Annotated in this window: 57 protein-coding genes (2 of these 57 running past the window's edge); 34 read left to right on the forward strand and 23 right to left on the reverse strand. The window is 60.8% G+C overall.

The features are described 5' to 3' along the window. A protein-coding gene (locus J5M72_RS08820; RefSeq protein ID WP_207865214.1) for a phospholipase crosses the window boundary here: on the reverse strand, positions 1-858 show its 5' portion. 441 nt of this gene lie to the left of the window's left edge; the window shows 858 of its 1,299 coding nt (coding positions 1-858); its start codon is at positions 856-858; the stop codon falls past the left edge of the window. A 235-nt stretch (positions 859-1,093) separates the two neighbouring features. Between J5M72_RS08820 and kdgD the strand changes: the two genes are divergently transcribed. From kdgD to J5M72_RS08845, 5 genes are all read left to right on the forward strand, one after another. After that, a complete protein-coding gene (gene kdgD, locus J5M72_RS08825; RefSeq protein WP_007953624.1) occupies positions 1,094-2,005 on the forward strand; it encodes a 5-dehydro-4-deoxyglucarate dehydratase in 912 nt (303 codons plus the stop codon). Positions 2,006-2,066: 61 nt separating this feature from the next. After that, positions 2,067-3,506 carry an aldehyde dehydrogenase family protein gene (locus J5M72_RS08830; RefSeq protein WP_207865216.1) on the forward strand — a complete coding sequence of 480 codons (1,440 nt, stop codon included), beginning with the start codon at positions 2,067-2,069 and terminating at the stop codon, positions 3,504-3,506. A gap of 153 nt (positions 3,507-3,659) precedes the next feature. Beyond that, positions 3,660-5,024, forward strand: coding sequence for an MFS transporter (locus J5M72_RS08835; RefSeq protein WP_085711879.1), 1,365 nt, complete (start codon positions 3,660-3,662; stop codon positions 5,022-5,024). A gap of 11 nt (positions 5,025-5,035) precedes the next feature. After that, the gene (gene garD / locus J5M72_RS08840) at positions 5,036-6,589 is read left to right on the forward strand and encodes a galactarate dehydratase (RefSeq protein WP_207865218.1); all 1,554 of its coding nucleotides are present in this window, start codon (positions 5,036-5,038) and stop codon (positions 6,587-6,589) included. Positions 6,590-6,686: 97 nt separating this feature from the next. Continuing rightward, the gene (locus J5M72_RS08845; protein ID WP_207865220.1) at positions 6,687-7,628 is read left to right on the forward strand and encodes an AEC family transporter; all 942 of its coding nucleotides are present in this window, start codon (positions 6,687-6,689) and stop codon (positions 7,626-7,628) included. A gap of 118 nt (positions 7,629-7,746) precedes the next feature. Here the strand turns inward: J5M72_RS08845 and J5M72_RS08850 are convergent, their stop codons facing one another. The 6 genes from J5M72_RS08850 to gatC form a co-directional block, all read right to left on the reverse strand. Further along, entirely contained in the window at positions 7,747-8,127 is a 381-nt protein-coding gene (locus tag J5M72_RS08850) for a carboxymuconolactone decarboxylase family protein (RefSeq protein WP_016984177.1), read from the reverse strand. Next, positions 8,124-9,185: a calcium/sodium antiporter gene (locus tag J5M72_RS08855; RefSeq protein ID WP_207865223.1), complete on the reverse strand. Its 1,062-nt coding sequence runs from the start codon at positions 9,183-9,185 to the stop codon at positions 8,124-8,126. Before J5M72_RS08855 ends, J5M72_RS08850 begins: the two co-directional genes overlap by 4 nt. Before the next feature lie 46 nt (positions 9,186-9,231). Continuing rightward, the gene (locus J5M72_RS08860; protein ID WP_169428854.1) at positions 9,232-9,606 is read right to left on the reverse strand and encodes a septal ring lytic transglycosylase RlpA family protein; all 375 of its coding nucleotides are present in this window, start codon (positions 9,604-9,606) and stop codon (positions 9,232-9,234) included. Between the two features lie 173 nt (positions 9,607-9,779). After that, on the reverse strand, positions 9,780-11,225 hold the full coding sequence (gatB, locus tag J5M72_RS08865) for an Asp-tRNA(Asn)/Glu-tRNA(Gln) amidotransferase subunit GatB (protein WP_207865225.1): 1,446 nt from the start codon (positions 11,223-11,225) through the stop codon (positions 9,780-9,782). A gap of 10 nt (positions 11,226-11,235) precedes the next feature. Next, positions 11,236-12,687: an Asp-tRNA(Asn)/Glu-tRNA(Gln) amidotransferase subunit GatA gene (gene gatA / locus J5M72_RS08870; RefSeq protein ID WP_207865226.1), complete on the reverse strand. Its 1,452-nt coding sequence runs from the start codon at positions 12,685-12,687 to the stop codon at positions 11,236-11,238. A 16-nt stretch (positions 12,688-12,703) separates the two neighbouring features. Continuing rightward, positions 12,704-12,991, reverse strand: a complete 288-nt coding sequence (gene gatC / locus J5M72_RS08875) for an Asp-tRNA(Asn)/Glu-tRNA(Gln) amidotransferase subunit GatC (protein ID WP_169428857.1) — start codon at positions 12,989-12,991, stop codon at positions 12,704-12,706. A 211-nt stretch (positions 12,992-13,202) separates the two neighbouring features. On the opposite strand from gatC, the gene mreB reads away from it, so the two are divergent. From mreB to tldD, 8 genes are all read left to right on the forward strand, one after another. After that, positions 13,203-14,240: a rod shape-determining protein MreB gene (mreB, locus tag J5M72_RS08880; protein WP_002555108.1), complete on the forward strand. Its 1,038-nt coding sequence runs from the start codon at positions 13,203-13,205 to the stop codon at positions 14,238-14,240. 141 nt (positions 14,241-14,381) lie between these two features. Then, positions 14,382-15,518 carry a rod shape-determining protein MreC gene (gene mreC / locus J5M72_RS08885; RefSeq protein ID WP_169432593.1) on the forward strand — a complete coding sequence of 379 codons (1,137 nt, stop codon included), beginning with the start codon at positions 14,382-14,384 and terminating at the stop codon, positions 15,516-15,518. Next, a complete protein-coding gene (gene mreD, locus J5M72_RS08890; protein WP_065260837.1) occupies positions 15,518-16,009 on the forward strand; it encodes a rod shape-determining protein MreD in 492 nt (163 codons plus the stop codon). Before mreC ends, mreD begins: the two co-directional genes overlap by 1 nt. A gap of 63 nt (positions 16,010-16,072) precedes the next feature. Further along, entirely contained in the window at positions 16,073-16,669 is a 597-nt protein-coding gene (locus J5M72_RS08895) for a Maf family protein (protein WP_169428858.1), read from the forward strand. 58 nt (positions 16,670-16,727) lie between these two features. Further along, positions 16,728-18,185 carry a ribonuclease G gene (gene rng, locus J5M72_RS08900; protein ID WP_169428859.1) on the forward strand — a complete coding sequence of 486 codons (1,458 nt, stop codon included), beginning with the start codon at positions 16,728-16,730 and terminating at the stop codon, positions 18,183-18,185. Positions 18,186-18,260: 75 nt separating this feature from the next. Continuing rightward, a complete protein-coding gene (locus J5M72_RS08905; protein WP_207865228.1) occupies positions 18,261-22,064 on the forward strand; it encodes a YhdP family protein in 3,804 nt (1,267 codons plus the stop codon). A 58-nt stretch (positions 22,065-22,122) separates the two neighbouring features. Continuing rightward, on the forward strand, positions 22,123-22,983 hold the full coding sequence (locus J5M72_RS08910; RefSeq protein ID WP_207865230.1) for a carbon-nitrogen hydrolase family protein: 861 nt from the start codon (positions 22,123-22,125) through the stop codon (positions 22,981-22,983). 5 nt (positions 22,984-22,988) lie between these two features. Beyond that, on the forward strand, positions 22,989-24,431 hold the full coding sequence (gene tldD, locus J5M72_RS08915) for a metalloprotease TldD (RefSeq protein WP_085711794.1): 1,443 nt from the start codon (positions 22,989-22,991) through the stop codon (positions 24,429-24,431). 51 nt (positions 24,432-24,482) lie between these two features. Here tldD and yjgA read toward each other — a convergent pair whose 3' ends face one another. After that, complete coding sequence (gene yjgA, locus J5M72_RS08920; RefSeq protein WP_007953598.1) at positions 24,483-25,007, reverse strand: ribosome biogenesis factor YjgA; 525 nt, start codon at positions 25,005-25,007, stop codon at positions 24,483-24,485. A 102-nt stretch (positions 25,008-25,109) separates the two neighbouring features. On the opposite strand from yjgA, the gene pmbA reads away from it, so the two are divergent. From pmbA to J5M72_RS08950, 6 genes are all read left to right on the forward strand, one after another. Then, on the forward strand, positions 25,110-26,462 hold the full coding sequence (pmbA, locus tag J5M72_RS08925; RefSeq protein ID WP_169428862.1) for a metalloprotease PmbA: 1,353 nt from the start codon (positions 25,110-25,112) through the stop codon (positions 26,460-26,462). Positions 26,463-26,623: 161 nt separating this feature from the next. After that, positions 26,624-27,031, forward strand: a complete 408-nt coding sequence (locus J5M72_RS08930; protein ID WP_169428863.1) for a FagA protein — start codon at positions 26,624-26,626, stop codon at positions 27,029-27,031. After that, a complete protein-coding gene (locus tag J5M72_RS08935) occupies positions 27,012-28,388 on the forward strand; it encodes a class II fumarate hydratase (RefSeq protein WP_207865232.1) in 1,377 nt (458 codons plus the stop codon). Before J5M72_RS08930 ends, J5M72_RS08935 begins: the two co-directional genes overlap by 20 nt. Positions 28,389-28,415: 27 nt before the next feature. After that, complete coding sequence (locus J5M72_RS08940; RefSeq protein WP_207865234.1) at positions 28,416-28,856, forward strand: hypothetical protein; 441 nt, start codon at positions 28,416-28,418, stop codon at positions 28,854-28,856. 1 nt (position 28,857) lies between these two features. Next, complete coding sequence (locus J5M72_RS08945) at positions 28,858-29,469, forward strand: superoxide dismutase (RefSeq protein WP_169432594.1); 612 nt, start codon at positions 28,858-28,860, stop codon at positions 29,467-29,469. A 29-nt stretch (positions 29,470-29,498) separates the two neighbouring features. After that, entirely contained in the window at positions 29,499-30,392 is an 894-nt protein-coding gene (locus tag J5M72_RS08950; RefSeq protein ID WP_207865236.1) for a ZIP family metal transporter, read from the forward strand. A gap of 37 nt (positions 30,393-30,429) precedes the next feature. On the opposite strand, the gene J5M72_RS08955 is transcribed toward J5M72_RS08950, so the two are convergent. The 10 genes from J5M72_RS08955 to J5M72_RS09000 form a co-directional block, all read right to left on the reverse strand. Next, the gene (locus J5M72_RS08955; protein WP_169428867.1) at positions 30,430-30,705 is read right to left on the reverse strand and encodes an HPr family phosphocarrier protein; all 276 of its coding nucleotides are present in this window, start codon (positions 30,703-30,705) and stop codon (positions 30,430-30,432) included. 15 nt (positions 30,706-30,720) lie between these two features. After that, a complete protein-coding gene (gene rapZ / locus J5M72_RS08960) occupies positions 30,721-31,578 on the reverse strand; it encodes an RNase adapter RapZ (RefSeq protein WP_169428868.1) in 858 nt (285 codons plus the stop codon). Between the two features lie 2 nt (positions 31,579-31,580). Then, on the reverse strand, positions 31,581-32,045 hold the full coding sequence (ptsN, locus tag J5M72_RS08965; protein WP_169428869.1) for a PTS IIA-like nitrogen regulatory protein PtsN: 465 nt from the start codon (positions 32,043-32,045) through the stop codon (positions 31,581-31,583). Between the two features lie 11 nt (positions 32,046-32,056). Beyond that, a complete protein-coding gene (raiA, locus tag J5M72_RS08970; protein ID WP_007953578.1) occupies positions 32,057-32,365 on the reverse strand; it encodes a ribosome-associated translation inhibitor RaiA in 309 nt (102 codons plus the stop codon). 73 nt (positions 32,366-32,438) lie between these two features. Further along, positions 32,439-33,932, reverse strand: a complete 1,494-nt coding sequence (locus tag J5M72_RS08975; protein ID WP_169428870.1) for an RNA polymerase factor sigma-54 — start codon at positions 33,930-33,932, stop codon at positions 32,439-32,441. A gap of 186 nt (positions 33,933-34,118) precedes the next feature. Further along, positions 34,119-34,844, reverse strand: a complete 726-nt coding sequence (gene lptB, locus J5M72_RS08980) for an LPS export ABC transporter ATP-binding protein (RefSeq protein ID WP_007953572.1) — start codon at positions 34,842-34,844, stop codon at positions 34,119-34,121. Beyond that, a complete protein-coding gene (gene lptA / locus J5M72_RS08985) occupies positions 34,844-35,389 on the reverse strand; it encodes a lipopolysaccharide transport periplasmic protein LptA (protein ID WP_169428871.1) in 546 nt (181 codons plus the stop codon). Before lptA ends, lptB begins: the two co-directional genes overlap by 1 nt. Further along, entirely contained in the window at positions 35,376-35,948 is a 573-nt protein-coding gene (lptC, locus tag J5M72_RS08990) for an LPS export ABC transporter periplasmic protein LptC (RefSeq protein ID WP_207865333.1), read from the reverse strand. Before lptC ends, lptA begins: the two co-directional genes overlap by 14 nt. Before the next feature lie 8 nt (positions 35,949-35,956). Continuing rightward, positions 35,957-36,481: an HAD family hydrolase gene (locus J5M72_RS08995; RefSeq protein ID WP_007953567.1), complete on the reverse strand. Its 525-nt coding sequence runs from the start codon at positions 36,479-36,481 to the stop codon at positions 35,957-35,959. Then, positions 36,482-37,456 carry a KpsF/GutQ family sugar-phosphate isomerase gene (locus J5M72_RS09000; protein ID WP_169428873.1) on the reverse strand — a complete coding sequence of 325 codons (975 nt, stop codon included), beginning with the start codon at positions 37,454-37,456 and terminating at the stop codon, positions 36,482-36,484. A gap of 276 nt (positions 37,457-37,732) precedes the next feature. Here J5M72_RS09000 and J5M72_RS09005 point away from each other — a divergent pair, with 276 nt between their 5' ends. The 10 genes from J5M72_RS09005 to hisC all read left to right on the forward strand — a co-directional run bounded on the left by J5M72_RS09005 (position 37,733) and on the right by hisC (position 45,685). Then, positions 37,733-38,545: an ATP-binding cassette domain-containing protein gene (locus tag J5M72_RS09005; RefSeq protein WP_169428874.1), complete on the forward strand. Its 813-nt coding sequence runs from the start codon at positions 37,733-37,735 to the stop codon at positions 38,543-38,545. After that, complete coding sequence (mlaE, locus tag J5M72_RS09010) at positions 38,545-39,342, forward strand: lipid asymmetry maintenance ABC transporter permease subunit MlaE (protein ID WP_065260854.1); 798 nt, start codon at positions 38,545-38,547, stop codon at positions 39,340-39,342. Before J5M72_RS09005 ends, mlaE begins: the two co-directional genes overlap by 1 nt. Further along, entirely contained in the window at positions 39,342-39,809 is a 468-nt protein-coding gene (gene mlaD, locus J5M72_RS09015; protein WP_169428876.1) for an outer membrane lipid asymmetry maintenance protein MlaD, read from the forward strand. The genes mlaE and mlaD overlap by 1 nt, the downstream gene beginning before the upstream one ends. An 11-nt stretch (positions 39,810-39,820) precedes the next feature. Continuing rightward, entirely contained in the window at positions 39,821-40,471 is a 651-nt protein-coding gene (locus J5M72_RS09020; RefSeq protein ID WP_207865238.1) for an ABC transporter substrate-binding protein, read from the forward strand. Continuing rightward, positions 40,468-40,773: an STAS domain-containing protein gene (locus J5M72_RS09025; protein ID WP_169428878.1), complete on the forward strand. Its 306-nt coding sequence runs from the start codon at positions 40,468-40,470 to the stop codon at positions 40,771-40,773. The genes J5M72_RS09020 and J5M72_RS09025 overlap by 4 nt, the downstream gene beginning before the upstream one ends. Before the next feature lie 115 nt (positions 40,774-40,888). Continuing rightward, a complete protein-coding gene (locus tag J5M72_RS09030) occupies positions 40,889-41,128 on the forward strand; it encodes a BolA family protein (protein ID WP_039769303.1) in 240 nt (79 codons plus the stop codon). A 22-nt stretch (positions 41,129-41,150) separates the two neighbouring features. Further along, complete coding sequence (murA, locus tag J5M72_RS09035; RefSeq protein ID WP_169428880.1) at positions 41,151-42,416, forward strand: UDP-N-acetylglucosamine 1-carboxyvinyltransferase; 1,266 nt, start codon at positions 41,151-41,153, stop codon at positions 42,414-42,416. Between the two features lie 127 nt (positions 42,417-42,543). Beyond that, on the forward strand, positions 42,544-43,179 hold the full coding sequence (gene hisG, locus J5M72_RS09040) for an ATP phosphoribosyltransferase (RefSeq protein ID WP_085746934.1): 636 nt from the start codon (positions 42,544-42,546) through the stop codon (positions 43,177-43,179). 125 nt (positions 43,180-43,304) lie between these two features. Then, complete coding sequence (hisD, locus tag J5M72_RS09045; protein WP_169428881.1) at positions 43,305-44,630, forward strand: histidinol dehydrogenase; 1,326 nt, start codon at positions 43,305-43,307, stop codon at positions 44,628-44,630. A gap of 2 nt (positions 44,631-44,632) precedes the next feature. Next, positions 44,633-45,685, forward strand: a complete 1,053-nt coding sequence (gene hisC, locus J5M72_RS09050) for a histidinol-phosphate transaminase (RefSeq protein ID WP_207865240.1) — start codon at positions 44,633-44,635, stop codon at positions 45,683-45,685. A gap of 83 nt (positions 45,686-45,768) precedes the next feature. Here the strand turns inward: hisC and J5M72_RS09055 are convergent, their stop codons facing one another. Both J5M72_RS09055 and algW read right to left on the reverse strand, forming a co-directional pair. Next, complete coding sequence (locus tag J5M72_RS09055; RefSeq protein ID WP_169428883.1) at positions 45,769-46,194, reverse strand: hypothetical protein; 426 nt, start codon at positions 46,192-46,194, stop codon at positions 45,769-45,771. A gap of 239 nt (positions 46,195-46,433) precedes the next feature. Further along, complete coding sequence (gene algW, locus J5M72_RS09060) at positions 46,434-47,591, reverse strand: Do family serine endopeptidase AlgW (RefSeq protein WP_169428884.1); 1,158 nt, start codon at positions 47,589-47,591, stop codon at positions 46,434-46,436. A 103-nt stretch (positions 47,592-47,694) separates the two neighbouring features. On the opposite strand from algW, the gene J5M72_RS09065 reads away from it, so the two are divergent. The 3 genes from J5M72_RS09065 to cysN all read left to right on the forward strand — a co-directional run bounded on the left by J5M72_RS09065 (position 47,695) and on the right by cysN (position 51,438). Then, entirely contained in the window at positions 47,695-48,453 is a 759-nt protein-coding gene (locus J5M72_RS09065; protein WP_207865242.1) for a Nif3-like dinuclear metal center hexameric protein, read from the forward strand. Between the two features lie 159 nt (positions 48,454-48,612). Continuing rightward, on the forward strand, positions 48,613-49,530 hold the full coding sequence (cysD, locus tag J5M72_RS09070; protein WP_119426713.1) for a sulfate adenylyltransferase subunit CysD: 918 nt from the start codon (positions 48,613-48,615) through the stop codon (positions 49,528-49,530). Positions 49,531-49,539: 9 nt separating this feature from the next. After that, the gene (gene cysN, locus J5M72_RS09075; protein WP_207865244.1) at positions 49,540-51,438 is read left to right on the forward strand and encodes a sulfate adenylyltransferase subunit CysN; all 1,899 of its coding nucleotides are present in this window, start codon (positions 49,540-49,542) and stop codon (positions 51,436-51,438) included. Between the two features lie 557 nt (positions 51,439-51,995). Here cysN and J5M72_RS09080 read toward each other — a convergent pair. From J5M72_RS09080 to J5M72_RS09090, 3 genes are all read right to left on the reverse strand, one after another. Further along, a complete protein-coding gene (locus tag J5M72_RS09080; RefSeq protein WP_207865246.1) occupies positions 51,996-52,901 on the reverse strand; it encodes an acyltransferase in 906 nt (301 codons plus the stop codon). A gap of 4 nt (positions 52,902-52,905) precedes the next feature. Then, the gene (gene pta, locus J5M72_RS09085; RefSeq protein WP_207865248.1) at positions 52,906-55,005 is read right to left on the reverse strand and encodes a phosphate acetyltransferase; all 2,100 of its coding nucleotides are present in this window, start codon (positions 55,003-55,005) and stop codon (positions 52,906-52,908) included. A gap of 61 nt (positions 55,006-55,066) precedes the next feature. Further along, on the reverse strand, positions 55,067-55,393 hold the full coding sequence (locus tag J5M72_RS09090; protein WP_169428889.1) for a DUF3565 domain-containing protein: 327 nt from the start codon (positions 55,391-55,393) through the stop codon (positions 55,067-55,069). On the opposite strand from J5M72_RS09090, the gene J5M72_RS09095 reads away from it, so the two are divergent. Together J5M72_RS09095 and J5M72_RS09100 are read left to right on the forward strand one after the other, a co-directional pair. Further along, entirely contained in the window at positions 55,362-55,847 is a 486-nt protein-coding gene (locus tag J5M72_RS09095; protein ID WP_169428890.1) for a peptidylprolyl isomerase, read from the forward strand. The two genes, J5M72_RS09090 and J5M72_RS09095, sit on opposite strands and share 32 nt — an antisense overlap. A gap of 122 nt (positions 55,848-55,969) precedes the next feature. Next, positions 55,970-56,003 carry the 5' portion of a glutathione peroxidase gene (locus J5M72_RS09100; protein WP_007959082.1) on the forward strand. The gene runs 449 nt beyond the window's last position, so the window shows 34 of its 483 coding nt (coding positions 1-34); its start codon is at positions 55,970-55,972; the stop codon falls past the right edge of the window.

Genomic DNA, 56,003 nt, shown 5'->3' on the forward strand with positions numbered 1-56,003 from the left:
TGCCATGGCTTTGCGTGGCACCCGCAAATGCCCGGAGGAGAACAGGTCGGTGAGGTAGTGGTCGGCAAATGCGTTCATCGCGTAGGCCCGTTCCAGTTGCAGTTCGTCCTGACTGGCGTGGGCGGCTGCGGCGGTTTGCAGGGCGGCAGTGTGGCCGGCGATGTAGGCCAGGCGAGCCCATTCGCCGAAGTGGTCGGCGTTGTTCGCCGCCAGTTTCAGATAGCGACCGAGCGGGAACAGCGCCGAGACAAAACTGCCGCCGCCAGTGATCTTGTTCCACTCTTCCGACAACGTATCTCCTAAAGCGTCATAAGCCTCGTGGGGTTGCTTGCCATCCTTGATCGCCTGTTTAACCGCGTCGATCTCCTTTTGCATGATCGCGAGAACCTGTGTCGCTTCGGCCTTTGAAGCGGGCAACGCGGCGAGGCTGTCGAAGGCCGCCGTGTAGCGCTGAAGGCGATCAGCCGGGGTCGATCCTTCGTTGATCGGCCGGTCGACGATTCCGTAGAAGTCACCGCCCAGCGCCAGCACCTGGCCGTAGGTCAGCGCTAACCCGTTCGGCAAATGCAAAGGCACGTTTTGCGCGAGCACTGGCTCGGCACCTTCAACGAAGCGCAGCCGGGTGTTATCGCCGACAGCCGTGTGTTCCGCGCCTTCAAAGCGCAGCGGCGGTTTGCCTTTCATGGCTTTGCCGGGCAGGGCGAGGGCGGGTTCGACATCACTGTGGGAGTCGGCGATGTGCAGTAACAGGTGTGGGTTATCAGCACTGAATGCGATGCCGCCGGGGGCAAAAAGATCATCGAAACGGGCGATGACCGGTGTGGGTTTTTCAAGGCATTGGGTTTGTAGACCGGACATTTCTTTCTCCTTGATATGTCGTCGGCAGGTTTTTATTTAACTGTATGTATATACAGTGAAATCCAGCCTAGTCGAGAAATCTCCTACGTCAAAAAGAAATTTTGTCCGACAAAAAATGCCCCCCAGCGATGAAATGCAGTTGACGGTTATCTTTTAAGTTGTACGATGACCTACAACTTCGGCGAAGGCTGAACGGTCCACTCACAAAAAACGTTGTTACCAGGGTGTTCGAATAATGAATCCACAAGAACTGAAGTCCATCCTCTCCGCCGGCCTGCTCTCGTTCCCGGTGACCGATTTCAATGCTCAGGGCGATTTCAATCGCGCTGGCTACATCAAACGCCTGGAATGGCTGGCCCCGTATGGTGCTTCAGCCCTGTTCGCCGCCGGTGGCACCGGTGAGTTCTTCTCCCTGGCTGCCAGCGAATACTCGGAAATCATCAAGACTGCCGTCGACACCTGCGCCAGCAGCGTGCCAATCCTCGCCGGTGTCGGTGGTTCGACCCGCCAGGCCATCGAATACGCACAGGAAGCCGAGCGTCTGGGCGCCAAAGGCCTGCTGTTGCTGCCGCACTACCTGACCGAAGCCAGCCAGGACGGCGTAGCGGCCCACGTTGAAGCGGTGTGCAAATCGGTCAACATCGGTGTGGTGGTCTACAACCGCAACGTCTGCCGCCTGACCGCGCCGCTGCTGGAACGCCTGGCCGAGCGCTGCCCGAACCTGATCGGTTACAAGGACGGTCTGGGCGATATCGAACTGATGGTGTCGATCCGTCGTCGCCTCGGCGATCGCTTCAGCTACCTCGGTGGTCTGCCGACCGCCGAAGTCTACGCCGCGGCCTACAAGGCCCTGGGCGTGCCGGTCTACTCGTCGGCGGTGTTCAACTTCATCCCGAAAACCGCGATGGACTTCTACCACGCGATTGCCCGCGAAGATCACGCCACCGTCGGCAAGATCATCGACGACTTCTTCCTGCCGTACCTGGACATCCGCAACCGCAAGGCCGGTTATGCCGTGAGCATCGTCAAGGCCGGCGCCAAAATCGCCGGCTATGACGCAGGCCCGGTGCGGGCGCCGCTGACCGACCTGACCCGCGAAGAGTACGAGATGCTCGCCGCGCTGATCGACAAGCAAGGTGCGCAGTAACCCAACTCTATAAACGAGGCCGCTGAGCAATCAGCGGCCTTTTGCGTCAGGAGAATGATTCGTGACCAAGCGCTATGACAACTACATCAACGGTGAATGGGTCGCCGGCAACGATTACTCGGTCAACATCAACCCGTCCGAGCTGAGCGACACCATCGGCGATTACGCCAAGGCTGACCTGGCTCAGGTCAACGCCGCCATCGACGCCGCTCGCGCCGCGTTCCCGGCGTGGTCGACTTCGGGCATTCAGGCCCGCCACGACTCGCTCGATAAAGTCGGCACCGAAATCCTCGCCCGCCGCGAAGAGCTCGGTACCCTGCTGGCCCGGGAAGAGGGCAAGACCCTGCCCGAAGCCATCGGCGAAGTGACCCGCGCCGGCAACATCTTCAAGTTCTTCGCCGGTGAGTGCCTGCGTCTGTCCGGCGACTATGTGCCGTCGGTGCGCCCGGGCGTCAACGTCGAAGTCACCCGCGAAGCCCTCGGCGTGGTCGGCCTGATCACCCCGTGGAATTTCCCGATTGCGATTCCGTCGTGGAAAATCGCCCCGGCCCTGGCCTACGGCAACTGCGTGGTGTTGAAACCGGCAGATCTGGTGCCGGGTTGCGCCTGGGCGCTGGCCGAAATCATCTCCCGCGCAGGCTTCCCGGCCGGCGTGTTCAACCTGGTGATGGGCAGCGGTCGTGTGGTCGGTGAAGCGCTGGTCAGCAGTCCGAAAGTCGACGGCATCAGCTTTACCGGTTCCGTCGGTGTGGGCCGTCAGATCGCGGTCAATTGCGTGTCGCGCCAAGCCAAGGTTCAGTTGGAGATGGGCGGCAAGAATCCGCAGATCATTCTCGACGACGCCGACCTCAAGCAGGCGGTCGAGCTGTCGGTGCAGAGCGCGTTCTACTCCACGGGTCAACGTTGCACGGCATCGAGCCGACTGATCGTCACCGCCGGGATTCACGACAAGTTCGTCGAGGCCATGGCCGAGCGCATGAAGTCGATCAAGGTCGGTCACGCGCTGAAGGCCGGCACCGACATCGGTCCGGTGGTCTCGCAAGCACAGCTTGAACAAGACCTGAAGTACATCGACATCGGTCAGTCCGAAGGAGCGCGCGTAGTCAGCGGCGGCGGTCTGGTGACCTGCGACACCGAGGGTTACTTCCTTGCGCCGACCCTGTTTGCCGACAGCGAAGCGTCGATGCGCATCAGCCGCGAAGAGATCTTCGGCCCGGTGGCCAACATCGTTCGCGTGGCCGATTACGAGGCTGCACTGGCCATGGCCAACGACACTGAATTCGGTCTGTCGGCGGGCATCGCCACCACATCGCTGAAGTACGCCAACCACTTCAAGCGTCATTCCCAGGCCGGGATGGTGATGGTCAACCTGCCGACCGCCGGTGTCGATTACCACGTTCCGTTCGGGGGCCGTAAGGGTTCATCCTATGGCTCACGTGAGCAAGGCCGCTATGCGCAAGAGTTCTACACGGTCGTGAAGACCAGCTACATCGGTTCCTGATCCACGCAATACCTGTGGGAGCTGGCTTGCCAGCGATGCTATCACCTCGGTTTTCAGTCACACCGCAGTGATGCCATCGCTGGCAAGCCAGCTCCCACAAAGACCAAAGAAGATCCACCCGCGCATAAAAATAATCAGTGGGAGTACATCTACATGCAATCGTCCAAGCCGACTCACGTCCGCTATTTGATCTTGCTCATGCTGTTTCTGGTGACCACGATCAACTACGCCGACCGCGCCACTATCGCGATCGCCGGTTCCAGTTTGCAAAAAGACCTCGGCATCGACGCGGTCACCCTCGGCTACATCTTCTCTGCTTTCGGTTGGGCCTACGTGGCCGGGCAAATTCCCGGCGGCTGGCTGCTCGATCGCTTCGGCTCGAAAAAAGTCTATGCCCTGAGCATTTTCACCTGGTCGCTGTTCACCGTGCTGCAAGGCTTCGTCGGTGAGTTCGGCATGTCCACGGCCATCGTCGCGCTGTTCATGCTGCGCTTTCTGGTCGGTCTGGCCGAAGCGCCATCGTTCCCCGGCAACGCACGCATTGTGGCGGCCTGGTTCCCGACTGCCGAACGCGGTACCGCTTCGGCGATTTTCAACTCGGCGCAATACTTTGCCACCGTGCTGTTCGCTCCGCTGATGGGCTGGATCGTCTATGCCTTTGGCTGGGAACACGTGTTCATTGTCATGGGCGTGTTCGGCATCCTGTTCTCGCTGATCTGGCTGAAGGTTATCCACAGCCCGCGTCAGCACCCGATGGCCAACGAAGCGGAAGTGAAGTTCATCGCCGACAACGGCGGTATGGTCGACATGGACCAGAAGCAAGGCAAAAAGGCTGACGGCCCGAAGTGGGATTACATCCGTCAGTTGCTGACCAACCGCATGATGCTCGGCGTGTATCTGGGCCAGTACTGCATCAACGGTATCACCTATTTCTTCCTGACCTGGTTCCCGGTGTACCTGGTGCAGGAGCGCGGCATGACCATCCTCAAGGCCGGTTTCATCGCCTCGTTGCCGGCGATCTGCGGCTTTATCGGCGGTGTCCTTGGCGGGGTGATTTCCGATTACCTGCTGCGCAAGGGCCATTCGCTGACCTTCGCTCGCAAGGCGCCGATCATTGCCGGCCTGCTGGTCTCCAGCAGCATCGTCGCGTGCAACTATGTTGAAGTGGAATGGATGGTGGTCGGTTTCATGGCCCTGGCCTTCTTCGGCAAAGGCGTGGGCGCGCTGGGCTGGGCGGTGGTCTCCGACACCTCGCCGAAACAGATCGCCGGTCTGAGCGGTGGCCTGTTCAACACCTTCGGCAACATCGCGTCGATCACCACGCCAATCGTCATCGGCTACATCATCAGCTCCACCGGCTCGTTCAAGTGGGCGCTGGTGTTCGTTGGCGCCAATGCGCTGGTGGCGGTGTTCAGCTACCTGGTGATCGTCGGCCCGATCAAGCGTGTGGTCCTGAAAGAACCGCCAACCAATGGCGGTTCCGAAGCCACCGGTAAATTGTCTCAAGCGCATTCCTGAGGAGCGGCGCCATGCAGTTGATTGAACATTCCGACTCGCCGCGCTACATCCGCCTGCACGAGCGGGACAACGTAGTGGTTGTGGTCAATGACCAGGGCGTGCCGGCCGGCACCGCATTCACCGATGGCCTGGTGACGGTGGATTTTGTGCCGCAGAGTCACAAGGTCAGCCTCGTGGACATCCCCGAGGGTGGTACGGTGATTCGCTACGGCCAGATCATTGGCTACGCCTTGCAGCCGATTCCCCGTGGCAGTTGGGTCAAGGAAGATCAACTGCGCATGCCGACCGCGCCACCGCTGGACAGCCTGCCGCTGTCCACCGATGTGCCGGCCGCCCAGGCGCCGCTGGAGGGCTTCACGTTCGAGGGTTATCGCAACGCCGACGGCACCGTCGGCACGCGTAACATCCTCGGGATCACCACCACCGTGCAATGCGTCACCGGGGTGCTGGATCACGCGGTAAAACGCATCAAGGATGAACTGTTGCCGAAGTACCCCCACGTCGATGATGTGGTGGCGCTGACCCACAGTTACGGTTGCGGCGTGGCCATTACGGCCACCGACGCCTACATCCCGATCCGCACCGTGCGCAATCTGGCGCGCAACCCGAACCTCGGTGGCGAGGCGCTGGTGATCAGCCTGGGCTGCGAGAAATTGCAGGCCGGGCAGGTGATGCACGAGGACGATGCATCGGTGGACTTGAGCGAGCCATGGCTGTATCGCTTGCAGGATTCCAGTCACGGTTTCACCGAGATGATCGAGCAGATCATGGCGCTGGCCGAAACCCGCCTGAAGAAGCTCGACCTGCGCCGCCGGGAAACCGTGCCGGCGTCCGAACTGATCCTCGGCATGCAGTGCGGCGGCAGCGATGCGTTTTCCGGGATCACCGCCAACCCGGCGCTCGGTTATGCCTCTGACTTGCTGCTGCGGGCAGGGGCGACGGTGATGTTTTCCGAAGTCACTGAAGTGCGTGACGCAATTTACCTGCTGACCTCACGGGCGCAGACCAAAACCGTTGCCGAAGAGCTGGTACGTGAGATGGACTGGTACGACCGTTACCTGGCCAAGGGCGAGGCGGATCGCAGCGCCAACACCACGCCGGGTAACAAGAAGGGCGGGTTGTCGAACATTGTCGAGAAGTCGTTGGGCTCGATCGTCAAATCCGGCAGTAGCGCCATCAGCGGTGTGCTTGGCCCCGGGGAGCGGTTCAAGCAGAAGGGTTTGATCTTCTGTGCGACGCCAGCGAGTGATTTTGTCTGCGGTACGTTGCAACTGGCGGCGGGGATGAACCTGCACGTGTTCACTACCGGGCGTGGTACGCCTTATGGTCTGGCCATGGCGCCGGTGGTCAAGGTGTCGACCCGTACCGAGCTGGCGCAGCGCTGGCCGGATCTGATCGACATCGATGCCGGGCGGATTGCTACCGGACGGGCGAGCATCGAGGAATTGGGCTGGGAGTTGTTCCACTACTACCTGGATGTGGCGAGCGGCAAGCAGCAGACGTGGGCGGAGAAGCACAAGCTGCACAACGACATTACGTTGTTCAATCCGGCGCCGATCACCTGAGTCTGTTGATCGTTCCCACGCATGGCGTGGGAACGAACGGGGTGAAAGTGGCTTATCATTAGCCCCCTGACGACGCTCACCTCCAAGGCTCCCCGGCATGCTGGCAATCTTCCTCGAAACCCTGAACATCACCGCGCCGGTGTTTGCCATGCTGTTTCTGGGGGTGTTGCTCAAGCGCATTGACTGGATCAACGACAACTTCATCCACACAGCCTCTTCACTGGTATTCAACGTCAGCATGCCGGCGCTGCTGTTTCTCGGCATCCTTCATGCCGACCTGCACGCCGCGCTGCAACCGGCGCTGCTGATCTACTTCGCCCTCGCCACGCTGGCCAGTTTTGCCCTGGCCTGGGGCTGGGCGATTCTCCGCTGCCCGCGGGAAGATCGCGGCATCTACACCCAGGGCGCGTTTCGCGGCAACAACGGGGTCATCGGGCTGGCGCTGGCGGCGAGCATGTATGGCGACTACGGGATTTCCCTCGGGGCGATTCTCGCGGCGCTGGTGATTCTCTTCTACAACACCCTGTCGACCATCGTGCTGGCGGTCTACAGCCCGGTGATCAAGTCCGACCCGTGGAGCATCTGCAAAAGCGTGTTCAGCAATCCGCTGATCATCAGCGTGATCGCGGCGGCACCGTTTGCCTGGTTCAAGATCGGTCTGCCGGGATGGCTGGAAACGTCCGGCCAGTACCTGGCGCAAACCACGCTGCCGCTGGCCCTGATCTGCATTGGCGGTACGCTGTCGCTGGCGGCGCTGCGCAAGAGCGGCAACATGGCGCTCAGTTCGAGTCTGGTGAAGATGGTCGGTCTGCCGGTGTTCGCCACGCTAGGTGCTTGGCTGTGGGGCTTTCGCGGGGCGGAGCTGGGGATTCTGTTTCTCTACTTCGGCAGCCCGACGGCGGCCGCCAGTTTTGTCATGGCCCGGGCGGCCCAGGGTAACCATGAACTGGCGGCGGCGATCATTGTGTTGACCACGTTGATGGCGGCAGTGACCACCAACGTCGGGATCTTTCTGTTGCAATGGGGCGGATGGATCTAGCCTGAGACCGGGTTTGAACGTTCGGGCCTCTTCGCGAGCAAGCCCGCTCCCACATTGGATCTGTGGCGATCACAAATCCCCTGCGGGAGCGGGCTTGCTCGTGAAGGGAGCAGATCTGTCACTCAGGTTTCTGATAGGTGTCGATGACTTCCTGCGCCGCCCGAAACGCATCGATCGCCGCCGGCACCCCGGCGTACACCGCGCAATGCAGCAGCGCCTCACGGATCTCGTCGACCGTGCAACCGTTGTTCAGCGCGCCGCGCACGTGGCCCTTCAACTCTTGAGGGCACTTCAACGCGGTCAGCGCGGCGAGGGTAATCAGGCTGCGGGTCTTCAGCGGCAAACCTTCGCGATTCCACACACCGCCCCAGGCGTGTTCGTTGACGAAATCCTGCAAGGGTTGGGTGAACTCGGTGGCATTGCCCAGTGCGCGGTCGACAAACGCGTCGCCCATTACCTGACGGCGGACTTCAACCCCGGATTTCTTCGATTCGGTCATGGCACATCCCTCTTGTGGTGTTGGCGGCGCCAGGCGCGTACGGACGTGAAAAACAGAAACGTCAGCAGTGTCGGCAGCACATAAAACAGCATCAACCGTTCAAGCTTGCCGGCCAGTGGCATGCCGGTGGTGAACGACACCACGTGCAGCCCGTACGCCAGGTACAAGCCGAGCAGCAACAGGCCTTCGGCGCGGGTCACGCGATAGCCGGAGTAGAACACCGGCAGGCACAGCGTGGCCACGCCCAGCATCACCGGCAGGTCGAAACCCAGCGCGTTCGGCGACACTGACAGGGGCGTTGGCGCGATCAACGCGGTAACGCCGAGCACACCGAGCAGGTTGAACAGGTTGGCGCCGATCACGTTGCCCACGGCAATGTCGCGCTGCCCGCGCAGGGCGGCGATCAGTGAGGTGGCGAGTTCAGGCAGCGAGGTACCGACCGCGACCACGGTCAGGCCGATGACTCGCTCGGAAAAGCCCAGATCCGTGGCCACTGCGACAGCGGCGCCCAGCAGCAGATGTCCGGCGAATACCAGCATGGCCAACCCGGCGACGATCATCAGCAGGCTGGTGAACCAAGGCGCTGGCTGAGTTTGAGGATGACCGGAATGTGGCCGGGCCGAGTGGCGCGACTGGCGCAACAGCAAACCGAGGTACAACCCCAGGGCCGCCAGCAGCAGGATGCCGTCGAATCGGCCGATCTCTTCGTTCCAGGCCAGCACGAACACCAGCAGGCTGGCGCCGATCATCAACGGGATGTCGAGGCGTACCAGTTGCCGTGAGACGCGCAATGGAATGATCAGCGCCGACAGGCCGAGGGTTACGAGGATGTTGAAAATGCTGCTGCCGATCACGCTGCCGACCGCGATGTCGGGATTGTGCGTCAGGGTTGCCTGCAGACTGACCGCCATTTGCGGGGCGCTGCTGCCGAGGGCGACGATGGTCAGACCGATGATCAGCGGCCGTACATGCAGCCGCGCGGCCAGGCGCACGGCGGCGCGTACCATCAGTTCGGCACCGGCGATCAGCAGGAACAATCCGCAGAGCAGCTCAATCACTTTGATCAGCGGTAAATCGGTCAGTCCAAAAATGGTGGACGCTCCGTCAGTCGTCGAGGGCCTGCACGCGAACCCGCGCCGTGCCGCTGCCAATCATGCCGAGGCGTTCGGCGGCTTCCCGTGAAACATCGATGATGCGCCCACGGGTGTGCGGCCCGCGGTCGTTGATACGCACCACGCAGGATTTGTCGTTTTTCAGGTTGGTGACCTTCACCCGCGTGCCGAACGGCAACTGGCGATGGGCGGCGGTCAGGGAATTCTGGTTGAACGCTTCGCCGCTGGCGGTGCGTTTACCGTGGTGTTTGGCACCGTAATAGGAGGCGACGCCGGTCTGGTCGTAACCGTGCGGGTCGATGACATCGGTGCTGGCGCAACCGGCCAGCAAGGAGAGCAGGGCGCAAAGGCTGAACAGACGCTTCATTCAAGAGGTCCCGAAAACAAATGTGGGAGCGGCGGTTCGGCGCTCCGACTTGCTCGCGAAGGGGGGCTCACATTCAACATATCTGCTGACTGTTACGCCGCTTTCGCGAGCAAGCGCCGAACCGCCACTCCCACAGGGAGTGGAGCCAGATTTGCAGGCTGGCTCCATTTACATCAGCCTTCGAGCTTGCTTTTGAGCAGTTCGTTCACTTGCTGCGGGTTGGCCTTGCCCTTGGAGGCTTTCATGGCCTGACCGACGAAGAAACCGAACATCTTGCCGCGCTTGGCTTCGTCTGCCGCACGGTATTGCTCGACCTGCTCGGCGTTGGCCGCGAGCATTTCGTCCAGCACCGCCGAGATCGCGCCGCTGTCGGTCACCTGCTTCAGGCCGCGCTTTTCGATGATCTCGTCTGCGCTGCCTTCGCCGTTGGCCATCGCTTCGAACACCACTTTGGCAATCTTGCCGGAGATGGTGTTGTCCTTGATGCGCTGCAGCATGCCGCCCAACTGCTCGGCCGAAACCGGCGAATTCTCGATATCCAGGTTCTGCTTGTTGAGCAGGCTGCCCAACTCGACCATTACCCAGTTCGCCGCCAGTTTGGCGTCGCCGCCGATGCTTGCGACTTTTTCGAAGTAGTCTGCCTGTTCACGGCTGGTGGCCAGCACGTTGGCGTCGTAGGCCGACAGACCGAAGGCACTCTGGAAGCGCTCGCGTTTCTGCGGTGGCAGCTCCGGCAGGGTGGCGCGTACGTCATTGAGGAACGAGTCCTCGATGACCACCGGCAGCAGGTCCGGATCGGGGAAGTAACGGTAGTCGTTGGCTTCTTCCTTGCTGCGCATCGGACGGGTCTCGTCCTTGTTCGGATCGTACAGACGGGTCTGCTGGATCACTTTGCCGCCGTCTTCGATCAGGTCGATCTGACGCTGGATCTCGGAGTTGATCGCCTTCTCGATGAAACGGAACGAGTTGACGTTTTTGATCTCGCAGCGAGTGCCGAACTCGACCTGGCCTTTCGGACGCACCGACACGTTGCAGTCGCAACGCAGCGAGCCTTCGGCCATGTTGCCGTCGCAGATGCCCAGGTAACGCACCAGCGCGTGGATCGCCTTGACGTAGGCCACGGCTTCCTTGGCGCTGCGCATGTCCGGTTCGGACACGATTTCCAGCAGCGGCGTGCCGGCACGGTTCAGGTCGATGCCGGTGGCACCGCTGAATTCTTCGTGCAGGCTCTTGCCGGCGTCTTCTTCCAGGTGCGCGCGGGTGATGCCGACGCGTTTGACCGTGCCGTCTTCCAGGGCGATGTCCAGGTGCCCCTTGCCGACGATCGGCAATTCCATCTGGCTGATCTGGTAGCCCTTCGGCAGGTCCGGGTAGAAGTAGTTCTTGCGGGCGAACACGTTGTGCTGACCGATCTCGGCGTCAATCGCCAGACCGAACATCACTGCCATGCGCACCGCTTCCTGGTTGAGCACCGGCAACACGCCGGGCATGCCCAGGTCGATCAGGCTGGCCTGGGTGTTCGGCTCGGAACCGAACTGGGTGGAACTACCGGAAAAGATTTTCGACCGGGTGGTGAGCTGGGTGTGAATCTCCAGCCCGATCACGACTTCCCATTGCATGTGTGTCTCCTCAGAAGCCGGTTGGGGTGCGGGTGTGCCAGTCAGTGTTCAACTGATACTGGTGCGCAACGTTGAGCAAACGGCCTTCCTGGAAATACGGAGCGAGCAGTTGCACGCCGACCGGCAGGCCGTCGACGAAACCGGCCGGCATCGACAGGCCCGGCAGGCCCGCGAGGTTGGCGGTGATGGTGTAGACGTCTTCCAGGTAGGCAGCGACCGGGTCGCTGTTCTTGGCGCCGAGTTTCCAGGCCGGGTTCGGCGTGGTCGGGCCGAGGATGATGTCGACTTCATTAAATGCCGTCATGAAGTCGTTTTTCACCAGGCGACGGATCTTCTGCGCTTTCAGGTAGTAGGCGTCGTAGTAACCGGCGGACAGCGCGTAGGCACCGACCATGATCCGGCGCTGTACTTCAGGCCCGAAGCCTTCGCCACGGGAGCGCTTGTACAGATCTTCCAGGTTCTTCGGGTCTGCGCAGCGGTGGCCGAAGCGCACGCCGTCGAAACGCGACAGGTTGGAAGAAGCTTCCGCCGGGGCGATTACGTAGTACGCAGGAATCGCGTGCTGCATGTTCGGCAGGCTGATGTCCTTGATCACGGCACCGAGTTTCTGCAGCTCTTTGATGCTGTTCTGGATCAGGTCGGCGATGCGCGGGTCGAGACCGGCACCGAAGTATTCCTTCGGCACGCCGATGCGCAGGCCTTGAAGCGAGCCATTCAGACCGGCGGCGTAGTCCGGCACTGGCTCATCGATGCTGGTGGAGTCGTTCGGATCGAAGCCGGCCATACCTTGCAACAAAATCGCGCAGTCTTCGGCGGTGCGAGCCAGTGGGCCGCCCTGATCGAGGCTGGAGGCGTAAGCGATCATGCCCCAGCGCGAAACACGACCGTAGGTCGGTTTCAGGCCGGTGAGGTTGGTGAACGCGGCCGGTTGGCGGATCGAGCCGCCGGTGTCGGTGGCGGTAGCCGCAGGCAACAGACGAGCGGCAACTGCCGCCGCCGAACCACCGGACGAACCGCCCGGCACGTGTTCCAGGTTCCACGGGTTTTTCACCGCGCCGTACCAGCTCGACTCACTGGCCGAGCCCATGGCGAATTCGTCCATGTTGGTCTTGCCCAGGGTCACGGTGCCCGCGGCGGCCAGCTTCGACACCACGGTGGCGTCGTACGGGGCCTTGAAGTTGTCGAGCATCTTCGAGCCGCAGCTGGTGCGGATGCCCTGGGTGCAGAACAGGTCCTTGTGGGCGATCGGTGCGCCGAGCAGGGCGCCGCTCTCACCGTTGGCCCGGCGCGCGTCGGCGGCTTTCGCCTGCTTGAGGGCCAGCTCTTCAGTGAGGCTGATGAAACTGTTGATCTGCGGGTCGAGCTGGGTAATGCGCGCCAGCAGGACCTTGGTCAGTTCTTCGGAAGAAAACTTTTTATCGGCGAGACCGCGGGCGATCTCGGCCAGAGTCATTTGATGCATTGCAGGCTCTTTCCCTTTAGTCGATGACTTTCGGAACCAGGTACAGGCCGTTTTCGACCGCTGGTGCGATGGACTGATAAGCCTCGCGGTGATTGCTTTCGGTCACGACGTCGGCGCGCAGGCGCTGACTGGCTTCCAGCGGGTGGGCCAGCGGCTCGATACCGTCGGTATTGACCGCCTGCATTTCGTCGACCAGCCCGAGAATGCTGTTGAGGGCCGAAGTGATTTGTGGAAGATCGGCGTCATTGAGGCCAAGGCTGGCCAGATGAGCGATTTTTTCCACGTCGGAGCGTTCTAGCGCCATCGGGTTTCTCCAGTGGAAAACAGGACGGACGGCGTCCGTGTGTTAGATTGTCGGAACACTACCGCACTTCTACGGTCATAAGGCCGCGATTGTGGGGCTTGGTGCACAGAAAAGCGGCCAATTTAACATATTGGCGCCTTGCCCAAAATCCCTGTCGTTGTTAGAGTTTGCCGCACTTTTTTACCCACGCGTTGCCTAGGGTCCCTTTCCCATGTTCAAGAAACTGCGTGGCATGTTTTCCAGCGATCTTTCCATTGACCTGGGCACTGCCAACACCCTTATTTACGTGCGCGAGCGCGGTATCGTCCTGAATGAGCCATCGGTTGTGGCCATTCGGACACACGGTAACCAGAAAAGTGTCGTTGCTGTCGGCACCGAGGCCAAGCGCATGCTCGGCCGTACGCCGGGCAACATTGCTGCCATTCGTCCGATGAAGGACGGTGTGATCGCCGACTTCAGCGTCTGCGAAAAGATGCTGCAATACTTTATCAACAAGGTTCACGAAAACAGCTTTCTGCAGCCCAGCCCTCGTGTGCTGATCTGCGTTCCATGCAAGTCCACCCAGGTTGAGCGTCGCGCCATCCGTGAATCGGCCCTTGGCGCCGGTGCCCGTGAAGTATTCCTGATCGAAGAGCCGATGGCTGCTGCGATCGGTGCCGGCCTGCCGGTTGAGGAAGCGCGCGGTTCGATGGTCGTGGATATCGGTGGCGGTACCACCGAAATCGCACTGATCTCCCTGAACGGTGTGGTCTATGCCGAATCCGTCCGCGTTGGCGGCGACCGCTTCGACGAAGCGATCATCACCTACGTGCGCCGCAACTACGGCAGCCTGATCGGCGAATCCACCGCCGAGCGCATCAAGCAGGAAATCGGCACGGCCTACCCGGGCGGCGAAGTGCGCGAAGTCGACGTTCGCGGTCGCAACCTGGCCGAAGGCGTTCCACGCGCATTCACCCTGAACTCCAACGAAGTGCTGGAAGCTCTGCAAGAGTCCCTGGCCACCATCGTTCAGGCCGTGAAAAGCGCCCTGGAGCAATCGCCGCCGGAACTGGCTTCCGATATCGCCGAGCGTGGCCTGGTGCTGACCGGTGGTGGCGCACTGCTGCGTGACCTCGACAAGCTGCTGGCCCAGGAAACCGGTCTGCCGGTGATCGTTGCCGAAGATCCGCTGACCTGTGTTGCCCGCGGCGGTGGCCGTGCACTGGAAATGATGGACAAGCACACCATGGACCTGCTCTCCAGCGAATAAGTCGCCGGGTGCAATACGTGGGTGAGCGCACAGGCAGCACTTTGCAGTGCTGCCTGTTGGCGTTTATCTTCTGTCAGTCTTCATCCAGGCCGGTTTGATGCCGTATGAATAAACAGAACATTTGCCTGGGAGGAGCGGCTTATTAAACCGCTTTTCGCCAAGGGCCCCTCACTGGGCGTGCGCCTGTTGGTGCTGGCCGTGCTGTCGGTCGCACTGATGGTGGTCGATGCCCGTTTCAGCCTGCTCAAGCCTGCCCGCAGCCAGATGTCGCTGGTGCTGATGGACGCTTACTGGATCACAGATCTGCCCGGCAGGCTGTGGGAAGGTGTCGCCAGTCAGTTCGGCAGCCGCACCGAGCTTGTCGCCGAAAACGAAAAACTCAAGACCGAGAACCTGCTGTTGCAGGGGCGCATGCAGAAGCTTGCCGCCCTCACCGAGCAGAACGTTCGTCTGCGTGAGTTGCTCAATTCCTCCGCGCTGGTCAACGAGAAGGTCGAAGTGGCCGAGCTGATCGGCATGGACCCGAACCCCTTCACCCATCGCATCATCATCAATAAAGGTGAGCGCGACGGCGTGGTGCTCGGTCAGCCGGTGCTCGATGCACGTGGCCTGATGGGGCAGGTGGTCGAACTGATGCCGTACACCTCCCGTGTATTGCTGCTGACCGACTCGACCCACAGTATTCCTGTGCAGGTGAACCGTAACGGTCTGCGGGCGATTGCCAGCGGCACCGGTAACCCTGAACGTCTGGAACTGCGCCATGTGGCCGATACCGCCGATGTCAAGGAAGGCGATCTGCTGGTCAGCTCCGGCCTGGGTCAGCGCTTCCCGGCCGGCTACCCGGTGGCGACGGTCAAGGAAGTGATCCACGATTCCGGCCAGCCATTTGCCATTGTCCGAGCCGTACCGACTGCCGCCTTGAACCGCAGCCGCTACTTGCTGCTGGTGTTCAGTGACAACCGTACGGCTGAAGAGCGTGCCAACGATGCGGCGCAGGCTCAGGAAAATCTTGATGCATTTGGTGGTGGGCCGGTTGTTCCGGCGACCGTGCCGAAAACGGTGAATACCCAGACTGCGACGCCTGCAGCAACGACGGCCACACCTGCCGCAGCACCCGCCAGCGCCACGCCAGCCAAACCTGCTGCAGGCAAGCCGCCAGCGACGCCGGCCAAACCGCCCGCAGCGGCCAGCAAGCCACCGGCCGCTCAGCCTGCCAGCGCACGGCCGGCCGCCAAACCGCCGGTCACTGCACCGGCCACCACCGGGGGACGAGAATAATGGTCGGTGTCAAAGCCTCCCGAAACGGCTGGATCGTCTGGCTGACCTTTCTGATCGGCATGCTGCTCAGTGTGTCGCCGTTGCCGCAGTTCATGGAAATCCTCCGCCCGCTGTGGCTGGCGTTGCTCCTCGCATTCTGGGCGCTGTACATGCCGCAGATGATCGGCATGGTGACGGCTTTCTGCCTGGGGCTGGCCGAGGACGTGCTCTATGGCACGTTGCTGGGGCAGAACGCCTTGATCCTGACCTTGATCACATTCCTGGTGCTCTCGTTGCAACAGCGCCTGCGGATGTTCCCGATGTGGCAGCAGAGCCTGGTGATCCTGGTGATCTTCGGCCTCGCTCAACTTGTACAGCTCTGGCTCAGCGCCTTGACTGGCAATCGTCAGCCGACCCTGGCGCTGGTCCTGCCGGCGCTGGTCAGTGCCTTGCTCTGGCCCTGGGTCAGCTTCGCTTTGCGCGGATTGCGCCGACGCTACAAAATCAACTGATTCGGTCAGGCATGGGCCCGTACCGGTGCCATGAGGCAGGGCACTCAACAGGGAGATGTTTGGATGAAGCCGCTTTATCTCGCCTCAGGATCGCCGCGTCGGCGTGAGTTGCTCACGCAGATCGGCGTCCCGTTTACCGCCATCAGCGCGGATATCGATGAGACTCCTCTTGCCAATGAATCCCCGTCGGCCTATGTCGAGCGCCTCGCGCGTGGCAAGGCCGAGGCCGGGCGGCGCTCTGTCGTCTGCGACACGCCATTTTGTGTGTTGGGCGCCGACACTGCAGTGGTGCTGGACGGCAAAATTCTTGGCAAACCGGTGGACGAAGCCGACGCATGCGCCATGCTGATGATGTTGTCCGGCAAGGAACACGAAGTGCTCACCGCCATCTCCGTGCTCGACGGGGACCGTTGCGAGTCTCAAGTGGTGCGCAGCCTGGTACGGTTCCGGGCGATCAGCCGTGAAGAAGCCGCGGCCTACTGGGCCAGTGGCGAACCTCGGGACAAGGCCGGCGGTTACGGCATTCAGGGGCTCGGCGCGGTGTTCGTTGCCGGTCTCAACGGCAGTTATTCGGCCGTGGTCGGTTTGCCGGTGTGCGAAAGCGCAGAACTGCTCGGTCATTTCGGCATACCCTGTTGGCAAAAACCGAGTGCGCAGTAACCGTCGAACAGATCAAGATGCGGCCATCATTGTGAACATGCCTGAACGAGACCCTGCCATGAGTGAAGAGATTCTGATCAACATCACGCCGATGGAATCGCGCGTGGCGGTGGTCGAAAACGGTGTGCTGCAAGAAGTGCATGTCGAGCGCACGCAAAAACGCGGGATCGTCGGCAACATCTATAAAGGCAAGGTCGTGCGGGTACTGCCGGGCATGCAGGCGGCATTTGTCGACATCGGCCTGGATCGTGCGGCATTCATTCACGCCTCGGAAATCTCCCTGCGTGAAGGCCCGGCAGTGGAAAGCATCAGCGCGCTGGTGCATGAGGGCCAAAGCCTGGTGGTGCAGGTGACCAAGGACCCGATCGGCTCCAAAGGGGCGCGTCTGACCACTCAGCTGTCGATTCCTTCGCGCTATCTGGTTTACATGCCGCGCACGGCCCACGTTGGCATTTCCCTGAAGATCGAAGACGAAGCCGAACGCGAGCGCTTGAAGCAGGTGGTCAGCGATTGTGTGGCCAAGGAAGGGATCAAGGAGGCGGGCGGCTTCATCCTGCGTACCGCCGCCGAAGGTGCCGGGGCCGATGAGATCCTGATGGACATCCGCTACCTGCGACGCCTGTGGGATCAGATCAACGAGCAGATCAAGACCGTCGGCGCACCGAGTGTGATCTACGAAGACCTCGGCCTGGCCCTGCGCACCCTGCGGGATCTGGTCAGCCCGAAGATCGAGAAGATCCGCATCGACTCCCGGGAAACCTTTCAGAAAACCACGCAGTTTGTCGCCGAACTGATGCCGGAAATCGCCGATCGTCTGGAACACTACCCGGGCGAGCGGCCGATCTTCGACCTGTATGGCGTCGAAGACGAAATCCAGAAGGCCCTTGAGCGCAAGGTGCCGCTGAAGTCCGGCGGTTATCTGGTGGTGGATCCGGCAGAAGCCATGACCACCATCGACGTGAACACCGGGGCGTTCGTCGGACATCGCAACCTCGAAGAAACCATCTTCAAGACCAACCTCGAAGCCGCCACCGCGATTGCCCGGCAGATGCGCCTGCGCAATCTGGGCGGGATCATCATCATCGACTTCATCGACATGGAAGATGAAGAACACCAGCGCCAGGTTCTGCGAACCCTGGAAAAACAGCTGGAGCGCGATCACGCCAAGACCAACATCATCGGCATCACCGAGCTCGGTCTGGTGCAGATGACCCGCAAGCGCACCCGTGAAAGCCTCGAACAGGTACTGTGTGAGCCTTGCAGCAGTTGCCAGGGCCGGGGCAAGCTGAAAACCCCGGAAACCATCTGTTACGAGATCTTCCGCGAGATCCTGCGCGAAGCCCGGGCCTATCAGGCCGAGGGCTACCGCGTGCTGGCGAACCAGAAAGTCGTCGACCGTTTGCTCGATGAAGAATCCGGCAACGTTGCCGAGCTTGAAGGGTTTATCGGCCGCACCATACGCTTCCAGGTGGAAACCATGTATTCCCAGGAACAATATGACGTGGTGCTGCTCTGATCCCCTGCGTCACCTTTTTCCTGAAACGGCTGGCCTCAGCTTTTTGCAGCATTTTTGCCATGGGAGCCAACTGACATGGAACGTCTGACACGCATTCTGGCCGCACTGACCCGCTGGGGTCTGGGCCTGTGCGCGTTGATTCTGGTGTTGATGGCGTTGTACGTCAGCCTCGGCCGGGAACTCGCACCGCTCGTGGCCGAATATCGCGCCGACATCGAAGACAAGGCCAGCGCCGCTCTGGGTATGCCGTTGCAGATCGGAGAGCTTGAAGGCAACTGGAGCGGATTTGCACCGATCCTGTTGGCTCACGATGTCATGGTCGGCGACGGCGCCAATGCCTTGCGCCTGGATCGGGTGCGCGCGGTGCCGGATCTGTGGGCCAGTCTGCTGGCCCGTGAAGTGCGCATCGCTCATCTTGAACTCAACGGCCTGAAGATCAGCCTAAAGGAAGGCGAGGATGGTCATTGGGCGCTGGAAGGCCTGCCGGTGCAGCAGGACCAGCCGATGGATCCCGAGCAACTGTTCAATCGCATGCAAATGGTCCAGCAACTGTCGGTGCTCGACAGTCAGGTGACCTTGCTGCCGCTGGACCAGGCGCCGCTGACGCTCACTTATGTCGGACTCAATCTCAAGACAGGTGCCAATCGGCAACGCCTCGACGCTCGGCTGACATTGCCCGACGGACACCCCGTGGCGCTGAGCCTGCGCACGCGGATTCGTCCGAGTCAGTGGCAGAACAGCGAAGTGGAAGGTTATGTCAGCCTGCCGCAGAGCGACTGGTCGAAATGGCTGCCCGAGCGCATAACCCAGCAATGGAATTTCTCCGAGATCAAGGCCGGTGGCGAGCTGTGGGTCGACTGGCGCGAGGGGGCGTTGCAGAGCGCTGCGATCCGTCTCAATGCGCCGCAATTGACCGGTGCCTACGCTGAGCGCAAGCCGATCCAGATCCACAATCTGGCGCTCAACGGCTACTTCCAGCGCGGTCCCGAGGGGGCCACTGTCACGCTTGATTCGCTGGCGATGAATGTCGGTGAAACCCGCTGGGAATCCCATGTCCAGATCAAACAGACCGCCGCCACCGACAAAACCGAAGAACTCTGGCATCTGCAGGCTGACCGCCTCGACCTGACCCCGATCACACCTTTGCTCAATGCCCTCGGACCTTTGCCCCAAGGCTTCGCCACCGTGGTCGAGCGCCTGAAAGTGACCGGCGGTCTGCGTAACGTGCTGCTGGATTTCCGTCCGAATGCCACCGACGACAGCAAATTCAGCTTCGCCGCCAACCTCGATCAAGTCGGCTTCGACGCCTACCACGGCGCGCCGGCGGCACGGAATGTCAGCGGCAGCCTTACCGGCAATCTCGGCGGCGGCGAGCTGCGCATGGACAGCAAGGATTTCGTCCTGCACCTCGATCCGATTTTCGCCAAGCCGTGGCAATACATTCAGGCCAACGCCCGGTTGACCTGGAAGCTCGACAAAGAAGGTTTCACCCTGATCGCGCCGTACCTGAAGGTGCTCGGCGAAGAGGGCAAGATTGCCGGCGATTTCCTGATCCGTCTGCATTTCGATCATACCCAGGAAGACTACATGGACCTGCGGGTCGGTCTGGTGGACGGTGATGGTCGTTACACCGCCAAGTACCTGCCCGAAGTCTTGAGCCCGGCCCTCGACGAGTGGCTGCGCACGGCGATTCTCAAAGGCTCGGTGGATCAGGGGTTCTTCCAGTACCAGGGCTCGCTGAACAAGGGGGCCGGAGACGCGGACCGCAGCATCAGCCTGTTTTTCAAGGTGCACGACGCCGAGCTGGCGTTCCAGCCAGGCTGGCCGCACGTGAGCAAGGTCAGCGGCGACGTGTTCATCGAAGACAGCGGGGTACGGATCGTCGCCAGCGAAGGCCAGTTGCTCGACACCCGGGTCAACGATGTCTTCGTCAACATCCCCCATGTGCCGAGCGGCGAGCACAGCCACCTGTTCCTCGATGGCGGGTTCGCCGGAGGCCTGGGCGACGGCCTGAAGATTCTTCAGGAAGCGCCGATCGGCACTGCCGACACTTTCGCTGGCTGGGAAGGCGATGGCGATCTGCAAGGCAAGCTCAAACTGGATGTACCGTTGGCCAAGGGCGATCAGCCGAAAATTCTTGTGGACTTCAAAACGGCCAATGCGCGATTGAAACTGGCCGAGCCGAAGCTGGAGCTTAGCCAGCTCAAGGGCGATTTCCGTTTTGACAGCACCAAGGGCCTGAGCGGCCAGAACATCAGTGCCCGGGCCTTCGACAAACCGGTCACCGCACAGATTTTCGCCGATGGCGGCCCCGGCAAGCTCAAGACTCGCGTGGCGGCGTCAGGGCAGGTCGAGGTCAAGAAACTCACGGACTGGCTGAGTGTGACTCAGCCGTTGCCGGTATCCGGGACGATTCCTTATCAGCTGCAAGTGAATCTTGACGGTGCCGACAGTCAATTGATGGTCAGTTCCAATCTGAAAGGGGTGGCGGTGGACCTGCCCGCTCCGTTCGGCCTGAACGCCAGCACCGGGCGTGACACGGTGTTCCGCATGACGCTGCAAGGGCAGGAGCGGCGCTACTGGGTCAACTACGATCAATTGGCCAACTTCACCTTTGCGGCGCCACCGAACAGTTTCGCCGATGGTCGAGGCGAGTTGTTTCTCGGTGTCGGCGAGGCGGTACTGCCTGGCAACAAAGGCTTGCGGGTGCGCGGCGTGTTATCCGAGCTGGACGTCAAACCCTGGCAGGATCTGTTGGAAAAATACGCCGGACAGGATCCCGGCGGCAGTGCCAAGCAATTGCTCAGCAGTGCGGACTTCAAGGTCGGCAAGCTCACGGCGTTCGGCACAACACTGGATCAGGCGGCGGTGCAATTGAACCGCAAGCCCGATGCCTGGGCCCTGGCGCTCGACAGTCAGCAAGCCAAAGGCACGGCGAGCTTGCCCGATGCCAAGGGCGCGCCGATTGCCGTCAATCTGCAATACGTGCGACTGCCGGCGCCGGATCCATCGGTCCAGGCCGACGAAAATTCACCGGACCCGTTAGTCTCGGTCGATCCAACCAAAATCCCGGCGCTGGACATCACCGTCAATCAGCTGTTTCTGGGGCCGGATCTGGTCGGTGGCTGGTCACTGAAAGTGCGACCGACCGCCAAAGGCATTGCCTTGAACAATCTCGATCTGGGCCTCAAAGGCATCCTGTTGCAGGGCAACGGCGGCTGGGAAGGGACGCCCGGTGCCACGACCAGTTGGTACAAGGGCCGGATCGGCGGCAAGAACCTCGCCGATGTGCTCAAGGGCTGGGGCTTTGCGCCAAGCGTGACCAGCGAAGAATTCCACATGGATGTCGACGGACGTTGGCCGGGTTCGCCGGCATGGCTGGCCACCAAGCGTTTCTCCGGCTCGCTCGATGCGTCGCTGAACAAGGGCCAGTTCGTCGAAGTCGAGGGCGGTGCCCAGGCGTTGCGAGTGTTCGGTCTGCTCAATTTCAACTCCATCGGTCGCCGGTTGCGTCTGGACTTTTCCGACCTGTTCGGCAAAGGCTTGAGCTATGACCGGGTCAAGGGATTGCTGGTAGCGAACAATGGCGTTTACGTGACGCAGGAGCCGATCAAGCTCACCGGGCCGTCGAGCAATCTGGAACTCAATGGCACGCTGGATCTGGTCGGCGATCAGGTCGACGCCAAATTGTTGGTGACCTTGCCGGTGACCAACAACCTGCCGATCGCCGCGCTGATCGTCGGTGCACCGGCGGTCGGTGGGGCGCTGTTCCTGATCGACAAGCTGATCGGTGATCGCGTGGCGCGGTTCGCCAGCGTCAAATACACCGTCAAAGGCCCGTGGAAAGAGCCGAAAATCACCTTCGACAAGCCTTTTTGAACAGCCAGCCCCTGAACCGATGGAGTAGCATGGCCGCATACCTCTTGCGGAGTGCGCCATGTCTTTAGCGGTGATTCAAATGGTCAGCCAGAGCGATGTGCTGGCCAATCTGCGCGATGCCCGACGTTTGCTCGAACAAGCGGCCAACGCTGGCGCGAAGCTGGCGGTACTGCCGGAAAACTTCGCGGCCATGGGCCGTCGCGACATCGCCGATATCGGCCGCGCCGAAGCCCTCGGTGAAGGCCCGATCCTGCCGTGGTTGAAACAGACCGCCCGCGACCTCAAATTATGGATAGTGGCCGGCACCTTGCCGTTGCCGCCCGTGGGGCAGCCCGAAGCCAAGTCCCATGCCTGCTCGTTGTTGGTAGATGATCAGGGCGAATTTGTTGCCCGCTATGACAAGTTGCACCTGTTCGATGTGGACGTGGCGGACAATCGCGGCCGTTACCGCGAATCCGATGACTATGCTTACGGCAGTGGTGTGGTCGTAGCGGATACCCCGGTCGGCCGGCTCGGCCTGACGGTGTGTTACGACCTGCGTTTCCCGGAGTTGTACAGTGAGCTGCGGGCTGCCGGGGCTGAGCTGATTACCGCGCCGTCGGCTTTCACCGCTGTGACAGGGGCGGCGCACTGGGATGTGTTGATTCGCGCACGGGCCATTGAAACCCAGTGCTATGTGCTGGCGGCCGCTCAAGGCGGGACACATCCAGGGCCGCGGGAAACCTTTGGCCACGGGGCGATTGTCGATCCGTGGGGGCGCGTGCTGGCGCAGCAGGAACAAGGCGAAGCCGTGTTGCTGGCCGAGCGTGACAGTGACGAACAGGCGTCCATCCGGGCGCGCATGCCGGTGACGAATCATCGGCGGTTTTTTTCGCAGGGCGCCCAGCGACCTGCTTCAGAACACGAATTTAAGGCGTAAAACCTATGAGCGAGTTGTTGTCCTCAGTCAGTGATCACCTGTTGGCGCCCGGCGGCGTGACGATCGAGAGCCTGCAAGGCGTGCTCGGTGATCTGGCGGGTCCAGGCATCGATGCGGCCGACCTGTATTTCCAGGGGCAGATTTCCGAGTCCTGGTCGCTGGAAGACGGCATCGTCAAGGAAGGCAGTTTCAACCTCGACCAGGGTGTCGGCGTGCGGGCCCAGTCCGGGGAGAAAACCGGTTTTGCCTACAGCAACGCGATCACCCTCGAAGCGCTCGGCGCGGCAGCCCGTGCGGCCCGTTCGATTTCCCGCGCCGGGCAGAACGGAACGGTGCAGGCGTTCAGCACCCAGGACGTCGCCCAGTTGTATGCGCCGGACAACCCGTTGGAAGTGCTGAGCCGCGCTGAAAAAGTTGAACTGCTCAAGCGTATCGACGTGGCGACTCGCGCCCTCGACCCGCGTATCCAGCAGGTCAGCGTGAGCATGGCCGGGGTCTGGGAGCGGATTCTGGTGGCTTCGACCGATGGCGGTCTGGCTGCCGACGTGCGGCCGCTGGTGCGTTTCAACGTCAGTGTGATCGTCGAGCAGAATGGCCGTCGCGAGCGTGGTGGACACGGCGGTGGCGGGCGTACCGACTACCGTTATTTTCTCGCCGAAGACCGCGCCATGGGCTATGCCCGTGAAGCGTTGCGCCAGGCGCTGGTGAATCTGGAAGCGATTCCGGCACCGGCCGGCACCTTGCCGGTGGTTCTGGGGTCGGGCTGGTCCGGTGTGCTGCTGCACGAAGCGGTCGGCCATGGTCTGGAAGGCGATTTCAACCGCAAGGGCAGTTCGGCCTACAGCGGTCGCATGGGCGAAATGGTTGCATCCAAACTTTGCACCATCGTCGATGACGGCACGTTGGCCGGTCGTCGTGGTTCCCTGAGCGTCGACGACGAAGGTACCCCGACCGAGTGCACTACGCTGATCGAAAACGGCGTGCTCAAGGGCTACATGCAGGACAAGCTCAATGCGCGCCTGATGGGCGTAGCCCGCACGGGCAACGGTCGCCGCGAATCCTACGCGCACCTGCCGATGCCGCGGATGACCAACACCTACATGCTCGGCGGCCAGAGCGATCCGGCGGAAATCATCGCGTCGGTGAAGAAAGGCATCTACTGCGCCAACCTCGGTGGCGGTCAGGTCGACATCACCAGCGGCAAGTTCGTGTTTTCCACCAGCGAGGCTTACCTGATCGAGGACGGCAAGATCACCGCGCCGGTCAAAGGCGCGACGTTGATCGGCAATGGTCCGGAAGCGATGAGCCGGGTGTCGATGGTCGGTAACGATCTGGCACTCGACAGCGGTGTGGGCACATGCGGCAAGGACGGGCAGTCGGTGCCGGTGGGTGTCGGTCAGCCGACCCTGAAAATCGATGCGATCACCGTGGGTGGCACGGGCGCATAAGAAGGGATGGAGCTTCGGGTGGCGCGCAGTGCGGCCACCCGGTGGCGAATATCAGCGCAGACCGCGTTGAGTCTCGTCCAGCTCACGGATGTACTTGAAGATCTTGCGGCTCGAGGCAGGAGGTTTGTTTTGCGCAACCTCGTGCTGGGCCTGACGGATCAGGGAACGCAGTTGCTGGCGGTCGGCGTCCGGGTAATCGACGACGAATTTCTCCAGCACGGCATCGTCACCGGCGATCAGGCGGTCACGCCAGCGTTCGAGGTTGTGGAAACGCTCGTTGTACTGACGGGTCGAGGCATCGAGTTGATCGAGCAAGGTGAGAATGGCGTCAGTGTCCTGATCGCGCATCAGTTTGCCGATGAACTGCAAGTGCCGTTTACGCGCGATGTTCGCGGTGTGCTTGGGCGCATCGGCCAGGGCCCGGCGCAAAGCGTCGGTCAATGGCAGTTTCGCCTGCAAGTCGGGCTTGAGCGTTGTAAGGCGCTCGCCAAGGTCAACCAGAGCATGCAGCTCGCGTTTGACCTGGGATTTGCTTTTTTCTCCCGTATCGAGGGAGTCGTCGTAAGAATCAACCATGGTGGCAGTCCGCAAAGAAACGCCGCCATGATAACCAGTCGGGGGCCGCTTGTCCGGCCCGGTCGCTCGAAGGCCCCAGCCGAAAGCAGAATTTGAGTGGAGATGAGCATGAGTGCAGTTGAAAGCGTCGGCCCACAGGCATTGCCGGCACTGCAGGAACAGGTCGAGCAGATCATCGCCGAAGCCAGGCGCCAGGGCGCCAGTGCCTGCGAAGTGGCGGTGTCGCTGGAGCAGGGTCTGTCAACCTCCGTGCGTCAACGTGAGGTAGAAACGGTCGAGTTCAACCGCGATCAGGGCTTTGGCATCACGTTGTACGTCGGCCAGCGCAAGGGTTCTGCCAGCACGTCTGCCACCGGGCCGGATGCGATTCGCGAGACTGTCGCCGCGGCGCTGGCGATTGCCAGGCACACCTCGGAAGATGAAGCCTCGGGGCTGGCGGATGCCGCCCTGATGGCCCGGGATATTCAGGATTTCGACCTGTTCCACCAATGGGACATCACTCCGGAGCAGGCCATCGAGAAGGCATTGCTCTGTGAAGCGGCGGCGTTCGACGCCGATGCCCGGATCAAGAATGCCGATGGCACTACGTTGAGCACTCATCAGGGCTGCCGCGTGTATGGCAACAGCCACGGTTTCATCGGCGGTTATGCTTCGACGCGACACAGCCTGAGCTGCGTGATGATCGCCGAGGCCGATGGCCAGATGCAGCGCGATTATTGGTATGACGTGAACCGCCAGGGCAGTTTGCTGGCGGATCCGGTGAGCATTGGTCAGCGTGCGGCACAGCGAGCGGCGAGCCGTCTGGGCGCGCGTCCGGTACCGACCTGCGAAGTGCCTGTACTGTTTTCGGCGGAATTGGCGGGTGGGTTGTTCGGCAGCTTCCTGTCGGCCATTTCCGGCGGCAGTCTGTACCGCAAATCGTCGTTCCTCGAAGGCACCCTGGGCCAGAAGCTGTTCCCGGAATGGCTGACCATCGACGAACGCCCGCACCTGATGCGTGCCATGGGCAGTGCCTCCTACGATGGTGACGGTCTGGCGACCTATGCCAAACCGTTCGTCGAGAAAGGCGAGCTGGTGTCGTACATCCTCGGCACCTATTCCGGTCGTAAACTCGGTATGCCGAGCACCGCCAACGCGGGCGGCGTACACAACCTGTTCGTCACTCATGGTGATGAAGACCAGGCTGCCTTGCTGCGGCGTATGGGGCGTGGCCTGCTGGTCACCGAGTTGATGGGCCATGGTTTGAACATGGTGACCGGTGATTACTCGCGCGGTGCGGCGGGTTTCTGGGTCGAGAACGGTGAGATCCAGTTCGCGGTGCAGGAAGTGACCATCGCCGGCAACATGCGCGACATGTTCAAGCAGATCGTCGCAGTCGGTAATGATCTGGAGCTGCGCAGCAACATTCGCACCGGTTCGGTGTTGATCGAGAAGATGACTGTCGCGGGCAGCTAAGTTTCCGACAGGCAAACAAAAGGCGCGCCACCCAATCCGGTGGCGCGCCTTTTTTGTGTCTGCAATTTTTTCCGGATGGACAAGGCCGCTTAAAACCTACGCTTGTTTTGGTTCTCATTATCATCTAATAATAAATCTCATTATCGAATGAGCCCAGGATCATGAGTTCTGCCTTGCACGAGCAGCCGTACCTCGAAAGCTGGCGCTGGATGAGTCGCCAGATCCGTTGCGCCATGGACCCGGACGAACCGCGCCTGATCGAGCACTACCTGGCCGAAGGCCGGTATCTGGCCTGCTGCACGGCGACCTCGCCCTGGACTGTCGCTGAAACCTCTTTCCGCCTGCTGCTCGACACGGCCACCGACATCGCTCTGCCGTGGCACTGGCGCAGTCTCTGTCTCGATCAGGCCTGGCGCCCATTGCGTGAAATGGAGCGCCTGACGCTGTGCAAATGCCGGCTCAAACGCTGGCAAAGCTACGCCTGGCAGCTCGCCACTTGCGAGTTGCAACCCTCGATTCCCCTTATTGAACTGGTGCAAGGATTTTCAGATGACCAAGACACGTATTGAGCGTGACAGCATGGGCGAACTGCAGGTGCCGGTGGACGCTCTCTACGGCGCGCAGACCCAGCGTGCAGTGGATAACTTCCCGATCAGCGGCAAACCGATGCCGACCTCGTTCATCCGTGCGCTGATTCTGGCAAAAGCCGCTGCCGCACGGGCCAACGTCGAACTCAACCAGCTCAGCGCCGCGCAAGGCAAAGCCATTAGCGATGCCGCCCAGGGTCTGCTCGAAGGCGACTTCATGCAGCATTTCCCGGTGGATATCTTCCAGACCGGTTCCGGCACCAGCTCCAACATGAACGCCAACGAAGTGATCGCCACCCTGGCCAGTCGCCTGCTCGACGATCCGGTGAACGCCAACGATCACGTCAACTGCGGGCAGAGCAGCAACGACATCATCCCGACCACCATCCACGTCAGCGCCGCACTGGCGCTGCACGAGCAGTTGCTGCCGGCCCTGCTGCATCTGGTACAAGTCATCGAGCGCAAGGCCGAACAGGTGCATCACCACGTCAAGACCGGCCGTACTCACTTGATGGACGCCATGCCGGTGCGCATGAGCCAGGTACTCAACGGTTGGGCGCAGCAGCTCAAGGCCAATATCAGTCACCTGCAGGATTTGCTGCCAAGCCTGCAATCCCTGGCTCAGGGCGGCACGGCGGTCGGCACCGGAATCAACGCGCATCCGGAATTCGCTGCGCGTTTCAGCCGCCAATTGAGCCAACTGACCAACGTGCAATTCACCCCGGGCAAGGACCTGTTCGCGCTGATCGGCTCGCAGGACACGGCCGTGGCCGTGTCGGGTCAGCTCAAGGCCACCGCCGTCTCGCTGATGAAAATCGCCAACGACCTGCGCTGGATGAACTCCGGCCCGCTCGCCGGCCTTGGCGAAATCGAACTGGAAGGCTTGCAGCCGGGCTCGTCGATCATGCCGGGCAAGGTCAATCCGGTGATTCCGGAAGCCACTGCGATGGTGGCGGCGCAAGTCATCGGCAACGATTCGGTGATCACCATCGCCGGTCAGTCAGGCAACTTTGAACTGAACGTGATGCTGCCGATCATCGCTCAGAACCTGTTGAGCAGCATCGAGTTGCTGGCCAATGCCAGCCGTCTGCTGGGTGACAAGGCCATCGCCAGTTTCAAGGTCAACGAGTCGCGCCTCAAGGAAGCGCTGTCGCGCAACCCGATTCTGGTCACAGCGCTCAACCCGATCATCGGTTACCAGAAAGCCGCGGAAATCGCCAAGCAGGCCTACAAACAGGGCCGTCCGGTGATTGACGTTGCGCTGGAACACACCGACCTGTCGCGCAGCCAGCTGGAAGAGTTGCTCAATCCCGAGAAACTCACCGCCGGCGGCGTGTAAGCACCGCAATCGCTTTGGAGGTTCACCATGGAGCACTGGAAACGCACGATCGAACGGGCCAATCGCTGCTTCATGCTGGGCGAACTGATCGACGCCCGCGAGGCCTATCTGCAAGCGCTGGCCCTGGCCCAGGTGCTGTTCGAGCGCTGGGGCGATGCCGACGAAGCGGTAGCGGCCTGCGTTATTTCCCATCACAACCTGGCCGACCTGCATCTGCGCCTGAACCAGCCGGAGGAGAGCGCCGAATACCTGTGCGCGATCCACCAGCGCCTGTTGCAGGCCATGCAGGATGAGCGTCTGCGCCCGGCGCTGCGTGAAGCGGCGCTGCGCCAGAGCAGCAAGACCTATGTCGAGCTGCTCAACTTCATCAGCGAGCACGGCGAATACCCGCGCACCCAGCGTCTGCTGCACCCGGATACCGGCAACGCACGCCGCGTGCCTGCTCAATATCACCATGGAGTCCACTGATATGGCTTTTACCCTGCCAGCACTGCCTTATGCCTACGACGCACTGGAACCGCACATCGATGCGCAGACCATGGAGATTCATTACACCAAGCATCACCAGACCTACATCAACAACCTGAACGCCGCAGTCGAGGGCACTGAATACGCCGAGTGGCCGGTGGAAAAGCTGGTGGCCAGCGTTCAGCAACTGCCGGAAACGTTGCGTGCGGCGGTCATCAACCAGGGTGGGGGGCATGCCAACCATTCGCTGTTCTGGGAAGTGATGGTGCCCAACGGTGGGGGCAAGCCGAACGGAGCGCTGGCCAGGGCGATCGATGAGCAACTGGGTGGTCTCGACAGCTTCAAGGAAGCCTTCACCAAAGCTGCGCTGACCCGCTTCGGCAGCGGCTGGGCGTGGCTCAGTGTCACTGCGGACAAGAAGCTGGTGGTGGAAAGCAGCGGTAACCAGGACAGCCCGCTGATGAGCGGCCACACGCCGATTCTCGGACTCGACGTGTGGGAACACGCCTACTACCTGCGTTATCAGAATCGCCGCCCGGAATACATCAGCGCGTTCTACAACGTGATCAATTGGCCTGAAGTCGCTGCGCGTTATCAGGCTGCGCTGGTTTAGGTCGTCTATAAAACACTCCAGGGCTGACTATGGGCACTGAAACACTGGCGATCGGAAGTGGGCGTATGTTCCGTTACGCATTCGGGGCGCTGCTGCTGTTGGCGGGCATGACCTTGCTGGTGGCTCACGGACTCGAATGGCTGAGCCTGGAGCCGAAACTGTCCCGGGCATTGCAGGGCGGTGCGATCTGCGCTCTTGGTACGGCACTCGGGGCGGTTCCGGTGCTGGTGATCCGCAACATGCCTCAGGTGTTAGGCGATACGCTGTTGGGGTTTGGCGCTGGCGTGATGCTGGCGGCGACCGCGTTTTCGCTGATCGTGCCGGGGATTGCCGCCGCAGAAGGCCTGGGGCTGAGCCCTTGGGGCGCCAGTGGTCTGATCTGTTTCGGCATCATGCTCGGTGCTTTCGGCCTGTATCTGGTGGACCGCAAGTTGTCCGGCGCGTCACCGGAGATGCTGATCGGCAGTGTCGAGCATCCGGTGATTCCCCCGCGGATCTGGCTGTTCGTGTTTGCCATCATTGCCCATAACATTCCGGAAGGCATGGCCGTCGGCGTCAGCGCTGGCGGCGGCATGCAGGACGCTGACAGCCTGGCGATGGGTATCGCCTTGCAGGACGTGCCGGAAGGGCTGGTGATTGCGCTGGTGCTGGCCGGGGCAGGGATGTCGCGGGTCAATGCGTTTCTGATCGGGGCGGCCTCAGGTCTGGTCGAACCGGTGTTCGCCCTGCTGTGTGCGTGGCTGGTCAGCCTGGCGGAATTGTTGTTGCCCCTGGGATTGGCGCTGGCGGCCGGGGCAATGTTGCTGGTGGTGACCCACGAAGTGATCCCGGAGTCGCGACGCAATGGTCACGACAAGCTGGCGAGTCTGGGATTGCTGATGGGTTTCTGTCTGATGATGGTGATGGATACGGCGTTGGGATAAGTATGGCGAGAGAGACCGCTCTCGCCACAATGGACTTTCAGCCGCCTTCGTCGAAGTAGTTGTTGATCAGGGCGACGAGTGCATCCATGGCTTCCTGTTCCTGATGACCCTCGGTACTCAGGTAGATTTTGGTGCCCTTGCCGGCCGCGAGCATCATCATCGCCATGATGCTTTTGCCATCAACCGTGGTTTCGGGGGTGCGACCTACTCTGATCGTGCAGTCGGGATACTGACCCGCCACGCCCACGAACTTTGCCGACGCCCGGGCATGCAGTCCCAGTTTGTTGATGATTTCGATTTCCAGAGCAGGCATCGCGGTGTGAATCCTTTAGCTGAGGTCGCGGTGGCGGACCTGGACGTTTTTCAGGGTTTTCTGCAGGGCCTGACCCAGACGTTCGGTCAGGTAGACGGAGCGGTGATGCCCGCCGGTGCAGCCAATGGCAATGGTCACGTAGGCACGATTGCTCGCAGCGAAGCGCGGCAGCCATTTGAACAGATAGGCGTAGATGTCCTGAAACATCTCTTCGACTTCCGGCTGCGCCGCCAGGTACTCGGCCACCGGCTCATCGAGCCCGGACTGTGCGCGCAGCTCGGGTTTCCAGTACGGGTTGGGCAGGCAGCGTACATCGAACACCAGATCCGCATCCACCGGCATGCCGCGTTTGAAACCGAACGACTCCACCAGAAATGCCGTGCCCGGCTCAGGCTGGTTCAGCAGCCGCAGCTTGATGGTGTCGCGCAACTGATACAGGTTCAGATTGGTGGTATTGACCTTCAGGTCGGCCAGATCGGCGATGGGGCCCAGCAGGGCGGTTTCATCGTCGATTGCCTCGGCCAGCGAACGGTTGGCGCTGCTCAGCGGGTGACGGCGACGGGTTTCCGAGAAACGCTTGAGCAGGGTTTCTTCGTCGGCGTCCAGGTACAGGACGTCGCACTGGATGTGTCGACTGCGAACTTCTTCAAGCAACTCCGGGAAGCGCGAGAGGTGGCTTGGCAGGTTGCGTGCATCGATCGACACCGCGACCAGTGGTTGAGACAGTTCAGTATGAATCAGCGCGCGCTCCGCCAACTCTGGCAACAGGCCGGCCGGCAGATTGTCGATGCAGTAGTAACCGTTGTCCTCAAGGACATCCAGTGCGGTGCTTTTGCCCGAGCCGGAACGGCCACTGACGATGATCAAGCGCATGTTTAGTGCCCGTTTTGCTCGTCCAGGACAACCTGATACAAGGCTTCGTTAGTCGTGGCGCGACGCAGTTTCTCGCGCACTTCCTTGCGGTCGAGCATGCTGGCGATCTGGCGCAGCAGCTCCAGGTGCGCATCGGTGGCAGCTTCCGGGACCAGCAACACGAACAGCAGGTCGACCGGTGCGCCATCGATGGCATCGAAATCTATTGGGGCTTCCAGGTGCATCAAGGCACTGATGGGCGATTCACAGCCCTTGAGGCGACAGTGGGGAATGGCGATGCCGTTGCCAAAACCCGTCGAGCCGAGTTTTTCACGGGCAATCAGCGCCTCGAAGACATCTTGCATCTCCAGATCCGGGACTTCCCGGGCGATCAGGTTGGCAATTTGTTCGAGGGCTTTCTTTTTACTGCCGCCCGGCACGTTCACCAGGGAACGGCCGGGGGTCAGGATGCTTTCAAGTCGGATCATGGGGGTGGGGGTTATCGACCGGTAGCGCCCTGGAGCAGGCTCTGGGTCTTTTCCTTATGCTTTTTGAGTTGTTTATCAAGCTTGTCGGTCAGCGCGTCGATCGCTGCGTACATATCGGTATGTTCCGCGTTTGCGACGACCTCGTTGCCGGGAATATGCAGCGTGGCTTCGATTTTCTGCTTCAGCTTTTCGACGCACATCGTGACTTGCACGTTGGTGATCTTGTCGAAATGTCCCTCAAGCCTCTTGAGCTTTTGCTCAACGTACTCACGGAGAGGTTGGGTAACTTCCAGTTGGTGTCCACTGATGTTGACTTGCATACAGCTTCTCCTTCGTTGCCAGTGCATAAAGCGGCAGGCCGAAGAGCCTGCCACTGGAACGCTGTAACGTGGCTTACATCAACCGCTTGCGTTCGCTCGAAGGCGCGATTCCCAGGGATTCGCGGTACTTGGCGACGGTGCGGCGAGCCACCTGAATGCCTTGTGCCTCCAGTAAACCAGCGATCTTGCTGTCACTCAACGGCTTTTTCTGATTTTCCGCGGCGACCAGTTTCTTGATGATCGCGCGGATCGCCGTGGACGAGCATTCGCCGCCTTCGGAGGTGCTGACATGGCTGGAGAAAAAGTATTTCAGTTCATATATGCCCCGCGGGGTATGCATGAATTTTTGCGTGGTCACCCGGGAAATCGTCGACTCGTGCATACCCACCGCTTCAGCGATGTCGTGCAGCACCAGTGGCTTCATGGCTTCGTCGCCGTACTCCAGGAATCCGCGCTGATGTTCGACGATCTGAGTGGCTACCTTCATCAGGGTTTCGTTGCGACTCTGCAGACTCTTGATGAACCAGCGGGCTTCCTGCAACTGATTGCGCATGAAGGTATTGTCGGCGCTGGTGTCGGCGCGGCGCACGAAACCGGCGTATTGGGCATTGACCCGCAGGCGTGGCACGGATTCCTGGTTCAGCTCGACGAGCCAGCGCTCGTTGTCCTTGCGCACTATCACGTCGGGTACCACGTATTCGGCCTCGGTGGACTCGATTTGCGAGCCGGGGCGCGGGTTGAGGCTCTGGACCAGTTCGATGACCTGGCGCAGTTCATCTTCCTTGAGCTTCATGCGCCGCATCAACTGGCTGTAGTCGCGGCTGCCGAGCAGGTCGATGTAATCGGTGACCAGACGCTTGGCTTCCGCCAGCCAGGGGGTCTTGGTCGATAGCTGGCGCAATTGCAGCAGCAGGCATTCACTCAGGTTGCGGGCGCCGATGCCGGCGGGTTCAAACTGCTGGATGCGGTGCAGGACGGCTTCGATCTCGTCCAGCTCGATGTCGAGTTCCGGATCAAATGCGTCGAGAATTTCTTCGAGGGTTTCGTCGAGGTAGCCCTGATTGTTGATGCAGTCGATCAGGGTGACAGCGATCAGGCGGTCGGTGTCGGACATCGGCGCCAGGTTCAGTTGCCACAGCAAGTGGCTTTGCAGGCTTTCACCGGCAGAGGTGCGGGTGGTGAAATCCCACTCGTCGTCATCGCTGCTGGGCAGGCTGCTGGCGCTGGTCTGGTAGACATCTTCCCAGGCGGTGTCCACAGGGAGTTCGTTGGGGATGCGCTCGTTCCATTCGCCGTCCTCGAGATTGTCGACCGTCGGCGCGGTTTCCTGATAGGAAGGTTCCTGGATCTCGGTGTTGGGTTTCTGTTCGGCGTTGTCGGCCAGCGGGTCGGAATTGTCGAAGTCGTCGCCGTCTTCCTGGCGTTCGAGCATCGGGTTGGATTCCAGCGCCTCCTGGATTTCCTGTTGCAGATCCAGGGTCGACAATTGGAGCAGGCGGATGGCCTGTTGCAGCTGCGGTGTCATCGTCAGCTGCTGGCCCATTCTCAAGACTAGCGATGGTTTCATGGCAGGGGCTTAACACCTTATTCGCCGGCGCTATGCGCCATCCACTACAGGGCGCCGGAGCGCCAAACTTAAGCAAATTATATGCCTGAAACTGTCGTGTTTGCCTAGAGCGCTGTAACAATAAAAGCCTATAAAAATGCGCTTCAACGTTACAGCACCCGGACGGCCGCTCGAATACCTTCGCGCTTACAGGCGGAACTCGTGACCCAGGTACACTTCCTTCACCAGATCGTTGGCGAGGATGGTCGCGGAGTCGCCTTCGGCAATCAGTTGGCCGTCGTTGACGATGTAGGCTGTTTCGCAAATATCCAGCGTCTCACGGACGTTGTGGTCGGTGATCAGCACACCGATGCCCTTGGCCTTGAGGTGGTGGATGATCTGCTTGATGTCGCCCACGGAGATCGGGTCGACACCGGCGAATGGTTCGTCGAGCAGAATGAACTTCGGCGCCGTAGCCAGTGCGCGAGCGATCTCCACGCGGCGGCGCTCACCACCGGACAGGCTCATGCCGAGGTTGTCGCGAATGTGGCTGATGTGGAATTCCTGCAGCAGGCTTTCCAGCTCCTTGCGACGACCGGCCTTGTCGAGCTCCTGACGGGTCTCGAGGATGGCCATGATGTTGTCGGCGACCGACAGTTTGCGAAAGATCGACGCTTCCTGCGGCAGATAACCGATACCGGCTTTTGCGCGACCGTGCATGGGCTGGTGACTTACGTCCAGGTCGTCGATCAGTACGCGACCCTGATCGGCCTGAACCAGGCCGACGATCATGTAGAAGCACGTGGTCTTGCCGGCGCCGTTCGGGCCGAGCAGACCGACGATCTGACCGCTGTCAATCGACAGGCTGACGTCGCGCACGACCTGGCGGCTTTTATAAGCCTTGGCCAGGTGCTGAGCTTTCAGAGTTGCCATTACTGGGTTTTCTCGTCGGTTTTCTTCTTCGGCTGGATCACCATGTCGATGCGCGGACGCGCTTCGGTGACCTTGCTGCCAGTGGCTCGACCGGCGCTGGCCAGTTTTTTCACCGTGTCATAGACGATTTTCTCGCCCTGAGTGGTGTTGTTGTCCTTGTCGACGACTTTTGCCTTGTCGATCAGCACGACGCGGTTCTGCGCAGCGTGGTACTGAATCGTCACGCCCCAGCCCTGGACGGGTTTGGCATCACCGGCAGTCTGCAGCTGCTCGAAGTAGGCGAGGTTGCCCACCGAAGTCACGACGTCGATGTCACCGTTAGGCGCACGGGTCATGGTCACGGTGTTGCCTTTGACGATCATCGAACCCTGGGTGATGATCACATCGCCCTTATAGGTCGCGATGCCATTCTTGTCATCGAGCTGAGCGTCGTCAGCCTGGATGCGGATCGGTTGCTGACTATCGTTCGGCAGAGCCCAGGCGCTCACGCTTCCCAGTGCTGCGCCCAGACTGAGCAAAATAGGGAGGGTTTTAACGAGCCTCATACTGTCCTCTTACGTTCGATAGCAGGTGTATCCTGCTTTCCTTCAAATACGCTTTCATTCCCACGCCGGTCGATACACCGCCAGCGCCGTCGATTCTAACGGGTTGCTGGGTCTGCGCATATTGCTGCTGAGGGAACACCGTCATTCGGGTGCTGGTGATCAGGGTGTCGCGGTTCTTTTCGTCGGTACGCTTGATCCGGACCGAGTCGATCAGTTCGACTTCGGTGCCTCCGGAGTTCACTTCGCCGCGCTCGCTGGTCACGTGCCACGGGAAGTCGGTGCCGCGGTACATGTTCAGGTCGGGCTGTGTGACCAGTGTAATGTCGGTCGCCTTGACGTGCTCGGCCTTCTCGGACGTCATTTCGTACTGCACCTTGCCATCTTCCAGATACTGCAAGGTGTGGGTGTTGGTCGCGTACCAGTCGATCGGGCTTTCTGCTGCGGAGACAGGAGGCTTGTCGAGGAAGCGTTCCGGGCTGATGTTCCAGTAGCCGACTGCGCCGAAAATCGCAGCGATGCAACCGAACAGCAGTATGTTGCGAAATTTTTTGCTAAACATGGTTTGACTCACAGGTACGCGTTGTTGGCGGCATCGAGGCTGCCCTGGGCGCGCAGGATCAGTTCGCAGAATTCGCGGGCGGCACCTTCGCCGCCGCGGGCCTGAGTGACGCCGTGAGCGTGCTCGCGCACAAAGGCCGCGGCGTTGGCTACAGCCATGCCGAGTCCCACTCGACGGATCACCGGCAGGTCGGGCAAGTCGTCGCCGAGGTAAGCCACTTGTTCATAGCTTAGGCCCAGTTGCTCCAGAAGACCGTCGAGAACCACCAGTTTGTCTTCACGACCCTGAAACAGGTGCGGGATACCCAGGTTCTTTGCCCGACGCTCGACCACCGGAGTCTTGCGACCGCTGATAATGGCGGTCTGTACGCCGGCGTTCATCAACATCTTGATGCCCTGGCCATCGAGGGTATTGAACGTCTTGAATTCGCTACCGTCTTCAAGGAAGTACAGGCGCCCGTCGGTGAGAACACCGTCGACGTCGAAAACCGCCAGTTTGATGGCTTTGCCGCGTTGCAGCAGATCGTTGCTCATTTACATCACTCCTGCGCGCAGCAGGTCGGAGAGGTTGAAGGCGCCGATCGGGCGATCGTCCTCGTCCACGACGACAAGTGCGTTGATTCGATGGTCTTCCATGATTTTAAGGGCTTCGGCAGCGAGCATTTCGGCGCGGGCGGTCTTGCCATGTACGGTCATCACCTGGTCGATGGTCGCGCTGTGTACATCAATGCTGCGATCCAGCGTGCGGCGCAGGTCGCCGTCGGTGAAGATCCCGGCAAGCCTGCCGTCGGCTTCGAGAATGACGGTCATGCCCAGACCCTTGCGGGTCATTTCCATCAGGGCGTCCTTGAGCAGGGTGCCGCGCTGTACCTGCGGCAGCTCTTGACCTGCGTGCATGACGTTTTCCACTTTCAGCAGCAGGCGACGGCCGAGTGCGCCACCCGGGTGGGAAAAGGCGAAATCTTCGGCGGTGAAGCCGCGGGCTTCCAGCAACGCGACGGCCAGGGCATCGCCCATGACCAGGGCGGCAGTGGTCGAGGAGGTCGGCGCCAGGTTCAGCGGGCAGGCTTCGTGCTCGACGTGAACGTTGAGATTGACCTCTGCGGCTTTGGCCAGTGGCGATTGCGGGTTGCCGGTCACGCTGATCAGCTGGATGCCCAGGCGCTTGATCAGCGGCAGCAGGGTAACAATCTCGTTGGTGGAGCCGGAGTTCGACAGGGCCAGAATCACGTCATCACGGGTGATCATGCCCATGTCGCCGTGACTGGCTTCGGCCGGGTGCACGAAAAATGCCGGGGTGCCGGTGCTGGCCAGGGTCGCGGCAATCTTGTTGCCGATGTGCCCGGATTTGCCCATGCCGACCACGACTACACGGCCCTTGCTGGCCAGAATCATCTCGCAAGCGCGTACGAAATCGGCGTCGATATGGGGCAACAAGCCTTGTACGGCTTCCACTTCGAGGCGGATGGTGCGTTGTGCCGATTGAATCAGGTCGCTGGTTTGGCTCATGTCAGAAATCGTATAGCCCGATGAAAAGGCGGCGATTATAGCGGTTATGTTGAAAAGCCTCACGCAAGTTCGTCGTGCTTTGTCATTCCTTGTTAACAAAAGCCTTCAGTTAAACGCTTGCGGCCTGTCATATCGCTGAACGTGGCCGGGGAGAGGCCTTGGGCGCTTGCCCTTTGCAGTGATATAGTTCGCCGCCAGTTCGGCCTGCCCGGGATGTAAGGGCTTTCTCCAGAAAGCCAGGCGTCCGAGTGAGAGGCTGCATCGCAAGGAGTTTAGATGAGTGCCGATAACGCCTACGCGGTCGAGCTGAAGGGAGTCTCCTTCAAGCGCGGTGCGCGGAGCATTTTCAATAACGTCGATATCCGCATCCCGCGCGGCAAGGTCACCGGAATCATGGGGCCTTCCGGGTGTGGCAAGACTACGCTGCTGCGCCTGATGGGGGCCCAGTTGCGTCCATCGAAGGGCGAGGTCTGGGTCAATGGCCAGAACCTGCCTGCGCTGTCGCGCAGCGATCTGTTCGACGCGCGCAAGCACATGGGCGTGCTGTTTCAGAGCGGCGCCCTGTTCACTGATCTCGACGTGTTCGAGAACGTCGCCTTTCCCCTGCGCGTTCATACCGAGTTGCCGGAAGAAATGATCCGCGACATCGTCCTGCTGAAATTGCAGGCCGTGGGTCTGCGGGGGGCCATCGAGCTGATGCCCGATGAGCTGTCCGGTGGCATGAAGCGTCGCGTGGCTCTGGCCCGGGCGATTGCACTTGATCCGCAGATTCTCATGTACGACGAACCGTTCGTCGGCCAGGACCCGATCGCCATGGGCGTTCTGGTGCGCCTGATTCGCCTGCTCAACGATGCATTGGGGATCACCAGTATCGTGGTTTCCCACGATCTCGCCGAAACGGCGAGCATTGCCGATTACATTTATGTCGTGGGCGATGGTCAGGTGCTGGGGCAGGGCACGCCGGATGAGCTGATGAACTCGGACGAGCCGCGAATCCGTCAATTCATGACCGGTGATCCCGACGGGCCGGTGCCATATCATTTTCCAGCGACGGATTACCGCGCAGATCTTCTGGGGAAGCGCCGCTGATGCGCAGAATTACATTAATGGAGCGTGTGCGTCGGTTTGGCCAGGCGGGGATCGACACCGTCGCGGTATTCGGGCGTTCGACCCTGTTCCTGTTTCATGCCTTGCTCGGTCGAGGCGGCATCGGTGGCAGCTTTGGCCTGCTGGTCAAGCAACTGCATTCGGTCGGTGTGATGTCGCTGGTGATCATTGTGGTCTCCGGGATTTTTATCGGCATGGTGCTGGCGCTGCAGGGGTTCAACATCCTGTCGAGCTATGGCTCGGAGCAGGCGGTGGGGCAGATGGTTGCCTTGACCCTGCTGCGTGAGCTGGGACCGGTGGTGACGGCGCTGCTGTTCGCCGGTCGTGCCGGTTCGGCACTGACGGCGGAAATCGGCAACATGAAGTCCACCGAGCAGTTGTCCAGCCTGGAAATGATCGGTGTCGATCCACTCAAGTACATCATTGCTCCGCGCCTGTGGGCCGGTTTCATTTCCCTGCCGGTGCTGGCGATGATCTTCAGCGTGGTCGGCATCTGGGGCGGTTCCTGGGTCGCGGTCGACTGGCTGGGCGTCTATGAAGGCTCCTACTGGGCGAACATGCAGAACAGCGTGAACTTCTCCAGCGATGTGCTCAATGGCGTGATCAAAAGTATCGTATTCGCCTTTGTCGTGACCTGGATCGCCGTATTCCAAGGCTACGACTGTGAACCCACTTCCGAGGGAATCAGTCGTGCCACCACCAAGACCGTAGTGTTTGCCTCGCTGGCAGTGCTGGGCCTGGACTTTATTCTGACCGCTTTGATGTTTGGAGATTTCTGATGCAAAACCGCACCCTGGAAATCGGTGTCGGCCTGTTCCTGCTGGCAGGGATCCTGGCCTTGTTGCTGCTTGCCCTGCGGGTCAGTGGCCTGTCTCCGACTTCGACCACCGATACCTACAAGCTATATGCCTACTTCGACAATATCGCCGGTTTGACGGTCAGAGCCAAAGTGACCATGGCCGGTGTGACCATCGGCAAGGTCACGGCGATCGATCTGGACCGCGACAGCTTCACCGGCCGCGTTACTCTGTTGGTAGACAAGAAGGTCGACAACCTGCCGACCGACTCCACAGCGTCTATCCTGACCGCTGGCCTGTTGGGCGAGAAGTACATCGGTATCAGCGTGGGCGGGGAAGACACCCGGCTCAAGGATGGTGGAACCATTCACGACACCCAGTCGTCACTGGTACTGGAAGACCTGATCGGTAAATTCCTGCTCAATACCGTTAGCAAAGACGCCAAATGAGGAGCTTTTGAATGATCTCTACCTTGCGACGTGGCCTGTTGGTGTTGCTCGCGACACTGCCATTGCTGGCGAACGCTGCGCCCGGGCAGTCGGCGCACGATCTGGTTCAGGACACTACCAGCCGGATGCTCGCCGATCTGTCGGCCAATAAAGAGAAGTACAAGCAGGATCCGCAGGATTTCTACACCGCGCTGAACAACATCGTGGGGCCGGTGGTGGATGCCGAAGGCATTTCCAAAAGCATCATGACGGTCAAGTACTCGCGCAAGGCCACGCCGGCGCAGATGCAGACCTTCCAGGAAAACTTCAAGCGTGGCCTGTTCCAGTTCTATGGCAACGCCTTGCTGGAATACAACAACCAGGGCATCACCGTCGATGCGCCGAAGGATGAGTCGGGCGATCGCACCAGCGTCGGCATGACCGTCAAGGGCAACAACGGCGCGATCTATCCGGTTCAGTACACGCTGGAGAAGATCAACGGCGAGTGGAAGCTGCGTAACGTGATCATCAACGGCATCAACATCGGCAAGCTGTTCCGTGACCAGTTCGCCGACGCGATGCAGCGCAACGGCAACGATCTGGACAAGACCATCAACGGCTGGGCCGGCGAAGTGGCCAAGGCCAAGCAGACCGCCGAGAAACAAGAGAAGCCAGCCCAATGACCGAGTCGGCCGTTCGTCTGGACGAAGCCAGTGTGCTGCAGCTCACTGGCGTGCTGGATTACCGCACCGGGCCCGGTCTTCGGGAGCAGGGGCGGGCGCTGATCAAGTCGTGCAATGCTCCGGCATTGGTCATCGACTGCTCGGCGGTGGAGAAGTCCAGCAGTGTCGGTCTGTCGTTGCTGCTGTGCTTCATTCGCGACGCGAAAGCTGCCGGCAAGGCCGTCAGCATCCGCGAGATGCCGGAAGACATGCGCGAAATCGCTCAGGTCAGCGAGCTGACCGAGCTGTTGGCGCAACCCTGAACCCGCATCTACAGGGAAGCCCCCCGTCAGAGTCCTGCGCAGCGGGGTTCGCAGGCGCGGGGCTTTTTTGTATGATGTCCGACCCGTGCGCACAGGGCGCCGATTGAGGTTGAGCATGCAGGCCGTAGAAGTGAAGAGCTTCCTTGAAGGAAAGCTGCCAGGAACGCTGGTGGAAGTTGAAGGCGAAGGCTGCAACTTTCAGCTGAACGTGATTAGTGATGAACTGGCGGCGTTGAGCCCGGTCAAGCGTCAGCAAAGCATCTATGCCCATTTGAACCCATGGATCGCCGATGGCAGCATCCACGCGGTCACTATGAAATTTTTCAGCAGCGCGGCCTGGGCCGAGCGCACCTGAGCCCTAGGGCGTCGAGATTCTTATGGATAAATTGATTATTACCGGTGGCGCTCGTCTTGATGGCGAGATCCGCATCTCCGGGGCGAAGAACTCCGCCCTGCCGATCCTGGCCGCCACTCTGCTGTGCGATGGCCCGGTGACTGTTGGCAACCTGCCGCACCTGCACGACATCACCACCATGATCGAGCTGTTCGGTCGCATGGGCATCGAGCCTGTGATCGACGAAAAGCTCAGCGTCGAAATCGACCCACGCACCATCAAGACCCTGATCGCCCCGTACGAGCTGGTGAAAACCATGCGTGCCTCGATCCTGGTGCTGGGCCCGATGGTCGCGCGCTTCGGTGAAGCCGAAGTCGCACTGCCTGGCGGTTGCGCCATCGGCTCGCGTCCGGTCGACCTGCACATCCGCGGCCTGGAGGCCATGGGTGCGATCATTGACGTCGAAGGCGGCTACATCAAGGCCAAGGCGCCTGAAGGTGGCCTGCGCGGTGCACACTTCTTCTTCGATACCGTCAGCGTGACCGGTACCGAAAACATCATGATGGCCGCTGCTCTGGCCAAGGGTCGCAGCGTGCTGCAAAACGCCGCCCGCGAACCTGAAGTGGTCGACCTGGCGAACTTCCTGAACGCCATGGGTGCCAAGGTATCCGGCGCCGGCACCGACACCATCACCATCGATGGCGTTGAGCGTCTGGGTTCGGCCTTCTATAAGGTCATGCCTGACCGTATCGAAACCGGCACCTACCTGGTGGCCGCCGCGGTCACCGGCGGTCGTGTGAAGGTCAAGGACACCGATCCGACCATCCTCGAAGCCGTTCTGGAAAAGCTCCGTGAAGCCGGTGCGGAAATCACTACCGGTGAAGACTGGATCGAGCTGAACATGCACGGCAAGCGCCCGAAAGCGGTCAACGTGCGCACCGCCCCGTACCCGGCGTTCCCTACCGACATGCAGGCGCAGTTCATCTCGCTCAACGCCATTGCCGAAGGCACCGGTGCCGTGATCGAGACGATCTTCGAAAACCGTTTCATGCACGTGTACGAACTGCACCGCATGGGCGCCAAGATCCAGGTCGAAGGCAACACGGCCATCGTGACCGGCACTGAAATCCTCAAGGGCGCGCCAGTGATGGCAACCGACCTGCGGGCTTCTGCCAGCCTGGTAATCTCGGCCCTGATGGCCGAAGGCGATACCCTGATCGACCGCATCTACCACATCGACCGTGGTTACGAGTGCATCGAGGAAAAACTGCAGATGCTGGGCGCCAAGATCCGTCGCGTTCCGGGCTAGTCGCTGCATCGGGACACAGGGACGTGTCCGTTGAATTCGTTTTGATCGGGGGTGGTGACGCCCTCGAAGTATGTTCGGCGCCGATTGCGACCGGGCATGAGTACCTTGATAAGGACTGACGTTTCCCATGTTGACCATCGCACTGTCCAAGGGCCGCATCCTTGACGACACCCTGCCGCTTCTCGCCGAAGCGGGCATCGTGCCGACCGAGAATCCGGACAAGAGCCGCAAGCTGATCATCCCCACGACCCAGGAAGACGTACGCCTGTTGATCGTGCGTGCCACCGACGTGCCGACTTATGTCGAGCATGGCGCGGCCGACCTCGGCGTTGCCGGTAAAGATGTGTTGATGGAATACAGCGGTCAGGGCCTGTACGAGCCGCTGGATCTGCAGATCGCCCAGTGCAAGCTGATGACCGCCGGCAAGGTCGGCGCGGTCGAGCCCAAGGGTCGCCTGCGCGTGGCCACCAAGTTCGTCAACGTTGCCAAGCGTTACTACGCCGAGCAGGGTCGTCAGGTCGACATCATCAAGCTCTATGGCTCGATGGAACTGGCGCCGCTGATCGGTCTGGCCGACAAGATCATCGACGTGGTCGACACCGGCAACACCCTGCGTGCCAATGGCCTGGAACCTCAGGAACTGATCGCCACGATCAGCTCGCGTCTGGTGGTCAATAAAGCTTCGATGAAAATGCAACACGCCCGAATCCAGGCGTTGATCGACACCCTGCGCAAGGCAGTGGAGTCTCGACACCGCGGCTGATGTACCTGCGCGACCTTGAGTCGCGCCCGTCTATCCGCCTCATAGCCAGAATCTCAGGTGCCCAAGCGGAAACGACTGCTAAGTTAGGGCGCCTGAGTTTTTGCCATTCCTATGAGGCTCTCGCTATGACCGCACCGACTGCAATTCGCCGACTCAACGCTGCTGACCCGGATTTCGCGCATCATCTGGATCATCTGCTGAGCTGGGAAAGTGTGTCTGACGACTCGGTCAATCAGCGGGTGCTGGACATCATCAAGGCTGTGCGCGAGCGCGGTGACGCGGCGCTGGTCGAGTTCACCCAGAAATTCGACGGCCTCGAAGTCGCCTCCATGGCAGACCTGATCCTGCCGCGCGAGCGTCTGGAACTGGCCCTGACCCGCATCACCGTGCCGCAACGCGAAGCGCTGGAAAAAGCCGCCGCCCGGGTGCGCAGCTACCACGAAAAACAGAAGCAGGATTCCTGGAGCTACACCGAAGCCGACGGCACGGTGCTGGGCCAGAAAGTCACGCCGCTGGATCGCGCCGGCCTGTACGTGCCGGGCGGCAAGGCGTCGTACCCGTCGTCGGTACTGATGAACGCGATTCCGGCCAAGGTTGCCGGCGTGACCGAAGTGGTGATGGTGGTGCCGACGCCGCGTGGCGAGGTCAACGAACTGGTGCTGGCGGCGGCGTGCATCGCCGGCGTCGACCGGGTGTTCACCATCGGTGGCGCCCAGGCCGTTGCCGCGTTGGCTTATGGCACTGAAAGCGTGCCGCAGGTGGACAAGGTCGTCGGCCCGGGCAACATCTATGTCGCCACGGCCAAGCGTCACGTGTTCGGTCAGGTCGGCATCGATATGATCGCCGGCCCGTCGGAAATCCTCGTGGTGTGCGACGGCCAGACCGATCCGGACTGGATCGCCATGGACCTGTTCTCCCAGGCCGAGCACGACGAAGACGCCCAGGCGATCCTGGTCAGCCCGGACGCCGGGTTCCTCGACAAGGTCGCCGCGAGCATCGACAAGCTGCTGCCGACCATGGATCGCGCCACCATCATTGAAACCTCGATCAATGGTCGCGGTGCCTTGATCCACGTGCGTGACATGGCCCAGGCCATCGAAGTCGCCAACCGCATTGCCCCGGAACACCTGGAGCTGTCGGTCGCCGACCCGCAGGCCTGGCTGCCGCAGATCCGCCACGCCGGCGCGATCTTCATGGGCCGTCACACCTCCGAAGCGCTGGGTGACTACTGCGCCGGACCGAACCACGTATTGCCGACCTCCGGCACCGCGCGTTTCTCTTCGCCGCTGGGTGTGTATGACTTCCAGAAACGCTCGTCGATCATCTTCTGCTCCGAGGCCGGTGCTTCGGAACTTGGCAAGACCGCATCGATCCTGGCCCGTGGCGAATCGCTGAGCGCCCACGCTCGCAGCGCCGAGTACCGCATCAAAGACGAAGTGAAGGGGAACTGAACATGAGTAAATTCTGGAGCCCGTTCGTCAAGGATCTGGTGCCTTATGTACCGGGCGAGCAGCCGAAGCTGACCCGTCTGGTCAAACTCAACACCAATGAAAACCCGTACGGCCCGTCGCCAAAAGCCCTGGCGGCGATGCAGGCCGAACTCAACGACAACCTGCGTCTGTACCCGGATCCGAACAGCGACCTGCTGAAAAACGCCGTCGCCAACTACTACGGTGTGCAGAGCAATCAGGTGTTCCTCGGCAACGGTTCGGACGAAGTGCTGGCGCACATCTTCCACGGCCTGCTGCAACACGATCGGCCGGTGCTGTTCCCGGACATCAGCTACAGCTTCTATCCGGTTTACTGCGGTCTCTACGGCATCAAATTCGACGCGGTGCCGCTGGACGCGCAGTTCCGGATCAATCCGGCGGACTACGCCAAGCCGAACGGCGGGATCATCTTCCCCAACCCGAACGCACCGACCGGTTGCCTGTTGGCGCTGGAAGCGGTCGAGCAGATTCTCAAGGCCAGCCCGGATTCGGTAGTGGTGGTCGACGAGGCCTACATCGACTTCGGCGGCGAAACCGCGATCAGCCTGGTGGGCCGTTATCCAAACCTGCTGGTCACCCAGACCCTGTCCAAATCCCGTTCGCTGGCGGGCCTGCGGGTGGGGCTGGCGGTCGGCCATCCGGATCTGATCGAGGCACTGGAGCGGATCAAGAACAGTTTCAACTCCTACCCGATCGATCGCATGGCGAATGTCGGTGCGGCGGCGGCGTTCGAAGATCGCGAATACTTCGACAAGACCTGCGCATTGGTCATCGAGAGTCGCGATTGGGTGGTTGCGCAATTGCAGGCCAAGGGCTTTGAAGTGCTGCCGTCAGCCGCGAACTTCATCTTCGCCCGTCATCCGCAGCATGATGCGGCAGGGCTGGCGGCGAAACTGCGTGAGCAGGGCGTGATCGTGCGCCACTTCAAGCAGGAACGGATTGCCCAGTTCCTGCGGATCTCGATCGGTACGCCGGAGCAGAATCAGGCGTTGATTGAGGGACTCGGCGATTTGTGATTGTTGAATGAGCACAGTTCCCGGTTTATCACCGGGAACTGTTGTTCGATGTTGCTCATCAACCCTGTGCCGGATTGGAGTAACTAAGTTCTTTTTCTGGCCTTGAATGTTATTTCGGCCACCGACCTGTCGGCGAAAATCATGTGGATTGTCGCCTCAATGCCTGCGTACCCTGTTGTGAATTTCCCAGTAACTGTGCCTGTGTCTGGATAGTGCATGACACTGTCATAGTTTAATGCCCACTGAAAATGGTGTTCAGTAACGCCTCGTTCGTAGGACTGTTGAAAGTTGTGATATGGGCCTTCTAGCAGCGATACAACAAAGGTGTCGTGCTGTGTTCCGCCCTTAGACTTCGAGGTGCTAACCGGCTTCAAGTAACTTGCAGTAATCAAGCCTGATGTAAAAAATACGATTGTTGATGTGAGAGTGACCCCTCTCCATTTGATTGTTACATCACCATCATCGAAGTCTGGTTGAGGCTCGAAGTTATAAATTTTCTGAGTCGTCATGGTTTTTCCTTGCAGAAACCAGGTTTGATCGACAACTCGGTTTCTGATGTCGTGGCTGAGGGAGATCAACATTAATCTACAGACAGACTGAACTCACCTGTCATATCTGACAGGTGAGGTAGATTCATTGGTTTGGAGAGTTATCGCGAACACAAGTAAATGGGCATTCAGACATGTTGCATGTCTGGGGGAGGGAGCGGGGCGACCGCCTCCGCTCTTACAGTCAGTTGTGGCGACGCTTACTCTTCTTTTTCCTGAACCGGCGCCGGCGGCGGACGCAGACCGATCTCGGCGGTCAGCTTCAACTCCTTGCCGTTGCGCATCACCTGAATCGTGACCTTGTCAGTCGGCTTGATCCGCGCCACCTGGTTCATGGATTTGCGGCCATCACCGGCCGGTTCGCCGTCGATGCTGAGGATCACGTCACCCAGTTGCAGGCCGGCCTTCTGTGCCGGGCCGTCGCGGAAAATCCCCGCCACCACGATCCCCGGACGCCCGGACAGACCAAACGACTCCGCCAACTCCTGAGTCAGCGGTTGTACTTCGATGCCCAGCCAGCCGCGAATGACCTGACCGTGCTCGATGATCGACTTCATCACTTCCATCGCCAGCTTCACCGGGATCGCGAAGCCGATGCCTTGCGAGCCGCCGGACTTGGAGAAGATCGCGGTGTTGATGCCGGTGAGATTGCCGTTGGCGTCGACCAGCGCGCCGCCGGAGTTGCCCGGGTTGATCGCCGCGTCGGTCTGGATGAAGTCTTCATAGTTGTTCAGGCCCAGCTGGTTGCGGCCGGTAGCGCTGATGATGCCCATGGTCACGGTCTGGCCGACGCCGAACGGGTTGCCGATGGCCAGTGCGACATCGCCGATGCGGATGTTGTCAGAGCGCCCGACGGTGATCGCCGGTAGGTTTTTCAGGTCGATCTTCAGCACCGCCAGGTCGGTTTCCGGGTCGCTGCCGATCACGCGGGCCAGGGTTTCACGGCCATCCTTGAGTGCCACAACGATCTGGTCGGCACCGGTGGTGACGTGGTTGTTGGTCAGGATGTAGCCTTCGGGGCTCATGATCACGCCGGAACCGAGGCTCGACTCCATGCGTTTCTGCTTCGGCGAGTTGTCCCCGAAGAAGCGGCGGAACTGCGGGTCCTCGAACAGCGGATGGCTCGGTTTGTTGATGACTTTGGTGGTGTAGAGATTGACCACCGATGGCGCGGCGATGACCACCGCGTCGGCATAGGACACTGGCCCCTGCTGTGTGCTGGTGGTCTGCGGGGCCTGTTGCAGGTTGACGTCGAGGCTCGGAAGCCCGACCCACTGCGGGTAACGCTGAATTATCAACAGAGCGATAAGCACACCGGCCAACAGCGGCCAGCCGAAAAAACGCAGCGCCTTGAGCATTAAGCACGTCCTGGAAAAGTTGCAGGCGGGGTCAGACCGCCCATAATGTCGCGCATTATACGAGGCCGTGCGCGCCTCTGAACGGGATTTTCAGGAGTCTTTCATGGCCGTTGCCCTCAGTACCCTGGTCGAAGAAGCCGACCGCTACCTCGGCAGTGCAAAAATTGCCGATTATTGCCCCAACGGCCTGCAGGTCGAGGGCCGTCCGCAGGTGATGCGCATCGTCAGCGGCGTCACCGCCAGCCAGGCATTGCTCGATGCCGCCGTCGAAGCCGAGGCGGATCTGGTGCTGGTGCATCACGGCTATTTCTGGAAGGGCGAGAACCCGTGCATCACCGGCATGAAGCAGCGGCGCCTGAAGACCCTGCTCAAACACGACATCAGTCTGCTGGCCTATCACCTGCCGCTGGATCTGCACCCGGACGTCGGCAACAACGTGCAACTTGCCCGCCAGCTCGACATCACCGTCGAGGGGCCGCTGGATCCGGACAATCTGAAGATCGTCGGCCTGGTCGGTTCGCTGGACGAGCCGATGACCGCCCGGGATTTCGCCCGCCGGGTACAGGAGCGCATGGGCCGTGAACCCCTTCTGGTCGAAGGCAGCGCGATGATACGTCGGGTCGGCTGGTGCACCGGCGGCGGGCAGGGCTACATCGACAATGCCATCGCGGCCGGCGTCGATCTGTTTATCAGTGGTGAAGCTTCCGAGCAGACTTTCCACAGCGCCCGGGAAAACGGCATCAGCTTCATTGCCGCCGGCCACCATGCCACGGAGCGTTACGGCGTGCAGGCGCTGGGCGATTATCTGGCGAAGCGATTCGCGCTCGAACATATCTTCATCGACTGCCCCAACCCGATCTGAGTCGGCCCGGGTTCCTTGGGGGAGCGGCCAAACGCACGAGCATATTCATATGCTCTTTCGTTCTAGTTCGCGCCCTGATTAGAAGAGGGACGCTGTGCTAGGATTCCCCGCTCGAACACGGCCCGCTGGCCGTTCATAAGAAAGCTTTCGTGAGTAGCCATGGTCGACAAACTGACGCATCTGAAACAGCTGGAGGCGGAAAGCATCCACATCATCCGCGAGGTGGCCGCCGAGTTTGACAACCCGGTGATGCTGTACTCCATCGGTAAAGACTCCGCCGTGATGCTGCATCTGGCACGCAAGGCGTTCTTCCCGGGCAAACTGCCGTTTCCGGTGATGCACGTCGACACCCGCTGGAAATTCCAGGAGATGTACAAGTTCCGCGACAAGATGGTCGAAGAGCTGGGCCTGGACCTGATCACCCACGTCAACCCGGATGGCGTTGCGCAGGGCATCAACCCGTTCACCCACGGCAGCGCCAAACACACCGACATCATGAAGACCGAGGGCCTGAAGCAGGCACTCGACAAGTATGGTTTCGACGCCGCGTTCGGCGGTGCCCGTCGCGATGAAGAGAAGTCCCGCGCCAAGGAGCGCGTCTACTCGTTCCGCGACAGCAAGCACCGCTGGGATCCGAAGAACCAGCGTCCGGAGCTGTGGAACGTCTACAACGGCAAGGTCAACAAGGGCGAATCCATCCGCGTGTTCCCGCTGTCGAACTGGACCGAGCTGGACATCTGGCAGTACATCTACCTCGAAGGCATCCCGATCGTTCCGCTGTACTTCGCCGCCGAACGCGAAGTGATCGAGAAGAACGGCACGCTGATCATGATCGACGACGAGCGCATCCTCGAGCACCTGTCCGACGAGGACAAGGCGCGCATCGTCAAAAAGAAAGTGCGTTTCCGTACCCTTGGCTGCTACCCGTTGACGGGCGCGGTGGAGTCCGAGGCCGAAAGCCTGACGGACATCATTCAGGAAATGCTCCTGACGCGAACTTCCGAGCGCCAGGGCCGTGTCATCGACCACGATGGCGCAGGCTCGATGGAAGACAAGAAACGTCAAGGCTATTTCTAAGGGGCTGTCATGTCGCACGCATCTGATTTGATCAGCGAGGACATCCTCGCCTACTTGGGCCAGCACGAACGTAAAGAGCTGCTGCGCTTTTTGACCTGCGGTAACGTCGACGACGGCAAGAGCACCCTGATCGGGCGCCTGCTGCACGACTCGAAGATGATCTACGAAGATCACCTCGAAGCGATTACCCGTGACTCGAAGAAAGTCGGCACCACCGGCGACGACATCGACCTGGCGTTGCTGGTCGACGGCCTGCAGGCCGAGCGTGAGCAGGGCATCACCATTGATGTCGCCTACCGCTATTTCTCCACCGCCAAGCGCAAATTCATCATCGCCGACACCCCAGGCCATGAGCAGTACACCCGCAACATGGCCACCGGTGCGTCCACCTGTGACCTGGCGATCATTCTGGTCGACGCCCGCTACGGCGTGCAGACCCAGACCCGTCGCCACAGCTTCATCGCCTCGTTGCTGGGCATCAAGCACATCGTTGTCGCCATCAACAAGATGGACCTCAAAGGCTTCGACCAGGGCGTTTTCGAGTCGATCAAGGCCGACTACCTGAAGTTCGCCGAAGGCTTGAAGATGAAGCCGACCAGCATGCACTTCGTGCCGATGTCCGCTCTCAAGGGCGACAACGTGGTGAACAAGTCCGAGCGCTCGCCGTGGTACACCGGCCAGTCGCTGATGGAAATCCTCGAGACCGTGGAAGTGGCGGGCGACCGCAACTTCACCGATCTGCGTTTCCCGGTGCAGTACGTCAACCGCCCGAACCTGAACTTCCGTGGTTTCGCCGGCACCCTGGCCAGCGGCATCGTGCACAAGGGTGACGAAGTCGTGGTCTTGCCGTCGGGCAAGAGCAGCCGCGTGAAATCCATCGTTACCTTCGAAGGTGAGCTGGAGCATGCAGGCCCGGGTCAGGCCGTGACACTGACCATGGAAGACGAAATCGACATCTCCCGTGGCGACCTGCTGGTGCATGCCGACAACGTGCCACCGGTCACTGACAGCTTCGAAGCGATGCTGGTGTGGATGGCTGAAGAGCCGATGCTGCCGGGCAAGAAGTACGACATCAAACGTGCCACCAGTTACGTGCCGGGCTCCATCGCCAGCATCGTCAACAAGGTCGACGTCAACACCCTCGAAGAAGGCCCGGCGAGTGCGTTGCAGCTCAACGAAATCGGCAAGGTCAAGATCGCGCTCGACGCACCGATCGCCCTCGACGGTTACGACAGCAACCGCACCACTGGCGCGTTCATCGTCATCGACCGTTTGACCAACGGCACCGTCGGCGCCGGCATGATCGTCGCCCAGCCGGTGACCCATGGCGCTGCCACGCACCACGGCAAACTGGCCCATGTAGCCACCGAAGAACGCGCCCAGCGTTTCGGCCAGCAGCCGGCCACCGTGCTGTTCAGCGGTCTGTCGGGCGCGGGCAAGAGCACGCTGGCCTATGCGGTCGAGCGCAAACTGTTCGACATGGGCCGTGCGGTGTTCGTGCTGGATGGTCAAAATCTGCGTCATGACCTGAACAAAGGCTTGCCACAGGATCGCGCAGGTCGCACCGAGAACTGGAGCCGTGCGGCGCACGTTGCCCGTCAGTTCAACGAAGCCGGTCTGCTGACGCTGGCAGCATTCGTGGCGCCGAGTGCGGAAGGTCGCGAGAAGGCCAGGGATCTGATCGGCAAGGAGCGTCTGCTGACGGTCTACGTCCAGGCTTCGCCGGCCGTGTGTGCCGAACGTGATCCGCAGGGGCTGTATGCTGCCGGTGGCGACAACATCCCGGGCGAATCCTTCCCGTATGACGTGCCGCTGGATGCTGACCTGGTGATTGATACCCAATCGTTGTCGCTGGATGAAAGCGTCAAGCAAGTGCTGGATCTGCTGCGCAAGCGTGGCGCGATTTAAGCGTTCGCTGAGAATGAAAAAGCCCGCCGGTGAGTGATTATCGGCGGGCTTTTTATTTCGGGCCAATTCGGTCGATTGTGGGAGCTAGCCTGCTAGCGATGACGGCCTTTGGACCGATCAGGCTCTTGGAGTTTTGGGTGAATATCCGTTTCTGCGGGTGTTGCCGCTGGCGGTTCCGCTCTTACAGCGGCTCACTTTTCCAAACGCCGAAAAGTAAGCAAAAGGCTTGGCCCCTGCGTTCGGCACCTCGCTTTGGCTCGGTGTTCCTTCGTTCCGGGATTCATCCGGGGGCATCGCCTACGGTTTGCTTCGCTGCACCTCCTCTCGATGCACGCGGCTGCGCCGCACGGTCGCTGCGCTCCCTCCCCCGGATGAATCCCTCCACTCAGCCGGCCGAAGGGGCCGGCACGTCAAAAGCGGTACTCGAGCTAACGCTCATTGTGGTGAGTGGTGGGAAGCTAAAAGCTAAAAGCGAACTGTTTTCCTGTGGGAGCCAGCCTGCTGGCGATGGCGGCCTGACAGGCGATCAATTTCTTTCAGGTGTTCCCACAGGGGGATCAGCGTCGGTTGGGATATTCGCGGTGCATCTGTGCAAGCAACGCATCCTTGTCCTGCCACAGCTGATTGATCCAGCCCTGGAATTGCAGGCGGTATTCGCCGTCCTGGTCGTAGTTCTTGCCGATGAACTGTGGCGGGATATTCAATTCTTCAAAATGCACAACCACGTCCCGCACGTTGCCGCACAGAAGATCCCAGAAACCTGGACGTCCACCCGGATAGTGGATGGTCACGTTGACGATCGACTCCAGTTGTTCACCCATGGCATCGAGCACGAACGCAATACCGCCTGCCTTGGGTTTGAGCAGGTATTTGAACGGTGATTGCTGCTGCGCGTGCTTGCCTTCGGTGAAGCGTGTGCCTTCGACAAAGTTGAAGATGCCTACCGGGTTGTCGCGGAATTTCGCACAGGTCTTGCGGGTGGTTTCCAGGTCTTTGCCTTTCTTTTCCGGGTGTTTTTCCAGATAGGCTTTTGAATAGCGTTTCATGAACGGAAAGCCCAGCGTCCACCACGCCAGACCGATCACCGGCACCCAGATCAGTTCCTGCTTGAGAAAGAACTTCAGCGGCTGGATGCGCCGGTTGAGCACGTATTGCAACACCAGAATGTCGACCCAGCTTTGATGGTTACTGGTGATCAGGTACGAGTGCTGGTAGTCCAGGCCTTGCAGGCCGCTGAGGTGCCAGCGGGTGCGGCGCACCAGGTTCATCCAGCCTTTGTTGTTGCTGATCCAGGCTTCGTGGGTGTGGCTCATCAGCCAGCGCGAAGCGCGGCGCGCGAGGTCGAACGGCAGCACTTTGATCAGTGCCACGAGGAACAGGAACGAGCACAGCAGGATCGTGTTCAGCGCCAACAGCAGCGCGGCGATCACGCCGCGCAGGGGGGCAGGGAGAAAAGCCAGCATCGGGTCAGATATCCAGAGGTCGGTTGGCAGCCTGAATCGCGGTCAGGGCAATGGTGTAGACGATGTCGTCGACCTGCGCGCCGCGCGGCAGATCGTTCACCGGTTTGCGCAGGCCTTGCAGCATCGGGCCGAGGCTGACGCAATCGGCGCTGCGTTGCACGGCTTTGTGGGTGGTGTTGCCGGTGTTCAGGTCGGGGAATACGAACACCGTGGCGCGACCGGCCACCTGGCTGTTCGGTGCCAGTTGCCGAGCCACGGTTTCGTTGGCGGCGGCGTCGTACTGCAACGGCCCGTCGATCAGCAGCGAGTGCTGTTGTTCGTGGGCGAGCAGGGTGGCTTCGCGGACTTTCTCGACTTCCTCGCCGGTGGCCGATTCGCCGCTGGAATAGCTGATCATTGCCACACGCGGGGTGATGCCGAATGCGGCGGCCGAGTCGGCGCTTTGCAGGGCGATCTCGGCCAGTTCGCTGGCGCTCGGGTGCGGGTTCATCACGCAGTCGCCGTAGACCAGCACTTCCTCCGGGAAGAGCATGAAGAACACCGACGACACCAGCGTGCAGCCCGGTGCGGTCTTGATCAGTTGCAGGGCCGGGCGAATGGTATTGGCAGTGGTGTTGATGACGCCGGAAACCAGCCCGTCGACTTCATCGAGTGCCAGCATCATGGTGCCGATCACTACGGTGTCTTCCAGTTGCTGCTCGGCCATCGGCGCGTTGAGGCTTTTGCTCTTGCGCAGGGCGACCATCGGTTCGACGTAGCGCTCGCGGATCAGATCCGGATCGAGAATCTCCAGCCCCGGCGGCAGCACAATGCCCTGGGCCCGGGCCACGGCCTCTACGTCCGCCGGTTTGGCCAGCAGCACGCAACGGGCAATGCCGCGTTCCTGACAGATCGCCGCCGCCTGCACGGTGAACGGTTCACTGCCTTCGGGCAGGACGATGCGTTTGTTGGCGGCCTGCGCGCGTTGAATCAATTGATAGCGGAACACGGCTGGCGACAGGCGCATTTCCCGCGGCGTACCGCAGCGCTGATGCAGCCAGTTGGCATCCAGATGACTGGCGACGAAATCGGTGATGATTTCCGCCCGCTCGCGGTCATCGACGGGAATTTCCTTGTTCAGGCCGTTGAGCAGGTTGGCGGTGTCGTAGGAGCCGGTGCTCACCGACAGCACCGGCAAACCGGCCTGCAATGCGCCACGGCACAGGTCCATGATGCGCGGATCCGGCAGGGTGTCGCTGGTCAGCAGCAGGCCGGCCAGCGGTACGCCGTTGATGGCCGCGAGGCTGACGGCGAGGATGATGTCGTCGCGATCACCGGGGGTCACCACCAGCACGCCGGGCTTGAGCAGGTCCACGGTGTTGCGCATCGTGCGTGCGCAAATGATGGTCCTGGTCATGCGCCGGGTTTCGTAGTCGCCGGCGTTGAGCACCTGGGCGCCCATCAGGTCGGCGACGTCGCGGGTGCGCGGGGCATTGAGTTCCGGCTGGAACGGAATGCAGCCGAGCAGACGGAAATCACCGCTGCGCAGCAACGGCGAATGTTCTTTCAGACGCGCGGCGAAGGCGTCCATGCTTTCGTCGGTCTTGACCTTGTTGAGGATCACGCCGAGGACTTTCGGGTCTTTCGGCCCGCCGAACAGCTGCGCCTGCAACTCGACGCGGCCGGACAGTTCGGTGAGCACTTCGTTTTCCGGCGCCGAGACCAGAATCACTTCGGCGTCCAGGCTCTTGGCCAGGTGCAGGTTGACCCGCGCGGCATAGCTGGCGCTGCGGGTCGGCACCATACCTTCGACGACCAGTACGTCCTTGCCGACGGCAGCCTGTTGGTAGAGAGCGATGATTTCTTCGAGCAACTCGTCGAGTTGTCCGTCGCCAAGCATCCGCTCGACATGGGCCAGGCCCAGTGGCTGCGGCGGTTTCAGGCCATGGGTGCGGGCCACCAGTTCGGTGGAGCGCTCAGGGCCGGTGTCGCCTGGATGGGGCTGGGCAATCGGTTTGAAGAAGCCGACTTTCAGCCCGGCCCGTTCCAGCGTACGCACCAGCCCGAGGCTGATGGAGGTCAGACCCACACCAAAATCGGTGGGTGCGATAAAAAAAGTTTGCATGCGGATTCTCTAAGGGTGCATGGCAAGGGCGTGGGCCTATGGCTGGCCTTCCACCGGTTTTTCAGGCGTCAAGGTTAGCGCTAACCGAGCCTTGAGCGCACCAACCGCAAGCAAAGGGTTGGCCTATTTTTTCAATACGTTGCGTTGCGTCCAGCACCCATGCCCGCGACTGCCAGGGTGGCTGGTGGCGCAGATGCTGGGTGTGGCCGCAGGAGAGCTCGGCCACCCAGTGACCGTCCTCGTCCTGATGGAAGCCTGTAATCGTCGAGTCCCGTTTGTCAGGGTTGTGGTCGCTTTCGAGCGATTGCTTCGCTAAACTTGGCCTTTCTATATTCTTATGCAAAAGGTCTCGCCCCATGCTGATCGCCGCCAATAAGGCTGTCTCCATCGACTATACCCTGACCAACGACGCTGGTGAGGTCATCGACAGCTCCGCCGGCGGCGCTCCGCTGGTTTACCTGCATGGCGCAGGCAACATCATCCCGGGCCTTGAAAAAGCCCTGGAAGGCAAGGAAGTCGGCAACGATCTGGAAGTTTCCGTCGAGCCGGAAGATGCCTACGGCGAGTACTCGGCCGAACTGGTCAGCACCCTGAGCCGCAGCATGTTCGAAGGTGTCGACGAACTGGAAGTCGGCATGCAGTTCCACGCGTCGGCGCCGGACGGTCAGATGCAGATCGTCACCATTCGTGATCTGGACGGCGACGACGTCACCGTCGACGGCAACCACCCGCTGGCCGGTCAGCGCCTGAACTTCAAAGTGAAGGTCGTTGCCATCCGTGACGCCAGCCAGGAAGAAGTCGCTCATGGTCACGTCCATGGCGAAGGTGGCCATCACCACTGATTTTCTGCGCTAAGCTCAGAGAACTGGAGAGGCGCCCGAGGGCGCCTTTTTAGTCCGCGGCTGTCCTTGGTGGTCTCGCCAAGTGGCTGTTTCGAGTAGAACACGGGAATCTGGAGTTCGTCATGAGTGCTTTTCACGACCTTAAGTTGACAGCCC

Source organism: Pseudomonas sp. 58(2021) (assembly GCF_017491585.1).
Lineage (GTDB): Bacteria > Pseudomonadota > Gammaproteobacteria > Pseudomonadales > Pseudomonadaceae > Aquipseudomonas > Aquipseudomonas fluorescens_BT.

Excerpts from the sequence above, each read along its gene's own strand:
- mreD (WP_065260837.1), top strand. The coding sequence starts at position 15,518 with ATGGTCGGTGTCAAAGCCTCCCGAAACGGCTGGATCGTCTGGCTGACC.
- J5M72_RS09065 (WP_207865242.1), top strand. The coding sequence starts at position 47,695 with ATGGCCGTTGCCCTCAGTACCCTGGTCGAAGAAGCCGACCGCTACCTC.
- mlaE (WP_065260854.1), top strand. The coding sequence starts at position 38,545 with ATGCGCAGAATTACATTAATGGAGCGTGTGCGTCGGTTTGGCCAGGCG.
- lptA (WP_169428871.1), bottom strand. The coding sequence starts at position 35,389 with ATGAGGCTCGTTAAAACCCTCCCTATTTTGCTCAGTCTGGGCGCAGCA.
- lptB (WP_007953572.1), bottom strand. The coding sequence starts at position 34,844 with ATGGCAACTCTGAAAGCTCAGCACCTGGCCAAGGCTTATAAAAGCCGC.
- rapZ (WP_169428868.1), bottom strand. The coding sequence starts at position 31,578 with ATGCGCTTGATCATCGTCAGTGGCCGTTCCGGCTCGGGCAAAAGCACC.
- hisC (WP_207865240.1), top strand. The coding sequence starts at position 44,633 with ATGAGTAAATTCTGGAGCCCGTTCGTCAAGGATCTGGTGCCTTATGTA.
- J5M72_RS08935 (WP_207865232.1), top strand. The coding sequence starts at position 27,012 with ATGACCAAGACACGTATTGAGCGTGACAGCATGGGCGAACTGCAGGTG.
- murA (WP_169428880.1), top strand. The coding sequence starts at position 41,151 with ATGGATAAATTGATTATTACCGGTGGCGCTCGTCTTGATGGCGAGATC.
- gatB (WP_207865225.1), bottom strand. The coding sequence starts at position 11,225 with ATGCAATGGGAAGTCGTGATCGGGCTGGAGATTCACACCCAGCTCACC.
- gatA (WP_207865226.1), bottom strand. The coding sequence starts at position 12,687 with ATGCATCAAATGACTCTGGCCGAGATCGCCCGCGGTCTCGCCGATAAA.
- J5M72_RS08860 (WP_169428854.1), bottom strand. The coding sequence starts at position 9,606 with ATGAAGCGTCTGTTCAGCCTTTGCGCCCTGCTCTCCTTGCTGGCCGGT.
- J5M72_RS08945 (WP_169432594.1), top strand. The coding sequence starts at position 28,858 with ATGGCTTTTACCCTGCCAGCACTGCCTTATGCCTACGACGCACTGGAA.
- pmbA (WP_169428862.1), top strand. The coding sequence starts at position 25,110 with ATGAGCATGAGTGCAGTTGAAAGCGTCGGCCCACAGGCATTGCCGGCA.
- raiA (WP_007953578.1), bottom strand. The coding sequence starts at position 32,365 with ATGCAAGTCAACATCAGTGGACACCAACTGGAAGTTACCCAACCTCTC.
- J5M72_RS09000 (WP_169428873.1), bottom strand. The coding sequence starts at position 37,456 with ATGAGCCAAACCAGCGACCTGATTCAATCGGCACAACGCACCATCCGC.
- algW (WP_169428884.1), bottom strand. The coding sequence starts at position 47,591 with ATGCTCAAGGCGCTGCGTTTTTTCGGCTGGCCGCTGTTGGCCGGTGTG.
- garD (WP_207865218.1), top strand. The coding sequence starts at position 5,036 with ATGCAGTTGATTGAACATTCCGACTCGCCGCGCTACATCCGCCTGCAC.
- rng (WP_169428859.1), top strand. The coding sequence starts at position 16,728 with ATGAGTGAAGAGATTCTGATCAACATCACGCCGATGGAATCGCGCGTG.
- J5M72_RS09055 (WP_169428883.1), bottom strand. The coding sequence starts at position 46,194 with ATGACGACTCAGAAAATTTATAACTTCGAGCCTCAACCAGACTTCGAT.
- yjgA (WP_007953598.1), bottom strand. The coding sequence starts at position 25,007 with ATGGTTGATTCTTACGACGACTCCCTCGATACGGGAGAAAAAAGCAAA.
- pta (WP_207865248.1), bottom strand. The coding sequence starts at position 55,005 with ATGCAAACTTTTTTTATCGCACCCACCGATTTTGGTGTGGGTCTGACC.
- gatC (WP_169428857.1), bottom strand. The coding sequence starts at position 12,991 with ATGGCGCTAGAACGCTCCGACGTGGAAAAAATCGCTCATCTGGCCAGC.
- J5M72_RS09005 (WP_169428874.1), top strand. The coding sequence starts at position 37,733 with ATGAGTGCCGATAACGCCTACGCGGTCGAGCTGAAGGGAGTCTCCTTC.
- J5M72_RS08955 (WP_169428867.1), bottom strand. The coding sequence starts at position 30,705 with ATGCCTGCTCTGGAAATCGAAATCATCAACAAACTGGGACTGCATGCC.
- J5M72_RS08950 (WP_207865236.1), top strand. The coding sequence starts at position 29,499 with ATGGGCACTGAAACACTGGCGATCGGAAGTGGGCGTATGTTCCGTTAC.
- lptC (WP_207865333.1), bottom strand. The coding sequence starts at position 35,948 with ATGTTTAGCAAAAAATTTCGCAACATACTGCTGTTCGGTTGCATCGCT.
- J5M72_RS09020 (WP_207865238.1), top strand. The coding sequence starts at position 39,821 with ATGATCTCTACCTTGCGACGTGGCCTGTTGGTGTTGCTCGCGACACTG.
- ptsN (WP_169428869.1), bottom strand. The coding sequence starts at position 32,045 with ATGATCCGACTTGAAAGCATCCTGACCCCCGGCCGTTCCCTGGTGAAC.
- hisG (WP_085746934.1), top strand. The coding sequence starts at position 42,544 with ATGTTGACCATCGCACTGTCCAAGGGCCGCATCCTTGACGACACCCTG.
- J5M72_RS08930 (WP_169428863.1), top strand. The coding sequence starts at position 26,624 with ATGAGTTCTGCCTTGCACGAGCAGCCGTACCTCGAAAGCTGGCGCTGG.
- J5M72_RS08845 (WP_207865220.1), top strand. The coding sequence starts at position 6,687 with ATGCTGGCAATCTTCCTCGAAACCCTGAACATCACCGCGCCGGTGTTT.
- kdgD (WP_007953624.1), top strand. The coding sequence starts at position 1,094 with ATGAATCCACAAGAACTGAAGTCCATCCTCTCCGCCGGCCTGCTCTCG.
- J5M72_RS09025 (WP_169428878.1), top strand. The coding sequence starts at position 40,468 with ATGACCGAGTCGGCCGTTCGTCTGGACGAAGCCAGTGTGCTGCAGCTC.
- J5M72_RS08850 (WP_016984177.1), bottom strand. The coding sequence starts at position 8,127 with ATGACCGAATCGAAGAAATCCGGGGTTGAAGTCCGCCGTCAGGTAATG.
- J5M72_RS08905 (WP_207865228.1), top strand. The coding sequence starts at position 18,261 with ATGGAACGTCTGACACGCATTCTGGCCGCACTGACCCGCTGGGGTCTG.
- tldD (WP_085711794.1), top strand. The coding sequence starts at position 22,989 with ATGAGCGAGTTGTTGTCCTCAGTCAGTGATCACCTGTTGGCGCCCGGC.
- J5M72_RS08940 (WP_207865234.1), top strand. The coding sequence starts at position 28,416 with ATGGAGCACTGGAAACGCACGATCGAACGGGCCAATCGCTGCTTCATG.
- J5M72_RS08895 (WP_169428858.1), top strand. The coding sequence starts at position 16,073 with ATGAAGCCGCTTTATCTCGCCTCAGGATCGCCGCGTCGGCGTGAGTTG.
- J5M72_RS09080 (WP_207865246.1), bottom strand. The coding sequence starts at position 52,901 with ATGCTGGCTTTTCTCCCTGCCCCCCTGCGCGGCGTGATCGCCGCGCTG.
- J5M72_RS09030 (WP_039769303.1), top strand. The coding sequence starts at position 40,889 with ATGCAGGCCGTAGAAGTGAAGAGCTTCCTTGAAGGAAAGCTGCCAGGA.
- mlaD (WP_169428876.1), top strand. The coding sequence starts at position 39,342 with ATGCAAAACCGCACCCTGGAAATCGGTGTCGGCCTGTTCCTGCTGGCA.
- J5M72_RS09095 (WP_169428890.1), top strand. The coding sequence starts at position 55,362 with ATGCTGATCGCCGCCAATAAGGCTGTCTCCATCGACTATACCCTGACC.
- J5M72_RS08995 (WP_007953567.1), bottom strand. The coding sequence starts at position 36,481 with ATGAGCAACGATCTGCTGCAACGCGGCAAAGCCATCAAACTGGCGGTT.
- hisD (WP_169428881.1), top strand. The coding sequence starts at position 43,305 with ATGACCGCACCGACTGCAATTCGCCGACTCAACGCTGCTGACCCGGAT.
- J5M72_RS09090 (WP_169428889.1), bottom strand. The coding sequence starts at position 55,393 with ATGGAGACAGCCTTATTGGCGGCGATCAGCATGGGGCGAGACCTTTTG.
- J5M72_RS08910 (WP_207865230.1), top strand. The coding sequence starts at position 22,123 with ATGTCTTTAGCGGTGATTCAAATGGTCAGCCAGAGCGATGTGCTGGCC.
- cysN (WP_207865244.1), top strand. The coding sequence starts at position 49,540 with ATGTCGCACGCATCTGATTTGATCAGCGAGGACATCCTCGCCTACTTG.
- cysD (WP_119426713.1), top strand. The coding sequence starts at position 48,613 with ATGGTCGACAAACTGACGCATCTGAAACAGCTGGAGGCGGAAAGCATC.
- J5M72_RS08835 (WP_085711879.1), top strand. The coding sequence starts at position 3,660 with ATGCAATCGTCCAAGCCGACTCACGTCCGCTATTTGATCTTGCTCATG.
- mreB (WP_002555108.1), top strand. The coding sequence starts at position 13,203 with ATGTTCAAGAAACTGCGTGGCATGTTTTCCAGCGATCTTTCCATTGAC.
- J5M72_RS08975 (WP_169428870.1), bottom strand. The coding sequence starts at position 33,932 with ATGAAACCATCGCTAGTCTTGAGAATGGGCCAGCAGCTGACGATGACA.